Source organism: Streptomyces sp. NPDC101227, assembly GCF_044767545.1.
GTDB lineage: Bacteria > Actinomycetota > Actinomycetes > Streptomycetales > Streptomycetaceae > Streptomyces.
The window spans coordinates 467,430-523,808 of the sequence record NZ_JBIWOD010000006.1 but is presented as its reverse complement, the minus strand read 5'-3'; the positions used below and the strand labels follow the sequence as shown (position 1 = coordinate 523,808).

The 56,379-nt window shown below is 71.8% G+C and carries 50 protein-coding genes (1 of these 50 cut by a window edge); 19 read left to right on the top strand and 31 right to left on the bottom strand.

Annotated features, from left to right (window positions below; all coding sequences use genetic code 11):
* The 4 genes from ACIRPT_RS17440 to ACIRPT_RS17425 all read right to left on the bottom strand — a co-directional run.
* Positions 1–307, bottom strand: partial view of a TadE/TadG family type IV pilus assembly protein gene (locus tag ACIRPT_RS17440; protein ID WP_403827842.1) — the 5' portion only. The gene continues 77 nt to the left of window position 1, outside the view; only the first 307 of its 384 coding nucleotides appear in the window; it begins with the start codon at positions 305–307; the stop codon falls past the left edge of the window.
* Between the two features lie 3 nt (positions 308–310).
* Positions 311–1,738, bottom strand: coding sequence for a CpaE family protein (locus tag ACIRPT_RS17435; RefSeq protein ID WP_403827840.1), 1,428 nt, complete (start codon positions 1,736–1,738; stop codon positions 311–313).
* 13 nt (positions 1,739–1,751) lie between these two features.
* Positions 1,752–2,468 (bottom strand): Flp pilus assembly protein CpaB, encoded by a 717-nt coding sequence (cpaB, locus tag ACIRPT_RS17430; protein ID WP_403827838.1) that lies wholly within the window; start codon positions 2,466–2,468, stop codon positions 1,752–1,754.
* 73 nt (positions 2,469–2,541) lie between these two features.
* Complete coding sequence (locus ACIRPT_RS17425) at positions 2,542–3,807, bottom strand: hypothetical protein (protein ID WP_403827836.1); 1,266 nt, start codon at positions 3,805–3,807, stop codon at positions 2,542–2,544.
* A gap of 322 nt (positions 3,808–4,129) precedes the next feature.
* Between ACIRPT_RS17425 and ACIRPT_RS17420 the strand changes: the two genes are divergently transcribed.
* Positions 4,130–5,143, top strand: coding sequence for a chitinase (locus ACIRPT_RS17420; RefSeq protein ID WP_403827834.1), 1,014 nt, complete (start codon positions 4,130–4,132; stop codon positions 5,141–5,143).
* A gap of 90 nt (positions 5,144–5,233) precedes the next feature.
* Here ACIRPT_RS17420 and ACIRPT_RS17415 read toward each other — a convergent pair whose 3' ends face one another.
* The gene (locus ACIRPT_RS17415; RefSeq protein WP_403827832.1) at positions 5,234–6,112 is read right to left on the bottom strand and encodes a serine protease; all 879 of its coding nucleotides are present in this window, start codon (positions 6,110–6,112) and stop codon (positions 5,234–5,236) included.
* A 246-nt stretch (positions 6,113–6,358) separates the two neighbouring features.
* Between ACIRPT_RS17415 and ACIRPT_RS17410 the strand changes: the two genes are divergently transcribed.
* Positions 6,359–7,720, top strand: coding sequence for a M14 family metallopeptidase (locus ACIRPT_RS17410; protein WP_403827830.1), 1,362 nt, complete (start codon positions 6,359–6,361; stop codon positions 7,718–7,720).
* A gap of 80 nt (positions 7,721–7,800) precedes the next feature.
* On the opposite strand, the gene ACIRPT_RS17405 is transcribed toward ACIRPT_RS17410, so the two are convergent.
* The 4 genes from ACIRPT_RS17405 to ACIRPT_RS17390 all read right to left on the bottom strand — a co-directional run bounded on the left by ACIRPT_RS17405 (position 7,801) and on the right by ACIRPT_RS17390 (position 11,706).
* Positions 7,801–9,318 carry a GntP family permease gene (locus ACIRPT_RS17405; RefSeq protein ID WP_403827828.1) on the bottom strand — a complete coding sequence of 506 codons (1,518 nt, stop codon included), beginning with the start codon at positions 9,316–9,318 and terminating at the stop codon, positions 7,801–7,803.
* 128 nt (positions 9,319–9,446) lie between these two features.
* Positions 9,447–9,857: a RidA family protein gene (locus ACIRPT_RS17400; RefSeq protein ID WP_403827826.1), complete on the bottom strand. Its 411-nt coding sequence runs from the start codon at positions 9,855–9,857 to the stop codon at positions 9,447–9,449.
* A 9-nt stretch (positions 9,858–9,866) separates the two neighbouring features.
* Entirely contained in the window at positions 9,867–10,646 is a 780-nt protein-coding gene (locus ACIRPT_RS17395; protein WP_403827824.1) for an IclR family transcriptional regulator, read from the bottom strand.
* A gap of 73 nt (positions 10,647–10,719) precedes the next feature.
* The gene (locus ACIRPT_RS17390; RefSeq protein WP_403827964.1) at positions 10,720–11,706 is read right to left on the bottom strand and encodes a sugar kinase; all 987 of its coding nucleotides are present in this window, start codon (positions 11,704–11,706) and stop codon (positions 10,720–10,722) included.
* 311 nt (positions 11,707–12,017) lie between these two features.
* Between ACIRPT_RS17390 and ACIRPT_RS17385 the strand changes: the two genes are divergently transcribed.
* The 4 genes from ACIRPT_RS17385 to ACIRPT_RS17370 all read left to right on the top strand — a co-directional run bounded on the left by ACIRPT_RS17385 (position 12,018) and on the right by ACIRPT_RS17370 (position 17,011).
* Positions 12,018–13,307, top strand: coding sequence for an amino acid deaminase (locus tag ACIRPT_RS17385; RefSeq protein ID WP_403827822.1), 1,290 nt, complete (start codon positions 12,018–12,020; stop codon positions 13,305–13,307).
* Between the two features lie 115 nt (positions 13,308–13,422).
* Entirely contained in the window at positions 13,423–15,060 is a 1,638-nt protein-coding gene (locus ACIRPT_RS17380; RefSeq protein WP_403827820.1) for an amidohydrolase family protein, read from the top strand.
* A gap of 149 nt (positions 15,061–15,209) precedes the next feature.
* Positions 15,210–16,421, top strand: a complete 1,212-nt coding sequence (locus ACIRPT_RS17375) for a pyridoxal phosphate-dependent aminotransferase (RefSeq protein WP_403827818.1) — start codon at positions 15,210–15,212, stop codon at positions 16,419–16,421.
* 125 nt (positions 16,422–16,546) lie between these two features.
* Positions 16,547–17,011, top strand: a complete 465-nt coding sequence (locus ACIRPT_RS17370) for a hypothetical protein (protein WP_403827816.1) — start codon at positions 16,547–16,549, stop codon at positions 17,009–17,011.
* Between the two features lie 108 nt (positions 17,012–17,119).
* Here ACIRPT_RS17370 and ACIRPT_RS17365 read toward each other — a convergent pair whose 3' ends face one another.
* Positions 17,120–18,967, bottom strand: a complete 1,848-nt coding sequence (locus ACIRPT_RS17365; RefSeq protein WP_403827814.1) for a phosphoenolpyruvate carboxykinase (GTP) — start codon at positions 18,965–18,967, stop codon at positions 17,120–17,122.
* Between the two features lie 250 nt (positions 18,968–19,217).
* Between ACIRPT_RS17365 and ACIRPT_RS17360 the strand changes: the two genes are divergently transcribed.
* From ACIRPT_RS17360 to ACIRPT_RS17350, 3 genes are all read left to right on the top strand, one after another.
* Entirely contained in the window at positions 19,218–19,934 is a 717-nt protein-coding gene (locus ACIRPT_RS17360) for a hemolysin III family protein (protein WP_403515334.1), read from the top strand.
* Positions 19,935–20,191: 257 nt separating this feature from the next.
* Positions 20,192–20,431, top strand: coding sequence for a hypothetical protein (locus ACIRPT_RS17355; RefSeq protein ID WP_403827812.1), 240 nt, complete (start codon positions 20,192–20,194; stop codon positions 20,429–20,431).
* A gap of 5 nt (positions 20,432–20,436) precedes the next feature.
* Entirely contained in the window at positions 20,437–21,069 is a 633-nt protein-coding gene (locus ACIRPT_RS17350; RefSeq protein WP_403827810.1) for a TetR/AcrR family transcriptional regulator, read from the top strand.
* A 59-nt stretch (positions 21,070–21,128) separates the two neighbouring features.
* Here the strand turns inward: ACIRPT_RS17350 and ACIRPT_RS17345 are convergent, their stop codons facing one another.
* The 4 genes from ACIRPT_RS17345 to ACIRPT_RS17330 all read right to left on the bottom strand — a co-directional run bounded on the left by ACIRPT_RS17345 (position 21,129) and on the right by ACIRPT_RS17330 (position 26,285).
* Positions 21,129–21,581, bottom strand: coding sequence for a MerR family transcriptional regulator (locus ACIRPT_RS17345; RefSeq protein ID WP_403827808.1), 453 nt, complete (start codon positions 21,579–21,581; stop codon positions 21,129–21,131).
* Positions 21,568–22,950 carry an amidase gene (locus tag ACIRPT_RS17340; RefSeq protein ID WP_403827806.1) on the bottom strand — a complete coding sequence of 461 codons (1,383 nt, stop codon included), beginning with the start codon at positions 22,948–22,950 and terminating at the stop codon, positions 21,568–21,570. The genes ACIRPT_RS17345 and ACIRPT_RS17340 overlap by 14 nt, the downstream gene beginning before the upstream one ends.
* Before the next feature lie 73 nt (positions 22,951–23,023).
* Positions 23,024–24,064 carry a zinc-binding dehydrogenase gene (locus ACIRPT_RS17335; RefSeq protein WP_403827962.1) on the bottom strand — a complete coding sequence of 347 codons (1,041 nt, stop codon included), beginning with the start codon at positions 24,062–24,064 and terminating at the stop codon, positions 23,024–23,026.
* A 133-nt stretch (positions 24,065–24,197) separates the two neighbouring features.
* Positions 24,198–26,285 (bottom strand): thioredoxin domain-containing protein, encoded by a 2,088-nt coding sequence (locus ACIRPT_RS17330; RefSeq protein ID WP_403827804.1) that lies wholly within the window; start codon positions 26,283–26,285, stop codon positions 24,198–24,200.
* A 297-nt stretch (positions 26,286–26,582) separates the two neighbouring features.
* Here ACIRPT_RS17330 and ACIRPT_RS17325 point away from each other — a divergent pair, with 297 nt between their 5' ends.
* Positions 26,583–29,852 (top strand): tetratricopeptide repeat protein, encoded by a 3,270-nt coding sequence (locus tag ACIRPT_RS17325; protein WP_403827802.1) that lies wholly within the window; start codon positions 26,583–26,585, stop codon positions 29,850–29,852.
* A 127-nt stretch (positions 29,853–29,979) separates the two neighbouring features.
* Here the strand turns inward: ACIRPT_RS17325 and ACIRPT_RS17320 are convergent, their stop codons facing one another.
* Positions 29,980–30,222, bottom strand: a complete 243-nt coding sequence (locus ACIRPT_RS17320; RefSeq protein ID WP_403827800.1) for a hypothetical protein — start codon at positions 30,220–30,222, stop codon at positions 29,980–29,982.
* Between the two features lie 4 nt (positions 30,223–30,226).
* Positions 30,227–31,099, bottom strand: coding sequence for a mycothiol conjugate amidase Mca (gene mca / locus ACIRPT_RS17315; RefSeq protein WP_403515361.1), 873 nt, complete (start codon positions 31,097–31,099; stop codon positions 30,227–30,229).
* 178 nt (positions 31,100–31,277) lie between these two features.
* Here mca and ACIRPT_RS17310 point away from each other — a divergent pair, with 178 nt between their 5' ends.
* Positions 31,278–31,688, top strand: coding sequence for a DUF4307 domain-containing protein (locus ACIRPT_RS17310; RefSeq protein ID WP_403515363.1), 411 nt, complete (start codon positions 31,278–31,280; stop codon positions 31,686–31,688).
* Positions 31,689–31,923: 235 nt separating this feature from the next.
* Positions 31,924–32,421 carry a transcription elongation factor GreA gene (gene greA / locus ACIRPT_RS17305; RefSeq protein ID WP_403827797.1) on the top strand — a complete coding sequence of 166 codons (498 nt, stop codon included), beginning with the start codon at positions 31,924–31,926 and terminating at the stop codon, positions 32,419–32,421.
* A gap of 270 nt (positions 32,422–32,691) precedes the next feature.
* Here greA and ACIRPT_RS17300 read toward each other — a convergent pair whose 3' ends face one another.
* The 3 genes from ACIRPT_RS17300 to ilvA form a co-directional block, all read right to left on the bottom strand.
* Positions 32,692–33,561: an ABC transporter permease gene (locus ACIRPT_RS17300; RefSeq protein WP_403515367.1), complete on the bottom strand. Its 870-nt coding sequence runs from the start codon at positions 33,559–33,561 to the stop codon at positions 32,692–32,694.
* Entirely contained in the window at positions 33,558–34,652 is a 1,095-nt protein-coding gene (locus ACIRPT_RS17295) for an ATP-binding cassette domain-containing protein (RefSeq protein WP_403827795.1), read from the bottom strand. Before ACIRPT_RS17295 ends, ACIRPT_RS17300 begins: the two co-directional genes overlap by 4 nt.
* Positions 34,653–34,972: 320 nt before the next feature.
* Positions 34,973–36,349 (bottom strand): threonine ammonia-lyase, encoded by a 1,377-nt coding sequence (gene ilvA / locus ACIRPT_RS17290; RefSeq protein ID WP_403827793.1) that lies wholly within the window; start codon positions 36,347–36,349, stop codon positions 34,973–34,975.
* A gap of 189 nt (positions 36,350–36,538) precedes the next feature.
* Between ilvA and ACIRPT_RS17285 the strand changes: the two genes are divergently transcribed.
* Positions 36,539–37,039 (top strand): MarR family winged helix-turn-helix transcriptional regulator, encoded by a 501-nt coding sequence (locus tag ACIRPT_RS17285; RefSeq protein ID WP_403515374.1) that lies wholly within the window; start codon positions 36,539–36,541, stop codon positions 37,037–37,039.
* A 220-nt stretch (positions 37,040–37,259) separates the two neighbouring features.
* On the opposite strand, the gene ACIRPT_RS17280 is transcribed toward ACIRPT_RS17285, so the two are convergent.
* Complete coding sequence (locus ACIRPT_RS17280) at positions 37,260–38,420, bottom strand: cystathionine gamma-synthase (protein ID WP_403515376.1); 1,161 nt, start codon at positions 38,418–38,420, stop codon at positions 37,260–37,262.
* Positions 38,421–38,649: 229 nt separating this feature from the next.
* On the opposite strand from ACIRPT_RS17280, the gene ACIRPT_RS17275 reads away from it, so the two are divergent.
* From ACIRPT_RS17275 to ACIRPT_RS17265, 3 genes are all read left to right on the top strand, one after another.
* Positions 38,650–39,798, top strand: coding sequence for a hypothetical protein (locus tag ACIRPT_RS17275; protein ID WP_403827791.1), 1,149 nt, complete (start codon positions 38,650–38,652; stop codon positions 39,796–39,798).
* A gap of 127 nt (positions 39,799–39,925) precedes the next feature.
* On the top strand, positions 39,926–40,600 hold the full coding sequence (gene msrA / locus ACIRPT_RS17270; RefSeq protein ID WP_403827789.1) for a peptide-methionine (S)-S-oxide reductase MsrA: 675 nt from the start codon (positions 39,926–39,928) through the stop codon (positions 40,598–40,600).
* Positions 40,601–40,727: 127 nt separating this feature from the next.
* Positions 40,728–41,831 carry a hypothetical protein gene (locus tag ACIRPT_RS17265; protein ID WP_403827787.1) on the top strand — a complete coding sequence of 368 codons (1,104 nt, stop codon included), beginning with the start codon at positions 40,728–40,730 and terminating at the stop codon, positions 41,829–41,831.
* Between the two features lie 68 nt (positions 41,832–41,899).
* Here ACIRPT_RS17265 and ACIRPT_RS17260 read toward each other — a convergent pair whose 3' ends face one another.
* The 6 genes from ACIRPT_RS17260 to ACIRPT_RS17235 form a co-directional block, all read right to left on the bottom strand.
* Positions 41,900–42,949, bottom strand: coding sequence for a methyltransferase (locus ACIRPT_RS17260; RefSeq protein WP_403827785.1), 1,050 nt, complete (start codon positions 42,947–42,949; stop codon positions 41,900–41,902).
* A 105-nt stretch (positions 42,950–43,054) separates the two neighbouring features.
* Positions 43,055–43,222 carry a hypothetical protein gene (locus ACIRPT_RS17255; RefSeq protein ID WP_403827783.1) on the bottom strand — a complete coding sequence of 56 codons (168 nt, stop codon included), beginning with the start codon at positions 43,220–43,222 and terminating at the stop codon, positions 43,055–43,057.
* A gap of 155 nt (positions 43,223–43,377) precedes the next feature.
* Positions 43,378–44,649 (bottom strand): DUF2786 domain-containing protein, encoded by a 1,272-nt coding sequence (locus ACIRPT_RS17250; RefSeq protein ID WP_403827960.1) that lies wholly within the window; start codon positions 44,647–44,649, stop codon positions 43,378–43,380.
* Positions 44,650–44,756: 107 nt separating this feature from the next.
* Complete coding sequence (locus tag ACIRPT_RS17245; RefSeq protein WP_403827781.1) at positions 44,757–44,918, bottom strand: hypothetical protein; 162 nt, start codon at positions 44,916–44,918, stop codon at positions 44,757–44,759.
* Between the two features lie 47 nt (positions 44,919–44,965).
* A complete protein-coding gene (locus ACIRPT_RS17240; protein WP_403827958.1) occupies positions 44,966–46,234 on the bottom strand; it encodes an Ig-like domain-containing protein in 1,269 nt (422 codons plus the stop codon).
* A 319-nt stretch (positions 46,235–46,553) separates the two neighbouring features.
* A complete protein-coding gene (locus tag ACIRPT_RS17235; protein WP_403515390.1) occupies positions 46,554–46,892 on the bottom strand; it encodes a hypothetical protein in 339 nt (112 codons plus the stop codon).
* 133 nt (positions 46,893–47,025) lie between these two features.
* Between ACIRPT_RS17235 and ACIRPT_RS17230 the strand changes: the two genes are divergently transcribed.
* Positions 47,026–47,349, top strand: a complete 324-nt coding sequence (locus ACIRPT_RS17230) for a hypothetical protein (RefSeq protein ID WP_403827779.1) — start codon at positions 47,026–47,028, stop codon at positions 47,347–47,349.
* 156 nt (positions 47,350–47,505) lie between these two features.
* Here the strand turns inward: ACIRPT_RS17230 and hutH are convergent, their stop codons facing one another.
* The 5 genes from hutH to ACIRPT_RS17205 all read right to left on the bottom strand — a co-directional run bounded on the left by hutH (position 47,506) and on the right by ACIRPT_RS17205 (position 53,853).
* Positions 47,506–49,050, bottom strand: a complete 1,545-nt coding sequence (gene hutH, locus ACIRPT_RS17225) for a histidine ammonia-lyase (RefSeq protein ID WP_403827777.1) — start codon at positions 49,048–49,050, stop codon at positions 47,506–47,508.
* Positions 49,051–49,138: 88 nt separating this feature from the next.
* Entirely contained in the window at positions 49,139–50,257 is a 1,119-nt protein-coding gene (locus ACIRPT_RS17220; protein WP_403827956.1) for a diguanylate cyclase domain-containing protein, read from the bottom strand.
* 225 nt (positions 50,258–50,482) lie between these two features.
* Positions 50,483–51,289: an enoyl-CoA hydratase/isomerase family protein gene (locus ACIRPT_RS17215; protein ID WP_403827775.1), complete on the bottom strand. Its 807-nt coding sequence runs from the start codon at positions 51,287–51,289 to the stop codon at positions 50,483–50,485.
* A gap of 274 nt (positions 51,290–51,563) precedes the next feature.
* Positions 51,564–52,709: an adenylate/guanylate cyclase domain-containing protein gene (locus ACIRPT_RS17210; RefSeq protein WP_403827774.1), complete on the bottom strand. Its 1,146-nt coding sequence runs from the start codon at positions 52,707–52,709 to the stop codon at positions 51,564–51,566.
* Between the two features lie 250 nt (positions 52,710–52,959).
* Entirely contained in the window at positions 52,960–53,853 is an 894-nt protein-coding gene (locus ACIRPT_RS17205) for a biotin--[acetyl-CoA-carboxylase] ligase (protein WP_403827773.1), read from the bottom strand.
* A gap of 130 nt (positions 53,854–53,983) precedes the next feature.
* On the opposite strand from ACIRPT_RS17205, the gene ACIRPT_RS17200 reads away from it, so the two are divergent.
* A complete protein-coding gene (locus tag ACIRPT_RS17200; RefSeq protein WP_403515402.1) occupies positions 53,984–55,567 on the top strand; it encodes an acyl-CoA carboxylase subunit beta in 1,584 nt (527 codons plus the stop codon).
* 14 nt (positions 55,568–55,581) lie between these two features.
* Entirely contained in the window at positions 55,582–55,794 is a 213-nt protein-coding gene (locus ACIRPT_RS17195) for an acyl-CoA carboxylase epsilon subunit (RefSeq protein ID WP_403515404.1), read from the top strand.
* Positions 55,795–56,379 lie beyond the last annotated feature (585 nt).

The following is a 56,379-nucleotide window of genomic DNA, read 5'->3' as shown; positions in this document are numbered from 1 at the left end:
CCGGGACCTTGAGGCGGACCGTGGCCTTCCACAGCCCGGCCTCGGGGTGGCAGGCGGTCGTGGCGCCGCTGCGCCAGGAGGCGGGCAGATCGCGTTCGGCGGCGGTCCGGCAGGCGCCCGGGCCGCCGTTCTCGAGGGCGGCGGCGGCCCGCGCGCCCCGGTCGGCGGAGTTGGCGGCCAGCGAGAAGGTGTAGCCGATCAGCACGCACTGCCACAGCAGGACGAGGACCAGCCCGATCAGCGGGAGCAGGCCGAGGAATTCGACGGAGACCTGGCCCCGGTCGCTGCCGCCCAGCGGGCGCCGCACCTCTCAGCCCTCCTCGTACGGGCCGAACGGCCCCGTGCCGCCGGCCGCCGCCGAGGAGCCGCGCCGTGCCCCGAACCTGGGCCCGGGGCCGGGAGCCTGCGCCGGGAACTGGCCCGTCCCCGGTCCGGGAGCCGCCCCCGCGGTGATCGCCTTGCGCTTGCGCCCGGTCAGCGCCGTCCGCCCGCGCTGGCCGCCCCGGCCCTGGCGTGCGGCCGGCGAGTCGACCAGGCCCAGTTCGGCGGCGAGCGCCCAGAGCGCCTGCTTGATGGTCGAGCGGGCGTCCAGGTCCTGCATCCGGCCCGCGTCGACGCAGGGCTGGAGCTCCTTGAAGGCGGCGGGGACGGCCGTCCTGGCCATCTGGGTGCCGGTGGCCTTGGCGACCAGCGGCGGCTGGATCTCCGTGCTGCGGGTGAGGCGGTTGACCAGCGTCGTGGTGTCCGCCGCCTTGCGGATCTGGAGGCGGTCCCACAGCCGCACCTGCCGCTTGGCGGCGCGCACGGCCACCACGTCCGGGGTGGTCACCAGCAGCGCCACATCGGCGAGTTCGACGGCCGCGGCGTTCGCGGACTGCATCTGTGAGCCGCAGTCGATGACCACGACTTCGTAGCGGGAGCGCAGCGCGGTGACGATCTGCCGGGCGGCCCGGTCGTCGACCTCCTCGCCGCGCTCGCCCTCCTCCGGGGCCAGCAGCAGGCCCAGCCCGGTGTGGTGGTCGTGCACCGCGTCCTGGAGGACCCGTACGGAGATGTCCTCGATGCCGGCGAGGTCGACGAGGGAGCGGCGGAACTGGACGTCCAGATAGGAGGCGACATCGCCGGACTGGAGGTCCATGTCCACCAGGGCGACGCGGCGGCCCGCGGCGTGCGCGGCCAGCGCCAGCTGGACGGCGGTGACGGTCGTGCCGACGCCGCCCTTGGCGCCGGTCACCGTCACCAGCGTCCCGGCGGGTCCGGGGGCCGCATCCGGGCTTCCCCCCAGGTGGACCCGTACGCCCGCCGACCACTGGGCGGCGGCCTGCACCCGGGCCGTCAGTTCCTCGTACCCGAGCGGCAGTCCGACGATGCCGCGGGCGCCGGCGTCCATCGCCGCGGAGAACAGCGCCGGACCGGCGTCCGTCGTGATCAGTACGACGCCGACGGCCGGGAAGCGCAGCGCCACCTCGCGGATCAGCTCCAGGGCGGGCAGCGGGCCGATCCGCTCGTGGACGAGGACGACTTCGGGCAGTCCCTCGACGGCGGGCGCCGGGCCGCGGCCGCCGGTGGGGCCGGCGGGCCGGGCGCCGGCTCCGGAGGCCTCGGCCAGGGCGCCGAGCAGCGCCGTGGAGTCGGCGACGACGGGCGCGGGTTCGGCGTCCGGCAGCTGGCTGAGCAGCGAGGAGACGATGCGTGCGGCGTCGGGGTCGCCGACTGCGGGGAGGATGCGGATGGTCACCTGTGCCTCCGGGTCACTTGTCGCCGTCGAGGGTGTAGGTGCGCTCGCCGGGCGGGATGGTCGCGTCGCTGCCGGGGGCGAGCAGGGCGAGCCGTACGTGGGAGGCGAAGGATTCGGCGTACGCCACCCGCTGGGCGTCGCGGGTGTTCAGCGCGAAGGTGATCGGGACGGCCTCGCCCGCCTGGCGGTTGGTGGTGGTGTCGCCGGGGTCCCGCGCCTCCAGGGGCGTCAGCTTGCCGACGTCGATGACCTGGGCGCCGGCGACGATGACCTTGGAGACCGGCTTGTCCTCGGGGCGCTTGCCCTCGAAGGTGGCGTAGATGTTCACCCGCGAGCCGGGGTTGATCTTCCCGGCCACGCCGGTGGCGGCGTCGATCATGATGGCGATCTCCTGCTGCCCGGGCTTCAGCGCCGGCCGGTCGACGACCATGTCCTCCTGGAGCAGCGAGCCCTTCTTCAGCGGGGTCACCGCGATCTTGCCGCTGACCCGGTCGAGGTCGGTCACGGCGGTCGGCGGCAGCCATCGCTGGGGCATCTTCACCTTTTCGAACTGCCCCGGATCCAGCGCTTTATAGGCGGCGACGTCCGCCTTCAGCCGGTACGCCGTCTTCTCCGGCCCGACCTTGGACTCGACGTTCTTGATCACCGACAGCACGCCGATGAATGCGCCGATCGCACAGAGGGCCGACACGAGCAGCAGGATCACTCCGCGGCGCTGGCGTGAGTTCATGGGGGTGGGACCTCGATCGGGGGACGGGGGTGTAACGGTCGGTCGGCGGGGCGGGCCGGGGGCCGCGGTCGGGTCAGCGCACGCGGGCCACCGTCCGGGCCGTGCCGGGGAAGTCGGGGTGGCCGGGGAGGTCCCAGCGGCCGTGGGCGCCGGGAGCCGGGCCGTTCGGCACGCCCGGTCCGCGTACGTCCAACTGGCCTGGGGCGGCGTCCCGTACGCCCGGGACTCCGGACGGCGCCACCGGGGAGAGGCCGCGCCGGCTCAGCGGGGACGGGGGCGGCGGGGGGTCTACCGGGGGCGGCGGGGCGTGTTCGGGGGCGGCCGGCGCAGGGGTGGCATGCCCAGGGGTGGCGGGCTCAGGGGCGGCGGGCCCGGGGGCGGGCATCGCAACGGCGGTGGCCGCAGGGGCCGCGGCCGGGCACGGCGCCCCGGCGGAGGCGTCCGCCGTGCCGGAGCCGGCGCGCTGCGGCCCCGCTATCGCGGCGGGTTCCCGCCCGCCGCCACCCGCGGCCCGCTCCCGTGCCACCGGCGTCGCGCAGAACGCGCACCGGTCGCCGATGAGTTCGCGCGCGCACCAGCGGCACTCCTCGCGCCGTACGGACGCCACCAGCTGGTAGAGCACCGAGGGGTCCGCGATGGACGCCGCGAACTCGATCAGCTTCGGGGTGCCCCACCACCGGGCGGACTCGGCCGGCAGCCGCTCCTCGTACGCGCCCTGCACCTGCCAGGCCGGGGCGAGCGACCGGGTGACCCACTCACCGGTGAGCTGGCCGCGCGCGACCGCGAGCTGGGTGGCGAACCCGGGCGCCGGCAGCCCGGCCTCGGTGCTGTGGCGGTCCAGGTGCTGCAGCCGCGCCTCGGGGTTGGCGAGCACCGCGAAGTGCGCGCCGGGCAGCCAGGACTTCATATGGGAGCGCAGGTCCACCTCGACCCGGTCCAGGCCGCTGACGCTGCCCAGCAGGGCGCCGGCGTGTACGTAGTGCGCCAGCAGCCGCGCCGCGCAGGCCAGCAGCCCCGGGCTGAAGTCGCACAGCGACAACTGCCGCAGCTGGCGGGCGAGCACCGCCACCCCCAGCGGCGGCAGGGTCAGCGGCAGGATGGCGATCCGGTCGCTTTCGAGGACGGCGCGCAGGGTGTGCAGCCGGCGGATGTGTTCGGGCGGACAGGCGGAGGAGTAGAGCACGACGAGGTGGCCGTGGTGCTCCAGTACGGCGGCGGTCTCCGTCAGGGCGTCGTCCAGCGGCTGGAGATGCGGGGCCTTGAGGACGACGGCGGCGGGGGTCTGCCGGTTGGCGGGCAGTGCGAGGTCAGGGCTGGTGACTGCAATCGCGGTCGGCACGTCGCTCCCCCACTCCTAGCGGCCGCCGGAGGTCCGGGACCGCGGATCGGCACAGCTCTGCGCCATCGGCGCCATACGCTCAGCACTTTATCCACGAGATACGCCCCAGAGAACACGTTCTGGGCTACTCGTCATGACGGCGGGCCGGGAGGGAAACGGCACATACCGGCCGGGCAACCGATGGGGGAACTTCCGCTTCCGCCCGAACTCTTGAAAAACCCTTGACAGGCCCATTGGTCTGGACCACGTTGTACGGCAAGCCCAGGGGCCCCTGAGCGCGTTCCGGCACCACCCCTCAACTTCCCCCCACACGGAGGCAGTCGTGGTACGCGCACCTTCCGGCACGGCAAGAAGAACACTGGCGAAAAGGCTGCTGACGGGGCTGGCCGCGGCCGTCCTGGTGTCGGCGGGGACGGCCCCCATCAGCACGGCCGCCCCCGCCGCGGACTCCGCCGCCGTACCGAAACACGCCGTCACCGGCTACTGGCAGAACTTCAACAACGGCGCCACCGTCCAGAAGCTGAAGGACGTCAACGACGCCTACGACATCATCGCCGTCTCCTTCGCCGACGCGACCGGCGAGCCCGGCGCCGTCACCTTCCACCTCGACCCGGCCGTCGGGTACGGCTCCGTCGACGACTTCAAGGCGGACATCAAGGCCAAGCAGGCGGCCGGAAAGTCAGTCGTCGTCTCCGTGGGCGGCGAAAAGGGCTCGGTGTCCGTCAATGACGACGCCTCCGCCAAGAACTTCGCCGACTCGGTCAACAAGCTGATGGACGAGTACGGCTTCAACGGTGTCGACATCGACCTGGAAAATGGCCTCAATTCGACGTACATGACGCAGGCGCTCAAGGCCGTGCACGCCGCGCACGGCGATGTCGTGGTGACCATGGCCCCGCAGACCATCGATATGCAGTCACCGGCGAACGAGTACTTCAAGACGGCCCTCGGCATCAAGGACTTCCTGACCGTCGTCAACATGCAGTACTACAACAGCGGTTCGATGAACGGCTGCGACGGCAAGGTCTACGCCCAGGGCTCGGTGGACTTCCTGACCTCGCTCGCCTGTATCCAGCTGGAAGGCGGCCTCGACCCGTCCCAGGTCGGCATCGGCGTACCGGCCTCCTCCCGCGCGGCCGGCAGCGGATATGTGGCGCCGGACGTCGTCAACGCCGCCCTGGACTGCCTCACCCAGGGCACCGGTTGCGGCTCCTTCAAGCCGTCGAAGACCTATCCGGGCCTGCGCGGCGCGATGACCTGGTCGACGAACTGGGACGCCGCGAACGGCAATGCCTTCGCGAGCCAGGTGGGCGGGCACGTCCACGGGCTTCCGTAACCGGCCCGGCCCGCCGGGCCCCGGCGCCACCCCCCACAGCCAGGTCCCGTGCACCGCATGCACGGGACCTGGCGTACTGCGTGCGCGCTCCTACCGGCGGGTGGCCGCGGGCTTGGGCAGCTCGCATCCCTCCGCGCTCAGGTCAAGCTTGTTGCCGACCCCGAAGCACTTCGGTATCCCGTACGTCTCCTGGGCGTAGTTGATGCCCTTGTGGACCGTGACATTGCCGTTCTCGTCGACCTCGCACGGGTTGTTGACGGTGCACTTCTCGCCGTCTTCGTTACCCGTGTTGTTGATCGCCGCGACCTTGCCGCTGGTGGTGTCGATCACCGGCGACCCGGACGTCCCGCCGATGGTCTTGCACTCCGGCGTGTAGCGGACGGAGTCCTTCCAGGTCCAGTCGCCCTCCTTGAGCTGCGGCACGAACCCGTCGACATTGCAGGAGTAGATCTTCTTCCAGTACCCGGAGACCACGCTGATCCCGGCGCCCTTGGCCGGGTGCTCGGTGGCCAGCTCCAGCGGCTTGATGCCGTACTTCTGCTCGATCTGGGCGTAGGTCGAGCTCGTTTCGTACAGCGACACATCGGTATCGGTCATCGTCGCGTACGCGACCTTGGTGGCCTTGATCGTGCCGAGCGAACCGGCCGACTTGTCGAGCAGGGTGAAGCTGCGGCTGGACGGCTGGTCGACGATGACCTCGCCCGCGCCCGGCATTCCGCTCTCCAGGCAGTGCCCGTTGGACATCACCAGGGCGTGGTCGTTCTCCTGCGAGGTCGGCATCTTGACGACCGAACCGGAGCAGTTGCTCAGCGCGACCGTGCCGGCGAAGGTGACGGCCTTGGTCTTGTGGTGCTGCGGCTGCTGGTGGTGGACCTGGGGTGCGGCACCGGCCGTACCGGCCATGCCTGTCACCAGGGTTGCGGCTCCCAGAACGGCCGTGGCCAGGGTGCCGACGAGAGGTCGGTTCATGTGGGGGTCCTCTCAGCTTCGGTGCCGAAGGCCCGTCACCTCACTCGTCACGGCCCTTCGGCTTTGTCGTGCGCATTGTTGGCCGCGGAACGTTCCCAGGCAATGAATTTCCGTGAATCGATGGCAACTTGCCGGATTCAACGCCTTCGCGCCGCCCCCATATCCGGCCGCCCTACGCCTTGACCCGCCCATGCCAACCCTCAACACTGGCGGCGTCGCTTCGCCTCACACCCCACAGGAGACCGCATGCGACCCCGACGCATACGCGGCGGACGGACCACCGTCCTCGCCGCCGCCCTCTCTCTCGCGCTCGCCGCACCCATCGCGGCCACGCAGGCCCAGGCCTCCCCCTCCGGCGCCCCACCGTCGGCCCGGGCCGCCCGGACCGCCGAACTCCCGCACCAGTACGAGGTGTCCGGCCCCGCCACCCCGGCCGAGCGCACCGCCCTGACCGCGACCGGCGCCTCCGTCGACGAGGTCCACGGCCGCGCCGTGGTCATCACCGCGGACCGCGCCCAGGCCGCCCTCGTCCGCCAACTCGGCTATTCCCTGCGGAAGTTGCCCGATCCGCCGAACGCTCCGGCCGCCTCCGGCCGGATCAAGGACTTCCCGGCCGGCTACGCGAACTACCACACCTACGACGAGGCCACGAAGGAGATCGACGCTCTCGTCGCCAAGTACCCGGCCATCCTCAGCAAGCAGGTCATCGGCAAGTCCCACGAGGGCCGCGACATCCTCGCCCTCAAGCTCAGCAAGAACGTCACCAAGGACGAGAACGAGCCAGAGGTCCTCTTCACCGCCCACCAGCACGCCCGGGAACATCTCACCGTCGAGATGGCCCTCTACCTCCTCAATGAATTCACCGGGAAGTACGGCTCGGACGACCGCATCACCAAGATGCTCGACTCCCGCGAGATCTGGATCATCCCCGATCTGAACCCGGACGGCGGCGAGTACGACATCGCCACCGGGAAGTTCCAGAGCTGGCGCAAGAACCGCCAGCCCAACGCCGGAAGCAACGAGGTCGGCACCGACCTCAACCGCAACTGGGACTTCAAATGGGGCTGCTGCAACGGCTCCTCCGACGACCCGGGCGACGAGACCTACCGCGGCCCGTCGGCGGCCTCCGCCCCCGAGGTCCAGGTGGTCTCGAAGTTCGTCCACAGCCGCAACGTCGGCGGCAAGCAGCAGATCAAGGCCGCCATCGACTTCCACACGTACAGCGAACTCGTCCTGTGGCCCTTCGGCTTCACCAACGACGAGACCGGCCCCGGCATGACCCAGGACGAGCACGACACCTTCGCCGCCATCGGCAAGAAGATGGCCGCGAGCAACGGCTACACCCCCGAGCAGTCCAGCGAGCTCTACATCACCGACGGCGCGATCGACGACTGGCTGTGGGGCGACCAGAAGGTCTTCGCCTACACCTTTGAGATGTATCCGTCCTCGGCCGGGTCCGGCGGCTTCTACCCGAAGGATTCGGTGATCCCGAAGGAGACCGCGCGCAACAAGGACGCGGTGCTCCAGCTGCTGGAGACGGCGGACTGCCCGTACCGGGCGATCGGCAAGGAGCAGCAGTACTGCAAGGGCGGCCGAACCCGCGGCTGACGGAGCGAGGGGCGCCCGGCTCGGTGTCGATGCCGGGCGCCCCCTCGCCGTACGTACGGACCGCGTAGCGGTGTCCCGCGCTAGACGAAGATGCTCAGCACCGCGGCGACCGCGAAGCCCGCGACGGACAGGACCGACTCCAGAACCGTCCAGGACTTGAGCGTATCCCGCTCCGAGATGCCGAAGTACTTCGAGACCATCCAGAACCCTCCGTCATTGACATGCGAGGCGAAGATCGAGCCCGCCGAAATCGCCATGATGATCAGCGCCAGGGCGGCCTGGGACATGCCCTTCCCCTCCACCAGCGGCAGCACGATGCCGGCGGTCGTCACGATGGCGACCGTCGCCGAGCCCTGGGCGACCCGCAGCACCAGCGACAGCAGATAGGCCAGCACGATGACCGGCAGGCCGACGTTGTGGAAGGTGTCGGACAGCGCCGTGGCGACGCCGCTGCCCTTGAGGACGGCGCCGAAGATTCCGCCGGCGCCGACGACCAGGATGATGTTGCCCACCGGCTTCAACGACGCCGTGGAGACGGCCTCCAGGGACTTGCGGGACCAGCCGCGGCGGATGCCCAGGAGGTAGTAGGCGAGCAGCAGGGCGATCGTCAGGGCGACGAAGGGGTGGCCGAAGAACTCGATGACCGAGCGGGCGGTGGAGGGGGCCAGGGCGATGGAGGAGAAGGTCGCCAGGAGGATGAGGACCAGGGGCGTGCCGATGATGGCGAGGACGGTGGCGAGGGGGACCGGCTTCTCCTGGGGCGCGCCGCCCTTCCCCGGGCCCGCGGCCGCTGCTCCGCCGGACCGCTCTGCGGCGACGGTGGCCCTGGCCTCCTCGGCTGCCTCGACCATGTCCTGCGGTACGGGGACGAAGAGGCGCTTGCCGATCCAGGCGGCGTAGCCCCAGGCGGCCAGCACGGCGGGGATGCCGCAGACGATGCCCATGAGGATGACCCAGCCGAGGTCGACCTTGAGGAGGCCGGCGGCGGCGACCGGGCCGGGGTGCGGGGGCAGGAAGGCGTGGGTCATGGAGAGACCCGCGAGCAGTGGCATGCAGTAGAGGAGGATCGACTTGCCGGACCTCTTCGCCGCCGCGTAGACGATCGGGGCCAGGACGAAGATGCCGACGTCGAAGAAGACCGGGATGCCGAAGATCAGGCCGGTCAGGCCCATGGCCAGCGGGGCGCGCCGCTCGCCGAAGAGGCGGAGCAGGCGGGCGCTCAACACCTCGGCGCCGCCGGAGACTTCGAGTATCGCGCCGAGCATGGTGCCCAGGCCGATGATGATGGCGACATGGCCGAGGATGCCGCCCATGCCGGTCTCGATCATCGAGACGGCGTCGGACTTCTGGACCGTGCCGAAGAGTTCGGTGACGGAGAGGCCGGCGGCCAGGCCGACCACGATGGACACCGACAGCAGCGCGACGAAGGGCTGCAGCCTGACCTTGATGATCAGGACGAGGAGCAGCGCGATGCCCAGGGCCGCGACCGTCAGCAGGCCCGCGGTGCCCGGTATCAGGGCGAGCAGGCCACCGGTGTGGGGTGGTGGTGGCGGGGTGGCCGGGGTGGCGGCCGTGGCGGTCGTGGCGGCGAGGAACATGGTCGGACTCCGATGTCGGACAGCAGGATGTTTCCAGGTAGGGCGGACCGCGGCACGGCGACCCGTCGGTACGGGGCGCCGCGCCGTGCGGCTGGTGGTGCGGGTGTTCTAAGGGCACGGGCGGTGGCTCAGCTCAGGACCGCGAGGGCGTCGATCTCGATGAGCAGGCCCTTGGGCAGACCGACGTAGACCGTCGTCCGGGCGGCCGGCGCCTCCTTGAGGCCCTGCTCCTCGAAGTAGGCGTTGTAGATCGCGTTCATCTCGGCGAAGTGGTCCACGTCGGTGAGGTAGACGCGGATCATCATCGCGTCGTCCCAGGTGGCGCCGCCCTCTTCGAGGATGGCCCGGACGTTGGCGAGGGTCTGGAGGGTCTGCTCGCGCAGGGTGGGGCCGGCCGGGGTGGGGGCCTGGCCCTCGACGGCGGGCAGGAAGCCGACCTGGCCGGCGACCTGGAGGATGTTGCCCTTCTTGACGCCGTGGGAGAACTTCGCGGGCGGGGTGGTGTGGGTGGCCGGGGTGAGGGCGGTCTTCTCGGTCATGGGGTTCCTTCAGGCTTCCTTTGACGGGCCGGCTGGGGGCTGGGGGATTGCGGTACCGGAGTACTCCCGGCTGATCGCGTCGGCGGTGCGGCGTACCAGCGGGAGAAGGGTGAGGAGTTCCTCGGCGCTGACGACGACGTTCGGCGCGGAGACCGACATGGCGGCGACCAGGCGGCCGTCCGCGCCGCGGATGGGGGCGCCGACGCAGTTGATGGACTCCTCGTGGCCACCGAGGTCGGTGGCCCAGCCCTGTTCGCGCACCTTGGCCAGTTCGGCGAGGAAGGCCGTGGCGTTGGGCGTCGAACGGGACGTGTAGAGGGGGTATTCGAGTCTTTCCGCGAGGGCGCGGCGCTCGGGTTCGGGCAGGTCGGCGAGGAGCAGCTTGGCGACCGCGGCGACGGTGATCGCGACGGGCTTGCCGATCCGGGAGTACATCCGGACGGGGTAGCGGCTCTCGACCTTGTCGATGTAGAGGACCTCGTTCTCCTCGTAGACCGCGAGGTGGACGGTGTGTCCGCATTTCTCGTTGAGTCCGACGAGGTGGGGGTGGGCGATGTCGCGTACGTCGAGGCTCTCGACTGCCTGCTGGGCGAGCGCGAAGAGGCGGGTGCCGAGGCGGTAGCGCTGGTCGGGCTGGCGGTAGACGAGGCCGTGCTCGGTGAGGGTGCGCAGCAACCGCAGGGCCGTGGACTTGTGGACGCCGAGGCGGTCGGCGACCTGTCCCAGGTCGGCGGGTCCCTCGGCGAGCAGCGGGAGGATGCTCAGCGCCCGGTCGACGGTCTGACTCATGTTCGTGCCTCGCTTCGCCCGTCCCCGCCTTCGCCAGGGACCCGCCTCTCCATGGTTGCCTCGCTGCGCTCGCTCACGGTGTACCTACCTCCTGGTCCACGGCCGCCGTGGCTGTCGTCCAGCCGGGGCCGAGGTGCAGTGTCCCCCAGGCGTCGTCGTCGAGGGCGGCAAGGCGGTCGGCGCGGTACCGGGCCGCGGGCACCGCGAGGTCGCCGGGGACGGTGAGGGCGGCGGCGGCCATGAGGTGGCCGTGGCGCAGGCGTTGGCTGACGGGGAGCCCGCGCAGGGTGGCGGAGAGGAACCCGGCGGCGAAGGCGTCACCGGCGCCGACGGCCGCGACGACGTCGACGCGGGGCGCGGGCTCCTCGTGGCGGCGGCCCCTGCTGTCGTAGGCGATCGCGCCGTCGGCGCCCCGCTTGACGACGAGGAGCTGTGGCTCGGGCAGGGCGGCGCGGATCGCGTCGGGGCCGCCGGTGACGCCCCAGGCGTCGGCGGCCTCGTCCTCGCCGACGAAGACGAGGTCGGCGCCGCGCGCGAGGTCGAGCAGGACGCGCGCGTCGGCGGGGTCGCGCCAGAGGCCGGGGCGGTGGTTGACGTCGAAGGAGACGCCGTCCGCCCCGGTGGCCGCGTCCGTGAGGGAGCGCATCAGGTCCAGGCAGCCGGCGGAGAGCGCGGCCGTGATGCCGGACAGGTGCAGGAGGCGTCCGGAGCGCAGCGCTGCCCGGTCGGTGTTGGCCGTGGACAGCGCGGAGGCGGCGGACCCGGCCCGGTAGTAGGCGACCTCGTGGGCGTCGGTGGCGCGGTCGCCGGCCGTGCGGAAGTAGATGCCGGTGGGGCGGGCGGGGTCGCGGCGTACGGCGGTGGTGTCGACCCCGTACGCGCCGATGGCGGCCACGAGGTGATCGCCGAATCCGTCGGCGCCGACCCGGCTGACCCATTTCGCGGTGTGTCCGGCGGCGGCCAGCATGCACGCCACATTGGACTCCGCGCCGCCGATGGCGCGCTCGAAGGCGGGGACATCGGCGAGCCGTCCCGCTGTGGTGGGCAGGAAGGTGACCATGGACTCGCCGAGGCAGACGACATCGACGTCCGGGACGGTCCTGCCGTCCGGGGCGGCGGTGCCGCTGACGTTCGAGGGCCTGGTCACGATCGGCTGTGCTCCTTCGCTGTGGTGTCCGCGCGGCCCGTGTTCCGGCCGTTCCCCGCCGGGGTCCGCGCCGGTTTCACACGGTTTCATCACCAGGTTTCCCACCGGGTTTCTCACCATTGACCGGGTGATGGCCCGGATGTTAGACAGCTGTAAGCGTCATACGCAATGACCGTTGCAAAGAATGCAACGCTTAATGCCACACGATCTTCAGAGGAGGCCCCATGGCCGTCGAGCGGCTCGCGCAGGGACTCGAGGGACTCGCGGCGGAACGCGTCGATCACCGCTTCAAGGCGCTCCCTCCGGACGCCGAGGGCCGCACCGTCGGCGAGCTGGCCGCCGAACGCCGCAACCTCTTCACCGACGGCTTCACCACCCCCGTGCTCGCCCTGTCCGCCGAGTCGGTCGAGCACAACCTCGCCCTGATGGAGACCTACGCCACCCGGCACGGCCTGGCCTTCGCCCCGCACGGCAAGACCTCCATGGCCCCGCAGCTCTTCGCCCGCCAGATCGAGCACGGCGCCTGGGGCATCACCGCCGCCGTCCCCCACCAGGCCCGCGTCTACCGCAGCTACGGCATCCGGCAGATCTTCCTCGCCAACGAGGTCGTCGACGCGCCCGCGCTGCGCTGGCTCGCCGCCGAGCTGGCCGCCGACCCCGATTTCCGCTTCATCTGTTACGTCGACTCGCTGCGCGGCATCGAGCTGATGGACATCGCGCTGCGCGAGGCGGGGGCCACCCGCCCGGTGGACGTCGTCATCGAGCTGGGCGCCGGCGAGGGCGCCCGTACCGGCGTCCGCACCGAGGCCGAATGCCTGGAACTGGCCGATGCCATCGCGGGCGTGGACACCCTCCGGCTGGTCGGCGTCGCCGGTTACGAGGGCGAGGTCCCGGACGCGAGCACGGAGCGGGTGACCGCCTGGCTGCGCCGACTGGTCGCGCTGGCCGTGGAGTTCGACAAGGCGGGCCGGTTCGCCGACCTCGACCGGATCGTGGTCAGCGCGGGCGGCAGCGCCTGGTTCGACGCGGTCGCCGAGGTCTTCGAGGAGATCCCCGACCTGTCCGCCCCGGTCCTCAAACTCCTCCGCTCGGGCGCCTATGTCTCGCACGACGACGCCCACTACCGCCGCCTGACCCCCTTCAACCGCATCCCGGAGGAGGGCGCCCTCCAGCCCGCCTTCCGCCTCTGGGCGCAGGTCGTCTCCCGCCCCACCCCGCAGCAGGCATTCCTCAACGCGGGCAAGCGGGACGCGGCGTACGACCTCGACCTCCCGCAGGCCCAGGTCGTACGGTCCGGCCGGGACGGCACCGAGCGCCGCGCGGACGGCATCACCGTCACCGGGCTGTCCGACCAGCACGCCTGGGTGACGACCGAGCACGCCGGCGACCTGGAGGTGGGCGACTGGGTCGGCCTGGGCCTGTCCCACCCCTGTACGTCCTTCGACAAGTGGCAGCTGATCCCGCTGGTCGAGGCCGACGGCACGGTCACGGACTTCATCCGCACCTTCTTCTAGCCCCGCCGGCCCCGTATCCCTCCCGACCCCGGCGGCGCGCGCCGATCCCCCGCGGCGCGCGCCGCCGGCCCCGCGCCGAAAAGCAACGGCACGCCGTGAGAAAGGCGACCCAGCCATGGACACCGTGTTCCGCGACGTCCGCGTCATCGACGGCTCCGGCGGCCCGTCCTACCGCGCCGATGTCGCCCTGGACGCCGGCCGGATCGCCGAGATCCACCGCGCGGGGACCGGCGGCCCGCGCCCCGACGCCGCCCGCGTCGTGGCGGCCGACGGGCTCGCCCTCTCCCCCGGCTTCATCGACATGCACGCCCACAGCGACCTCGCGCTGCTCCGCGACCCCGCGCACGAGGCCAAGGCCGCCCAGGGCGTCACCCTCGAAGTCCTCGGCCAGGACGGCCTGTCGTACGCGCCGGTCGACGACCGCACCCTCGCCGAGGTCCGCGCCCAGATCACCGGCTGGAACGGCGGGGGCCCGGCGGACGGGACCGTCGACTTCAGCTGGCGCACGGTCGGCGAGTACCTCGACCGCCTCGACCACGGCTTCGACGGCCGGGGCATCGCCGTCAACGCCGCCTACCTCATCCCCCAGGGCACCGTCCGGATGCTCGCCCTGGGCTGGGCCGACCGCGATGCCACCCCCGACGAGCTCGCGCGGATGAAACAACTGGTCGCCGAGGGCCTGGAACAGGGCGCCGTCGGCCTCTCCTCCGGCCTGACCTACACCCCCGGCATGTACGCCTCGGACGCGGAACTGACCGAACTGTGCCGGATGGTGGCCCGCTACGACGGCTACTACTGCCCGCACCACCGCTCCTACGGGGCGGGCGCCCTCCAGGCGTACGAGGAGATGATCGCCCTCACCCGCGAGGCCGGCTGCGCCCTCCACCTCGCCCACGCCACCATGAACTTCGGCGTCAACAAGGGCCGCGCGCCCGAGCTGCTGGCCCTCCTGGACGCGGCCCTCGACGCGGGCGCCGACATCTCCCTCGACACCTACCCCTACACCCCCGGCTGCACCACCCTCGTGGCGATGCTCCCCAGCTGGGCCGGCGAGGGCGGCCCGGACGCGGTCCTGGCCCGCCTCCGGGACGACGCGACGGCCGAACGCATCCGGCACGTCATGGAGGTGGAGGGCGCCGACGGCTGCCACGGAGTGCCGATCGACTGGGACACCATCGAGATCTCCGGCGTCGCGGATCCGGGCCTGGCGGACTGCGTCGGCAAGACCCTCGCCCGCAGCGCCGCCGAACGCGGCGAACAACCCTGGGTCACCGCCCGCCGCCTCCTGATCGCCGACCGCCTCGGCCCGACGATCCTCCAGCACGTCGGACACGAGGACAACGTCCGCCGGATCATGCGCCACCGCGTCCACACCGGCGGCAGCGACGGCATCCTCCAGGGCGACAAGCCGCATCCGCGCGCGTACGGCACCTTCCCGCAGTACCTCGGCAGGTACGTCCGCGACCTGGGCGTGCTGTCCCTGGAGGAGTGCGTCGCTCATCTGACCTCCCGCCCCGCCGCCCGCCTCCGCCTCCCCGACCGCGGCCTGGTCCGCGAGGGCCACCGCGCCGACCTGGTCCTCTTCGACCCGGACACGGTCGCGGCCGGCTCGACGTACGAGGCCCCGCGCACCCTGCCGACGGGCATCCCGCACGTCCTGATCGACGGCCGGTTCGTGATCGAGGACGGCCGGCGGACGGATGTGCTGGCGGGCCGGGCGGTGCGGCGGACACCCGGGCGCGCCGGACGCTGAACCCGGCGGGGTCCCGACGGAATCAGTACGCGGCCCGAGGGCCGTCCGCGCCCGTTCCTCACCCCACGTGAGCAACTCCACACCATGCGCTCATCAAGGTGGGGAAAAACACCCGGCGGCTGCCGATACACGCCCGTAAAGTGGCGGACATGCAGGTGATCCAGTCAACGAAGCTCTCAGGCGTCTGCTACGAAATCCGTGGCCCGGTGCTCGAGGAGGCCATGCGGCTGGAGGCGGCGGGACACCGCATCCTCAAGCTCAACACGGGCAACCCGGCGGCGTTCGGCTTCGAGTGCCCGCCCGAGATCCTGGAGGACATCCTCCGGTCGGTCGGTACGGCGCACGGCTACGGCGACGCCAAGGGCCTGCTCTCCGCCCGCCGCGCGGTGATGCAGCACTACCAGACCAAGGGCATCGAGCTGTCGGTCGACGACATCTATCTGGGCAACGGCGTCTCCGAGCTGATCCAGATGTCGATGCAGGCGCTGCTGGACGACGGCGACGAGGTGCTCGTCCCCGCTCCCGACTATCCCCTCTGGACGGCGTCGGTCTCGCTCTCCGGCGGCACCGCGGTGCACTACCGCTGCGACGAGCAGGCGGACTGGATGCCGGACCTGGCCGATATCGAGCGCAAGGTCAGCGACCGCACCAAGGCCATCGTCGTCATCAACCCCAACAACCCCACGGGTGCCGTATACGACGACGAGCTGCTGCGCGGCATCGCGGAGATCGCCCGCCGCCACAATCTGATCGTCTGCGCCGACGAGATCTACGACAAGATCCTCTACGACGGCGCCACCCACACCCCGTTCGCCTCGCTCGCGCCCGATCTGCTGACCCTGACCTTCAACGGCCTGTCCAAGGCGTACCGGGTCGCGGGCTACCGCAGCGGCTGGATGGCGGTCTGCGGCCCCAAGGCGCACGCCTCCTCGTACATCGAGGGCCTGACGATCCTGGCCAATATGCGGCTGTGCGCCAATATGCCGGCCCAGCACGCCGTCGCCACGGCCCTCGGCGGCCGCCAGTCGATCAACGACCTGGTGCTGCCCGGCGGCCGGCTGCGCGAGCAGCGCGATACGGCCTACGAGCTGCTGACCCAGATCCCGGGCGTCAGCTGCGTCAAGCCGAAGGGTGCGCTGTACGCCTTCCCGCGGCTGGATCCGAAGGTCTACAAGGTCAAGGACGACCGGCGGATGGTGCTGGACCTGCTGCGCGCCGAGAAGATCATGATCGTCCACGGCACGGGCTTCAACTGGCCGGAGCCGGACCACTTCCGCCTGGTCACGCTGCCCAGCGCCGACGACCTGACGGATGCCGTGACCCGCATCGGCACCTTCCTCGACGGTTACGGACAGTACTGAACCGGAGCGACTTCCTGTACGGATCACAACTTTAGACAAGGTCTAAGCTAGGATGGCCTCCTAGACGTTGCGAGGTGTGCCCGGATTCCCGGCACGTCGTTCCAGGTGTTTGCAGGAGGCCCTCCATGTACGAGCCGATCCGCACCAAGTCGGTCCACACCATGGCCGCCGCCCCGGACTTTCCGCACCGCTCCCGCGAGGAGGAGCTGGACATCCGGCTCGCCGGACAGCTGACCGCGCTGCTCACCGTCACCGATGAACTGCGCGCCCTGGCGCCGCGCGAGGGCCACGCGCCCGACGCCGCGGGCCCGGACGGCGCGGCGCCGGACCGCGCGGCGCTGACCGCCGCCGCCGACCGCATCGCCGAGCAGGTCGCGCGGCTGAGCGGCCACTACCCGCTGCGCGCCGAGCCCACCGACGGCGGCGACCCGTCCCGCATACCGGCCCTCCAGCAGCGCGCCCACACCCTCGCCGGGAACGCCCTGGCGGTGGCCACCTCCCGGGACGACGCCGCGGCGATGGCGCTGGCGGCCGAGCGGATGGCGGCGCACGGCGCGGCCGCCGGCGTCCGGGACCTGGCTTCCGCCTGATCCGCCGCGGCGCGCCGGCGGCGGACGGCGAACGGCCGGGGCCCCGCACCAGGTGAAACCAAGTGCGGGGCCCCGGCCGGGCATCGGGCGGTCCGGCCGCCGACGGCACTAGCCCAGCCGCTGCACCAGCGCCCGGTACTCGTCCCACAGCTCCTTCGGCGCGTGGTCACCGAAGGTGTTGAGGTGCTCGGGGATCAGCGCCGCCTCCTCGCGCCATACGTCCTTGTCGACGGTGAGCAGGAAGTCGAGGTCGGCGTCGGCGAGCTCGAGGCCCTCGGTGTCCAGGGCGTTCTTGGTGGGCAGCACGCCGATGGGGGTCTCGACGCCCTCGGCCTTGCCCTCCAGCCGCTCGACGATCCACTTGAGCACCCGGCTGTTCTCGCCGAAGCCCGGCCACACGAAGCGGCCCTTGTCGTCCTTGCGGAACCAGTTGACGTAGTAGATCTTCGGCAGCTTGGACTGGTCCTTGTCGGAACCGACCTTGACCCAGTGCCCCATGTAGTCGCCCATGTTGTAGCCGCAGAACGGCAGCATGGCGAACGGGTCGCGGCGCAGCTCGCCGACCTTGCCCTCGGCCGCGGCGGTCTTCTCGGACGCCACGTTCGCGCCGAGGAAGACACCGTGGTTCCAGTCGAGGGACTCCGTCACCAGCGGTACGGCGCTGGCGCGGCGGCCGCCGAAGAGGATCGCCGAGATCGGCACGCCCCTGGGGTCCTCCCACTCGGGCGCGATCGTCGGGCACTGGGCGGCCGGGACGGTGAAGCGGGCGTTGGGGTGGGCGGCCGGGGTGCCGGACTCGGGCGTCCAGTCGTTGCCCTTCCAGTCCGTCAGGTGCGCCGGGGTGTCCTCGGTCATGCCCTCCCACCACACGTCGCCATCGTCGGTGAGGGCGACATTGGTGAAGACGGAGTTGCCCCAGAGGGTCTTCATGGCGTTGGCGTTGGTGTGCTCGCCGGTGCCGGGCGCGACGCCGAAGAAACCGGCCTCGGGGTTGATCGCGTAGAGCCGGCCGTCCTCGCCGAAACGCATCCAGGCGATGTCGTCGCCGATGGTCTCCACGGTCCAGCCGGGGATGGTCGGCTCGAGCATGGCCAGGTTGGTCTTGCCGCAGGCGCTCGGGAAGGCGGCGGCGACGTACTTGGCCTCGCCCTGCGGCGGGGTCAGCTTGAGGACGAGCATGTGCTCGGCGAGCCAGCCCTCGTCACGGGCCATGACGGAGGCGATGCGCAGCGCGTAGCACTTCTTGCCGAGCAGGGCGTTGCCGCCGTAGCCGGAGCCGTACGACCAGATCTCGCGGGCCTCGGGGAAGTGCGAGATGTACTTGGTGGAGTTGCACGGCCACGGGACGTCGGCCTCGCCCTCGGCCAGGGGAGCGCCGAGGGTGTGGACGGCCTTGACGAAGAAGCCGTCCTCGCCGAGCTCGTCGAGGACCGGCTGCCCCATGCGCGTCATCGTGCGCATCGAGACCGCGACGTAGGCGGAGTCGGTGATCTCCACGCCGATCGCGGAGAGGGGGGAGCCGAGCGGGCCCATGCAGAACGGGACGACGTACATCGTCCGGCCCTTCATCGCGCCACGGAAGATGCCCTGCCCACCGGAGGGGCCGTCGCCCGCTTCCCCGGTGAAGATGGCCCGCATCTCGGCGGGGGCCTTCCAGTGGTTGGTCGGGCCGGCGTCCTCCTCCTTCTCGGAGCAGATGAAGGTGCGGTCCTCGACCCGGGCCACGTCCCTGGGGTCGGAAGCGGCGTAGTACGAGTTGGGGCGCTTGATCGGGTCGAGCTTCTTGAAGGTGCCCTTGTCGACGAGCTCCTCACACAGACGCTCGTACTCCGCCTCGGAGCCGTCACACCAGACGACCCGGTCGGGCTGGGTGATCGCCGCGATCTCGTCGACCCAGGAGATCAGTTCCTGGTGACGGGTGGGGGCGGGGGAGGGAGCCGCGTTGTCGCGCGCCACGATCGCTCCTAGATGAGGGTGTGGACGAATTTCCGACCGGTACGCCGGAGAAATCCGTTGTGTTGTTGGTTTTTCGCTTACCTGCCCCTTGGGGGCCGCGACCCGGATGCTTCGTGACCGCTCATCCGGTGCCGACCGCACTCATTTGATCATCCGACCCCGACAGAGATCTGTCCAGAGGGCGCCTTCGTGACCGTCACCACTTCTCGACAGAGGGGTAACCTACGGTCGCGTAGGTAGCATGTCGGCCATGACTTCCGCGCACGACGCAGCCGAGAGCTCCACCTCCCCCGGGGCAGGCACCGTCTCCGCGGTCGCCGCCGCGGCCGCACCACTCAAGCCACGTCTCAGGGGCTGGCTGCACGCCGGAATGTTTCCCGCCGTGCTGCTGTCCGGCGTCATACTCACCGCACTCGCCGACAGTCCCCGCGGCCGTCTGGCCTGCGCCATCTACACGCTCTCGGCCTGCCTGCTCTTCGGCATCAGCGCGCTGTACCACCGCGGCAACTGGAGCCCGAGGACCGACGGCATCCTGCGCCGGCTCGATCACGCCAACATCTTCCTGATCATCGCGGGCACCTATACGCCCCTGACGATGCTGCTCGTCCCGGGTACCCGCGGCCAGGTGCTGCTCTGGGCCGTCTGGGCGGCCGCCCTGGCCGGAATCGCCTTCCGCGTCTTCTGGGTCGGCGCCCCGCGCTGGCTCTACACCCCCTGCTACATCGCCATGGGCTGGGCCGCCGTCTTCTTCCTCCCCGACTTCCTGCGTACGGGCGGGATCGCGGTGCTGGTGCTCGTCATCGTCGGCGGCCTCCTCTACAGCGCGGGCGGCGTGATCTACGGGATCAAGCGCCCCAACCCCTCACCGCGGTGGTTCGGCTTCCACGAGGTCTTCCACTCGCTCACGCTGGCGGCGTTCATCGTGCACTACGTCGGGATCTCACTGGTGGCCTATACGCACGCCTGACCCACCGCGATCGCCCGTGGGGCGACGCCGGCAGATGGCCGCGACCTCCGGGTCGCGGCCATCTGTCATGCCGGGACCCGCCACGACACGCCGCCGGACGTCGCCGACTGGTGGGCGCGCGGCGCGCTCGGCGCCGCGGCGCTCGGCACGCTGGCGCTCTCGGGCCTGATGTTCATCCTGCCGCCGTACCTCCAGGCCGTACCGGTGCATGACGCCTTCGGCACCGGCCTGCGGATGCTGCCGATGGTGGCGGGCTGATGATCGCGGCCAGGTGCAGCGGCGCCCTCGCCGCGCGCATCTGGCCGCGCCCGGTCGTCACCGGCGGCTTCCCGGCCCGGGCCGCCGACGCCGCCGGGGACTCGGTCGTCGCCCCCCACCTGGTCGCCGACCGGATCGGCTTCCACCAGCTCGCCGCGTCCGGGACGGCGCGCCGCCCCGGGCACCGCCCCGGTGCGGACGCGGCCGTGGTCACCGGGACACCCGATGCCCGACAATGAGGGCCATGGTCACCGCGCGTCGCTCCGCCTCCGCCTCCGCCGCCCCCGGAGCTCCCCGGCCCGGACTGCGGGAGCGGAAGAAGATGCAGACCCGGCAGGCGATCCGCCGTGCCGCCTACCGGCTCTTCGAGGAGCGGGGCTACGACGCGACCCCCATCGACCAGATCGCCGAGGCCGCGGACGTCTCGCCCAGCACGGTCTTCCGCTACTTCCCCACCAAGGAAGACATCGTGCTGACGGACGAGTACGACACCCTGCTCGAGGCGGGGCTGCGGGCCCGTCCGGCGGACGAGCCGATGGTCGAGTCGATGCGCCATGTGACCGTCGAGGCACTGGCCGAGATCACCGCGGATGACCGTACGGAACTCGTCCAGCGCATGCGGCTGGTCCGCGAGGTGCCCGCCATCAGGGGCCGCACGGCGGAGAACACCGCCCGGGACGCCGAGATGATCAGCGCCCTGCTCGCGGAGCGTTCCGGACGCACGGCCGACGACCTGGAGGTACGCGTCATCAGCGCGGCGGTCCTGGCGGCCCTTCAGGAGGCGCTGCTGCGCTGGGGGGAGGCCGGCCCGGACGCCGATCTGGAGGCGCTCGTCCACCGGACGATGGACGTCCTGGGGCGCGGCCTCACCCTCTGAGGGCCGGACCCCTGGGAGACGGGACGGCATCGAGCCGGAAGATCGGCCCTCCCCCGTGCCTAACGGGCAGGGGAGGCGCCCCCACCCGCGCCGGCCCGCGCCCCGGCGCCCCGCTCGGCCCCTCGCCCGCCCGCCCCCGGCTCCCCCAGCCGCGCCGCGAGCCGCCCGCGCAGCTGCGACAGCCGCGCGATACGGGCATCCAGGTCGGCGAGCCGACGCCGGGCCACCACCTCCGCGACCGCACACCGCCCCGCCCTGGGGTCCTTGGGTATCAGCTCCGGTACGCCACCGTCCGGCATGGTGGCCAGCAGATGCGCGAAGGCCCGCACATCACCGACCGTCAGCCCCGCCTCGCGCAGCTCGCGGACCGCCCGGAGCCGGCGGATGTCCTCCGCGTCGTACTCCCGGTGGCCCGATGGCGTCCTACGGGCCGTCACCAGCCCCTGCTGCTCGTAGTACCGCAACGTCCGCGGTGTCAGTCCGGCGGCGGCCGCGGCATCACCGATGCGCATGGGCGCCTCCTTCCTCCGCACCGGGCCGCCGCACCCCGGTCGCGGCCCCCGTGCCCCCGATCGCGCTCTCCATCGCGCTCTCGATCCCTGCGGCGGCCCGCAGCAGCTCCTCGTCCGCGCCGGCCGGGCCGACGAGCTGGAGCCCGAGCGGCAGCCCGTTGGCGGCGCGGCCGGCCGGCAGGCTGAGGGACGGCAGACCGGCGTTGCTCCACGGCAGGCACATGATCGACTTCCCGGTGACGGTGAGGTCCCCGGGCGCGGGGCCGGTGGCCGACGGCGATATCCACAGGTCGATGCCGGCCGCCTCCGCCTCCGCGGCGAGCCGTTCGCGGAACGCGGCCCGCCGGATCCGGGCCTCCTCGTAGGCGTCGTCCCCGATCGAGTGGCCCTGCCGGATGGCCGCCGCCGTCTCCTGCCGATAGCGGTCCCCGAACCGCGCGAACCACTCGGCGTGGGCGCGGGCAACCTCGTAGCGGTTCATCGTGAAGAGCTGCTCGACGACCCGGTCGAAGTCGCCCATCACCGGCACTTCGCGGACCGCATACCCGGCCGCCCGCAACCACTCGGTCTGCTTCTCGAAGGCGCGCAGAGCCTCGCCGTCGGCCCTCTCCAGATAGGGCCCGGCCGGTATGCCGAGAACGGGCAGCCCCGCGCCCGCCGCCTCGGGCCGCCACCCGTCGCACAGCACCGGCGCCGCGAGTGCCACCCCCGCCACATCGGCCGCATAGCACCCGAGGGTGTCGAAGCCGACGGCGTTGGGGATCACCCCGTCGGTCGGGATCCGGCCATAACTCGGCTTGAAGCCCACCACTCCGCAGTACGCGGCGGGGCGGATCATCGAACCGACCGTCTGCGTCCCGATGGCGAGCGGCACCATCCCGGCGGCCACCGCGGCCGCCGAGCCACTGCTCGAACCGCCCGGTGTATGCGCCGGGTTGTGGGGGTTGCGGGTCGGACCGGGGGCCGTGACGGCGAACTCGGCGGTGACGGTCTTGCCCGCGATCAGGGCCCCGGCGGCCAGCAGCCGGTCCACGACGGCGGCCTGCGCGCCGCCCAGCACCTCGGGCGGCAGCGCCGACCCCGCCCGCGTGGGCAGCCCGTCGACATGCACGATGTCCTTGACGCCGACGGGTATGCCGTACAACGGTGGCCGGTCGGCGGGCTCCCGCGCACCGGCGGCCGCCAGCCGCCGCGCCGCCTCCAGAAGCCGCCCGCGCCGCTCCGGTTCGGGCACAAAGGCCCGTACCCGCTCATCGATGGCGTCGATACGGTCGCAGACACGCGCCGCGGCGGCGACGGGATCGACCGCTCCGGACCGCAGCGCCGCGGCCTCCCGAACAAGGGATCGGTACCTCAGCAAGGTCTCCACGCTCGAAGGCTACAACCGGCCACTGACAGTCCCCCGGCCCGCGTCCACCGCCGTCCCGCTCAACGCGCCGGACTCACAACTCCACGACCACGGCGCCCAGATGACGCCCCTCGGTGAGCTCGCGCAGCGCCCGCGGCGCCTGCTCGATGCCGTGCAGACGCGCGTGCGGGAAGGTGAGGGTGCCCTCGCGCAGGCCCTCGGCGAACCGCCGGTTCCACTCCGGGATCAGGTCCCGGTGGTCGTGGAGGGCGACGCCGCGCATGGTGATGCTGCGGGCGAGCAGCGAGAGGGTGTCGACCGGCGTCGGGGCCGCGCCTTCCCCGGAGAGCTGACTGGCCAGTGCGCCCACGATCGCGAGCCGGGCGCCCCTGTTGGCGAGCGCGAGCGCGGCCTGCAACTGCTCGCCGCCCACGTTGTCGAAGAGCGCGTCGATACCCTCCGGCGCGGCCTCGCGCAGCTGCTCCTCGATGGGCCCCGCGCCGCGGATCACCACCGCGTCATAGCCCAACTCCTTGATCAGCCGGTCGGCCTTCTCCCGCGAGCCCGTGCTGCCGATGACCCGCGCGGCGCCGTACTGCCGGGCGATCTGGCCCGCCAGGGAGCCCACACCGCCCGCCGCCCCGGTGACGAACACCGTGTCCCCCGGGCGCACTTCGGCGCCGCGGGCGATGCCCATCAGGGCGGTGGGGCCCTGGGAGAGGTAGGCGGCCGGGTCGGGCATGAGGTCCGGGTCGAGGCGCTGCGCCCCGCCCGCGTCGAGGAGGCTGTACTCACGCCAGCCGAGCCGGTGTTCCACCAGGTCACCGGGGTTGAGGTCGGTCCCCGGGGCGGCCACCACCTCACCGACCGCGGCTCCGTGCAGCGGCGCCCCGATCTCGTACGAGGGCATCGGCACCGCGCTGGTCTCGTCCATCAGGGTGCGCATCACCGCGGCGACACCCATGTGGGTGTTGCGCACGAGCACCTGGCCGGACCCCGGCTCGGGAACCGGCACCTCCACGATCTCGAAGAGGTCGTCGGTGACCGGCCCTTGGGGCCGACGGGCCAGGCGAACTTCACGACAGGTGCCGCTCGCCGTGCCCTTGGCCATGCCCTCCGCCGTCCCATTCGTCATGCGATGCGTCGCGTGGTTCGTCATGTCCCGAGGCTAGAACTTGACGTACGCGTCAGGTTCAACCCGTCGCTGGTCCTAGGACTTCGGGCGGGCCCCGGCGATTCCGCCGCCCGGAGCGCGGGCAGGCGGGACCTCATGCCCGCAGCCGCGCCCCCAGCTCGTCCGGGTCGGTCGTCGGCCGCTCGCAGGTGAAGTGGTGGCAGACATACGCCGCCGGGCGGCCGTCGACCAGGGGGCGGTCCATCAGCAGCGGGACCTCCCCGGCGTCGTCCGAACCCGGCGCACCCAGCGCGACCACCGTGCCGGGGGCCGTACCGAGCAGGGCGGCACGGTGGAGGGCGGCGGTGGCGGGATCATCCGGGGAGCCCACGACCGCGACCTCGCGGGGGCCGGCCAGCGCGGCCTCGGCGACCGCGAGGCCCCAGCCGATGAAGCGCGGGGCGCGGCCGCCGAGGGCGGTGACGATGCCCAGGGCGCGTTCGGCGGCGTCCCGGTGGAGGGCGCTGCCGGTCAGGGCCGCGTACGAGAGAAGGGCCCCGGCGGCGGCGGTCCAGCCGGAAGGGGTGGCGTTGTCGGTCGGGTCCTGGGGGCGGCGGATCAGCGCCTCGGCGTCGGCGGCGGTGTCGTAGAGGGCGCCGTCCGGGGTGGTGAACTGGACGAGGACGGTGTCCAGGAAGAAGCCGGCGAACTCCACCCAGACGCCCTCCCCGGTGACGGAGGCCAGCGTCAGGAACCCCTCGGCGACATTGGCGTAATCCTCCAGGACACCCGAGTTGGCGCCCGGGGTGCCGTCCTTGGAGGTACGGTGCAGCCGGGCCTGCCAGTCCATGTGGACGCGGACCAGGAGGTCGGCGGCGTCGGTGGCGGCCTGGATCAGGTCGGGACGGTCGAAGTAGGCGCCGGTCTCGGCGAGGGCGGCGATGGCCAGGCCGTTCCACGAGGCGACCACCTTGTCGTCCCGCCCGGGACGCGGCCGCTGCGCGCGCGCCGCGAGCAGCCGCTCCTTGACGGAGGCCACCCGCTCGGCGTCAGCCGGAGCGCCGCCCTCGAAACCCTGCGCGCCGCCCTCCCGTTCGGCCGCGTCCGGCAGCTGGAGGACGGAGGAGCCCTCCTCGAAGGTGCCCTCCGGCGTGACGCCGAAGTGGGCGGCGGCGAACTCCGCGTCCTTCTCGCCCAGTACGGAGCGCAGCTGATCCGGCGTCCAGACGTAGTAGGCGCCCTCGACGTGCTTGCCGGACCCCGTGCCGTCGTCGCTGTCCGCGTCCAGCGCGGAGGCGAATCCACCCTGCTCGGTGCGGAGTTCGCGCACCATGAAGTCAGCGGTCTCCAGGGCGACCCGTCGGGCCGGACCGGAGCCGGTGGCGCGCCACAGGTGTGCGTAGGTGCGGCACAGGAGGGCGTTGTCGTAGAGCATCTTCTCGAAGTGCGGCACGGTCCAGGTGGCGTCGACCGCGTACCGGGAGAACCCGCCGCCCAACTGGTCGTAGATGCCGCCGCGGGCCATCGCCGCGCAGGTCGCCTGGACCATCTCCAGGGCGGCGGCGGAGCCCGTACGGGCGTGGTGGCGAAGGAGGAATTCCAGCGCCATGGGCGGCGGGAATTTGGGCGCGCCGCCGAATCCGCCGTGCACCGCGTCGAATTCGCGGGTCAGGCCCATCAGGGCGGCGTGCAGTTCCTCGGGGCGCGGCGGACGGCGCTCCGCGGGCAGCGAGTCGGTGAGCGAGCGGCCTGCCAGGTCGGCGACGATCCGGCCGGCGGCCTCGTCGACCTCGTCACGGCGGTCGGCCCAGGCGCCGCGCACGCCCTCCAGGACCTGCCCGAAGGACGGCATGCCGTGCCGGGGAGCGGGTGGGAAGTACGTGCCGAAGTAGAAGGGCTGTGCGTCGGGGGTGAGGAAGACCGTCATGGGCCAGCCGCCCTGGCCGGTCGCGGCCTGTACCGCCTCCATGTAGACCGCGTCTACGTCCGGGCGCTCCTCGCGGTCGACCTTGACGGCGACGAAGTGGTCGTTGAGCAGGGCGGCGGTGGCGGGGTCCTCGAAGCTCTCGTGGGCCATCACATGACACCAGTGGCAGGAGCTGTACCCGACGCTGAGCAGCACCGGGACGCCGCGCCGTCTCGCTTCCTCGAACGCTTCGGTGGACCACGGCCACCAGTCGACCGGGTTGTCGGCGTGCTGGAGCAGATACGGGGAAGTCTCATGAGCCAGGCGGTTCGGCATGGGGCCATCCTCTCCCACTGCGACGGGGTGCGTCGGGAGCGGAGGGAGTTGTTGTTCCGGAGTTGTCCACAGGCCGGTTATCCACAGCCCTGCCGGAATGTGCGCGGACGCGGAACACTGTGCGTGCGGAGACGATCACCGCCGGAGCCGAACCGTCCGGGACGGCTGAACGTCCGACACCACTGGAACCACTGACACGACCGGGACCACTCGCACTACGGGAACCACTGGAACGACCGGAACCACTGCATCAACGGGAACGACCGGAACTACTGCAACTGCTGGAGGGGGATTCGCATGCCTGGCTCACTGGCTGTGCTGCGTGAGGAGCACCGTGCGGAGGCGGGGGAGCTGTTGGCGCGGGCCGTGGAGGAGGAGGCACGGCGTTCGGGCGGGCGGCTCGACGGGAGCGCGCTGCTCGGCAGAGCGCGCGCGGCGCTGGACGAGATCGCCGGTGCCGCGGCCGAGGAGTACTCCGCATATGTGCGGGCGCTGGACGAGGCGGGGGCCGGACAGCGGCCGCTGGCCTCGCGGCTGTCGCGCAAGGAGCTGGGCACTCCGGCGGTGGCGACGGCCGTGGCGGCGGTGGCGGCGTTCGGTACGGATCTGGCGTACGGCACGGGCGCGGGCGCGGCCCTGGGGGTCGGCGCCGCCGTGGTGGTGGCGGGCGCCACGGCCACGGTGGTGAAGCTGGCCGCGGGCCATCTGCCGGCGGCGCACGAGCAGGCGGGGAAGCGGGGCCGGCCCGGCGGCCCGGAGCAGTTGCGGCTCCAGTGGCTGACGGCGCTGGAGGTGCGGGGCATCCGGCCGTACCTGGACCAGCAGCGGATGCTGACGGCGGCCCGCGGCAGCGGCGCGCTGTCCAAGACGGCCGCCGGCAAGGCCTCCCGGGGCCCGCAGCTGCGCGGCGGGGACCGTAGCGCAGCTGCCCGGCAGCGGTCCGTACTGGAGCACTCCTTCTCCCAACTCCCCAGTTCCGACGGGCCGTTCGCCGGCCGGCGGGCGGAGCTGGCACAGATCGCGCAGTGGGTGCACGCGGCGCGCGCGAGTACGGAGACCAAGCCGACGGTGGTGGTGCTGCACGGCGAGCCGGGTTCGGGGCGGACGGCGCTGGCGGTGCGGGCGACCCATCAGCTGCGCGATCAGTTCCGTGGCGCGTGCGTGGTCGATCTGCGCGGCGACACCCCCGGCGAACTGCCGCTGCCGACCCGCAACGCCCTGCTGCATCTGCTCAACCGGCTCGGGGCGCCCCGCGAGCAGCTGCTGTTCCGCGAGCGGACGTCGCAGGAGCAGCACGTCAAGCGGCTGACCGAGCTCTACCACCAGCATGTGGCGGGCCTTCCGGTGACGGTGCTGCTGGACGACGCCTCCGATCCCGAGCAGGTGCGCACGCTGGTGCCGGACCGCTCCGACAGCCTGGTGCTGGTCACCTCCCGCGAGCCGCTGGAGCTGCCCGATGACCTCCAGGCCTGGGTGCATCAGCTGCCGGTGGGGCCGCTGGACGCCGCGGGCACCGAGGAGCTGCTGCGGGCCGCGGCGGACGGGACGGCGGACGAGGCGGGCCCCTACGACGCGCGGGCGATCGAGCGGATCGTGGAGCAGTGCGCGGGCCTGCCCCTGGCGCTGCGGGTGGCGGGCTCCTCGGTGGGCGCGCGCACCCCGGCCGCGCTGGCCGCGGATCTGGCGTCGTACGACGCGGCGACGCCGGTGGAGCGGGCCCTGTCGCTGCGCTACGCCGACCAGCCGGAGACGGCCCGGCGGCTGCTGCGCCGGCTGGCGCTGGTGGGCCGGGCGTCCCTGGGCGCGGCGGCCGCGGCGGCGCTGCTGGGGGTGGAAAACCCCGCGGCGGAGCGGCAGTTGACGACGCTGGCGGAAGCCGGGCTGATAGAGCATGTGCGCGGCAAGCGGTACCGCCTGCACACCCTGGTGCACCGCTTCGCGTACGGCCGGCTGACCGCGGAGGAGGCGCCGGAGGAGCGGGTCGCGGCCCAGGAGCGGCTGATCCGCGGCTATGCGGAGCTGGCCGACTCGGTCATCCGCCTGGTCGACGGCCGTACGTCGACGCGCGCCGACCGTTTCGGGTCGCACGGCTTCACCTCCCTGGACGCGGCCCTGCAGTGGCTGGACGACGAGTCGAGTTTCATCACGTCCGCGCTGGCGCACGCCGACCAGGACGTCGACCAGGCAACGGTCTCGCATCTGCTGGGCGCGCTGGCCGACTACTGCCTGCTGCGCGGCGACCTCTACCGCCTCGGGGAGCTGAACGAACTGACCCGGGCGGTCGGCCAGGGCCTGCTGATGCGTTCGGTGCAGTGGCGTACGGGCGTCGCGGCCCGGCAGCTGGGCGAGCTGGACAAGGCGCGCACGACCCTGTCGTCGGTGGTGGACCTGTATTTCGAGGCGCAGCATCCGGTGGGTGCCGCCCGTGCGCTGCGCGATCTGGGCATCACGCTCCAGCAGCAGGGCAATCTGACCGAGGCCGCGGCCAAGCTGCGGGAGGCGCTCGAGATGCAGTCCGGCGCCGATATGCACGGCGACCGGGCCTGGACGCTGCATGCGCTGGCAGCGGTGGAGCGGGACCGGGCGGGGATCGCCGAGGCGCTCGCCCTGCTGCGCGAGGCGCTGGAGCTGCACGAGGAGAGCGAGAGCGTGCACGGCCAGGCGTGGGCGCACTTCCAGCTCGGCCAGGTGTATCTGCGGATGGGCGAGGTGCCGCGGGCGGAGGAAGCGCTGGGCGCCGCGATGGAGCTCTACGGGCGGACGCAGGACGAGCGTGGCACGGCCTGGGCGATGACCCAGCTTGCGCGGGCCAGGCTGGTGGACGGCGATCCGGATCCGGCCGCCGACCAGCTGCGGCAGGCGCTGGCACTGCACCAGCGGCACGAGGACGCCCGCGGCGAGGCCTGGACGATGTACTACCTGGGCCAGGCGCTGGAGGAGCAGGGCGAGCAGGACGCGGCGCTGCGGCAGCTGGAGCGGTCGCGGACGATGTTCAGCCGGATGCAGGACGGCTATGGGCTGGCGTGTGCCCGGCATCATTCGGGGCGGGTCACCCGGGATCTGCGGGCCGAGCAGACGGGTTCGCTGCGCAACAGCGGCTTCGCCCGGCAGCTGTTGCAGGACGCCCGTAAGGACTTCCAGCGCATCGCGGTGCCGCACGGCGAGGCCTGGTCGTGCCTGGAGCTGGTGATCATCGATGCCGGCAACGGGCGGGCGGCGCAGGCCCTGGAACTGGCCGGTGAGGCGGCGCGGATCTTCGGCGGCTACGGCGACCGGCGCGGCGAGGACTGGGCCCGCTTTCTGCGCTGCACGCTGCTGCCGTTCGCCTCGCCGGGCGGCTCCGTGGTGGGCACGGCCGTGGCGCAGGAGGAGCTGGCGCAGCTCGTACGGGAGGGGCACGCGGCCCGCGACGGGAAGCTGACGGAGTGCGCGGAGGCGTTCGCACTGCTGCTGGAGCGCGGGGTGGAGCCGGAAACGGGGTGGCAGGCGTGGCGGCTCGGCATGCTGCCGAGCCGCCATGCGCGTGAGGTCATGGGCATAGCCGTCACGCCGGCCGCCGCGGACTGACGCCGGGCGGGCCCGGATGCGGCTCGCTGACCGCTTGGATCAGCGAGCCGCCGGGCCGGTCAGCCGGCCGTAACCCATCGGCCGGCCATCGACCGCACCCGGTCCCGGGGTCTGCCCGTAAGGTCCCTCAGCTGGTCTTCGGCTTCGGCACCGTCGCGGAGGCGGCGGTCGTCTCGCCTTCCTCCGGTGCCTCCTCGAAGTCCACCTTCCTCATGTGCTTGTTCATGGACTTCATCAGCAGCCACACGGCGCCGCCGATGACCGCGAAGACGATGAAGCCGAGGACGCCGGGGGTCACCTTGTCCTTGTCGAAGCTGTCGGCAAGGGTGACGAAGTGCGTCAGGGCGAGGTTGCTGGTCGCGCTCATCATGGGGTCAATTGTTGCGGATGCCCGCGAAGAGGTCGTCCTCGGGGAGGGAAGTGTCCACGAGCGACTTCGCGAGCTCGTACTCCTCCGTCGGCCAGACCTCGCGCTGGATGTCCATCGGGACCCGGAACCAACCGCCGTCGGGGTCGATCTGGGTGGCGTGCGCGATCAGCGCCTTGTCGCGGATCTCGAAGAAGTCGGCGCACGGGATGTAGGTGGTCAGGGTGCGCTCGCGCTGCTCGAACTGCTTCCAGCGCTCCAGCCACTCGCCGTACGGCGAGTCCATGCCGCGCTCCAGGAGCGCCTCATGCAGTGCGATGGTGCGCGGCTTGTTGAAGCCCTGGTTGTAGTAGAGCTTCTGGGGCTGCCAGGGCTCCCCGGCCTCCGGGTACTTCTCCGGGTCGCCGGCCGCCTCGAAGGCCACCATCGTGATCTTGTGGGTCATGATGTGGTCCGGGTGCGGGTAGCCGCCGTTCTCGTCGTAGGTCGTGATGACCTGCGGCTTGAACTCCCGGATCAGCTTGACCAGCCGGCCGGCCGCCACCTCGACGTCCTGCAGCGCGAAGCAGCCATCGGGCAGCGGCGGCAGCGGGTCGCCCTCGGGCAGCCCGGAGTCGACGAAGCCCAGCCACTCCTGCTTGACGCCCAGGATCTCCCGGGCCTCGTCCATCTCCTTCTTCCGTACCTCGTGGATGTGCTCCTCGATGTACGCGTCACCCTGGAGCTTGGGGTTGAGGATGGAACCTCGCTCGCCTCCTGTGCAGGTGGCGACCAGCACGTCCACCCCCTCGGACACGTACTTGGCCATGGTGGCCGCACCCTTGCTCGACTCGTCGTCGGGGTGGGCGTGGACCGCCATCAATCGCAGCTGCTCAGTCAAGACTCGATCCTCAGTGAAAGGCTGGGTGAAAGGCTGGGTGCAAGGCTCAAGAAGATGCCTCCTATAGTGACCGAAGCGAGGGGGCGCTGTATTCCCTGGATCCATCCCTGGGCCGGAGACCCGCCGGGGCTCCACCGCCTCAGGGCCCGCACAGGTCCCCGTACCAGGAGGAATGATCATGACGGCGGTGCGCGACGGGCTCCCGGACGGACGCTACGGCCGCTCCGCGGACCAGCGTGCGGACCGCAAGCTCAAGATCATCGGAGCGGTACTGGGCGTCGCGCTGCTCGCGATGGTCGGCTGGGCCGGCGCCTCGTACATCGCCGGACAGGATCTCAGCGGCCGGATCATCACCTGGGACGCGGTGTCCGACAGCGCCGTCAAGGTGCACCTTGAGGTGATCAAGGACAAGGACGACAAGGGCGTCTGCACGCTGCGCTCGCAGGCCGCGGACGGCTCCGAGGTGGGCCGCAAGGACGTCACCATCGACCAGCGCACGGACCAGGTGAACACCGAGGTCACGCTGCGCACCACCAAGCGGGCGACCAATGCCGTACTGGTCGGCTGCCAGGCGGCTCCGGGCAACTGACAGGGGCATGTCGCATCTCCGCCTCACGGATTCGGCATGCCCGGCGCACGGGGCCGGGCGCCGCGCGGTGTGACCGCCTCTGAGCAGCGACGATGCGTCGCTGTGCGTTCCCTGTGGAATTCCCCCTCCCCGTTTTGTGCCGGAATTGTTAGGCTCGTGGTTTCGCCCACCTGAGAAGGCGCAAACCTTCCTGGTAGGGCGTTTGATTTATCCCCAGTACCGACGAGGAGCACCTGTGACCCAGACCAGCGAGAACGTCACCTGGCTTACCCAGGAGGCGTATGACCAGCTCAAGGCCGAGCTGGAGCACCTGTCTGGTCCCGCCCGCGCCGAGATCACCGAAAAGATCGCGGCGGCCCGCGAGGAGGGCGACCTCAAGGAGAACGCCGGGTATCACGCCGCCAAGGAAGAGCAGGGCAAGCAGGAGCTTCGTGTCCGCCAGCTGACCCAGCTGCTGCAGACGGCGAAGGTCGGCGAGGCCCCCGCCGCCACCGGCGTCGTCGCTCCCGGCACGGTCGTCACCATCGCGTTCGACGGAGACCCGGACGACACGCTCGAGTTCCTGCTGGCCTCGCGGGAGTACGCGAGCTCGGACATCGAGACCTACTCCCCGCAGTCGCCGCTGGGCGCGGGCGTGAACGGCAAGAAGATCGGCGACACCGCGGAGTACGAGCTCCCGAACGGTAAGAAGGCGACCGTGAAGATCCTCGAGGCCAAGCCGTACTCCGGCTGAGGCCCGCGCCACCGAACAGGGCATAAAGCGGCCCGGAGCCTGAGGAGCGCTCCGGGCCGCTTCACTGTGCGTGCACCTTTTCACTGTGTGTGCACCTTGCCTCACGGAACGTGGGAACGAATCACGCTCCGTAATCGTTGCCGTAAAGAGGAAGGAGGCAGCGGGCAAGGCGAAGCCCGTGGGCGGGCACGGAACCCCTGCAGGTAGACCTCAGGTGCAGGTAGACCTCAGGAGGTGCCGGAAGGGGACCTCAAGAGGTGCAGGTGGACCTCAGGCCGTCGCCGAGCGGTACTTGCGGACCGCCAGGGTCCGGAAGACCGCGATGATCAGCAGCGACCAGATCACCGAGGCCGCCACCGGGTGTTCCATGGGCCAGGCGCCGGTCACCGACGTGGGGACGTGCGGGATGGTGTTGCCGAACAGGTCCCGGGCCGCGGCCACGGTGGCGCTGAACGGGTTCCACTCCGCGATGTGCTGGAGGAACGGCGGCATGCCGTTGACCGGCACGAACGCGTTGGAGATGAAGGTCAGCGGGAAGAGCCAGATCAGCCCGCCGGAGGTGGCCGCCTCGGGGGTGCGGACCGAGAGGCCGATCAGCGCGCCGATCCAGGAGAAGGCGTAGCCGAGCAGGAGCAGCAATCCGAAGCCGGCCAGCACCGCGAGGATGTTCTCGTGCGTGCGCCAGCCGATCAGCAGCGCGACGACGGCCAGCACCACGAGCGTCAGCGCGGTCTGCACGAGGTCGGCCAGGGTGCGGCCGGTGAGCACCGCGCCACGGGACATCGGCAGCGACCGGAACCGGTCGATCAGGCCCTTGTGCATGTCGTCGGCGATGCCCGCGCCCGCACCGGCGGTGGCGAAGGTGACGGTCTGCGCGAAGATGCCGGCCATCAGGAATTCGCGGTACGCCTGGGCGTTGCCGACCGGGGCGCCGGGGATGTTGATGGAGCCGCCGAAGACGTACGTGAACAGCACCACGAACATGATCGGCTGGATCAGCCCGAAGATCACCACCTCGGGGATGCGCATCATCCGGATGAGATTGCGCTTGGCCACGACCAGGGAGTCGCGTACGGACCGGCTGATGCCGCCGCGCGGCCGGGGGGTGCGGGCCGGGGCCGTTTCGGTCGCCGTCGTCACTTCACGCCCTCCTTGTCGGCCGTCTCGCGGGCCGTATCCCGCACGGCGGCGGGCTCGCCCGTCCGCTCGCCCTTCTTCCGGCGGCCGCCGGCGCCGGTCTTTTGGCGCCCCGCGGCGCCGTCCTCGCCGTTGTCCGCGCCCCCGTCCGCCGCCTCGGCGACATGCCCGGTCAGCGAGATGAAGACATCGTCGAGGGTCGGGCGGCGCAGCCCGATGTCATCGATCTCCACGCCGCGGGTGTCCAGCTCGCGGATGATCTCGGCGAGCAGCTTGGCGCCGCCGGTCACCGTGACCGTGATCTTGCGGGTGTGCGGTTCGACGGTGACCTCGCCCTTGCCGAAGCCGCGCAGGATGCCCTCGGCGACGGTGATGTGCTCGGGCGCGTGCACCACGACCTCGACGCGTTCGCCGCCGGTGCGCGCCTTGAGCTGGTCGGAGGTGCCGCGGGCGATGACCTTGCCGTGGTCGACGACGCAGATGTCGTTGGCGAGGCGGTCGGCCTCTTCCAGGTACTGCGTGGTGAGCAGCAGGGTCGTGCCGCCCGCGACGAGTTCCTGGATGACGTCCCACAGCTGCTGGCGGTTGCGCGGGTCCAGGCCGGTGGTCGGCTCGTCCATGAACATCACGGGTGGGCTGACGACCAGCGCGGCGGCGAGGTCGAGGCGGCGGCGCATCCCGCCGGAGTAGGTCTTGGCGGTGCGGTCTGCGGCGTCGGAGAGGTTGAAGCGCTCCAGCAGCTCGCCGGCCCGGCGCTTCGCGTCCCGGGCACTCATCTGGTAGAGCTGTCCGACCATCATGAGGTTCTCGCGGCCGGTCAAGTACTCGTCCACGGCGGCGAATTGGCCCGACAGTCCGATGGCGCGGCGCACCCGGTCCGGGTGTGCGAGGACGTCGATCCCGGCGACCTCGGCCTTGCCGCGGTCGGGCTGGAGCAGGGTCGTCAGGACCCGTACGGCGGTGGTTTTGCCGGCACCGTTCGGGCCCAGCATTCCCAGGACGGTTCCTTCGGGTACGTCGAGATCGACGCCGTCCAGAGCCCGTACGTCACCGAATGTTTTCACCAGACCTTCGGCGTAAATGGCGCCTGGCATGTGGGTACTCCCATGGCTTGGGTTAGTTCCAGGTCGAATATTACGGTTGCCGGACTTTGTACGCCCTGCGGGCAGTTACCCATATGCGCACCAGCTCCGCGGGCATTTGTCCGTAGCGAGTCGCCACGGACCACCGGCATACCGTCCTACCGGCGAACCGTCGCCAGGACTGTACTCCGAACGCGATACATCGCGATACAGGTTTTCGGATTCTCGTACTTTCGGCGTACGCGCGCGGCGCCGCGGTCCTCCCGTGACGCCGCATCTCACCTGCGGGGACCGTCCTCGGCCGCGCCTCAACGGCGGGGACCGGCCCCCCGCTACGCGATGACGAAGTACCCCGCCTCGCGCAGCGCCTCGCCCACCTCGGCGCAGTGCTCCGGCCCCTTGGTCTCCAGCTGGATCTCCACCTCGACCTCCGTCAGTCCGAGCCGGGGGTCGAGCCGTACGTGGCCCACGTCCAGGACGTTGGCGTCGACCACCGTCAGCACGCCCAGCAGTGTCGCCAGCGCGCCCGGCCGGTCCGTCAGCCGCAGCCGCAGCGAGAGGTAGCGCCCGGCGGCGGCCATGCCGTGCCGCAGCACGCGCTGCATCAGCAGCGGGTCGACGTTTCCGCCGGACAGCACCGCGACGACCGGCCCCTCGAACGTCTCCGGGTGGGACAACAGCGCCGCCACCGGGCTCGCCCCGGCCGGCTCCACCACCTGCTTCGCCCGCTCCAGGCACAGCAGCAGCGCGCTGGAGAGTTCGTCCTCGGAGACCGTACGGACCTCGTCCACCAGCTCATGGACGATCCGGAACGGCACATCGCCGGGCCGTCCGACCTTGATCCCGTCCGCCATCGTGGCCAGCGACTCGATGGCCACCGGCTGCCCGGCCTCCAGCGACGGCGGGTAGCAGGCCGCGCCCGCCGCCTGTACGCCGATGACCTTCACATCCGGCCGCAGCGCCTTGACCGCCACCGCGACCCCGGCGGCCAGCCCGCCGCCGCCGATCCCGACGACGATGGTGCGCACCTCGGGGCACTGCTCGAGGATTTCCAGGCCGAGTGTGCCCTGACCGGCGATGATGTCCCGGTGGTCGAAGGGGTGGATGAAGACCGCGCCGGTCTCCTTCGCGTACTCCTCGGCGGCGGCCAGCGTCTCGTCGACCACCTGGCCGTGCAGCCGGACCTCGGCGCCGTATTCGCGGGTCGCGGCGACCTTCGGCAGCGGCGCCCCGGCCGGCATGAACACCGTCGAGCGCACGCCCAGCAGGGACGCCGCCAGTGCCACGCCCTGTGCGTGGTTGCCGGCGCTGGCCGCCACCACACCGGCCGCCCGCTCCTGCGGGGAGAGCCGGGCGATGCGTACGTAGGCGCCGCGGATCTTGAAGGATCCGGTGCGCTGGAGGTTCTCGCACTTGAGGTGTATCGGGGAGCCGACCAGCCCCGACAGATAGCGGCTGCCCTCCAGAGGAGTGGCGCGGGAGACGCCGGAGAGCAGCTTGTGCGCCTCGCGGACGTCATCGACCGTGATCTCGGAGACGGGGTCCTCGGAGATCGGGTCCCTGGAGATGGGGTCCTCGGCAACCGATTCCTCGGCGATCCGGCCCTCGGCAATCGGCTCCTCGGCGAGCGGGCCCCCGGTGATCGCGGCGTCGGCGGAGAGCGCCGCTTCCTGGGGCTCGTGTGGCGTGCGAGGCGTGTGATCGGCCATGCCGTCAGTCTCGCAGTTCGGGCTGTCCTGGGCCTTTTCGACCGGATGGCGAGATCCCCCGTACGGCGCGGAACGGTCTCGGCCACCTCACGGGGTGTTATCGGAACGACGGGGTCGGTACCGTCCCCGCAGCATCCGCGTACGCTGTCCTCCCATCCATACGCACCTCCATGAAGCGAGCTCCCGGCCATGCCCACCTCTTCGGACATGACGACCCACCCCGACACCGCTCTCCTCGACGCGCTGCAGCACCAAGTGGCCGTCTTCGCCCGCCGCGCCGAACAGAGCCGTCTGGGTGGCGTGGGGCAGGCGCGCAACTCCATGGACCGCGCCGCCTACCTGCTGCTGAACCGCCTCGACCAGGAGGGGCCGATGGGCGTCAAGGCCCTGGCCGCCGGGATGGGCATCGACTCGTCGACGGTTACCCGCCAGGTGGCGCCCCTGGTGGACTCCGGGCTGGTCAGCCGCGCCACCCACCCCGAGGACGGCCGGGCCGTGGTGCTCCAGCTGTCGGAGCGCGGCCGGGCCCGCCTGGAGGAGGTGCGCGCCTCGCGCCGTGCGCTGATGGCCCTGGTGACGGAGGACTGGTCGCCGGACGACCGGGACGCGTTCTGCGCGCTGCTCACCCGCTTCAACGCCTCCCTCGCCACGCTCACCGCGTCGCTGACGCCGGCCGGCCCCGCGTCCTGATGCACGCCGGGGCGCCCGCGCGGTGACGTCACCACCCCTCCTGGTGGAAGGGTGGTGACGCGCTTCAGGGGCCGCCAACCGGACCGCCGCCGGTGCCGCCGTCCGCACCGCAAACCGGACCGCTGACCGGAGCCCCGACGGACCCGTCAACCGAATCCGCTATCCGCTGTCCGCTGTCCGCATCCGCCGGATCCCGCGGGCCGCCCCCTGACGGGCCTCGTCAGCCGAGGGCCTGCGTGAGGTCCGCCAGCAGGTCGTCGGCGGACTCGATGCCCACCGACAGCCGTACGAGGTCGCTCGGAACCTCCAGCGCGGACCCGGCCGTCGACGCGTGCGTCATCCGTCCCGGGTGCTCGATCAGGGACTCCACACCGCCCAGCGACTCCCCCAGGGTGAACAGCTTGGCGCGGTTGCAGACCTCCACGGCCTCCTGCTCGCCGCCCGCCACCTGGAACGACACCATCCCGCCGAAGGACCGCATCTGCTTGGCGGCGATCTCGTGGCCGGCGTGCTCGGGCAGGCCCGGGTAGTACACGCGGGTGACCTTCTTGTGCGAGACCAGCAGCTCGGCGACGCGGGCCGCGTTGGCGCTGTGCCGGTCCATGCGTACGGCCAGGGTCTTGATGCCGCGCATCACCAGCCAGGCGTCGAACGGCCCGGCGATCGCGCCCATCGCGTTCTGGTGGTAGGCGAGTTCCTCGCCCAGCGCATCGTCGTTGACGACCAGTGCGCCGCCCACGACGTCCGAGTGCCCGCCCATGTACTTGGTCGTCGAGTAGACGACCACATCCGCGCCCAGGGCGAGCGGCTGCTGGAGGTAGGGGCTGGCGAAGGTGTTGTCGACGACGAGCTTGGCGCCCGCCTCCCGGGCGATGCCGGCCAGCGCCGCGATGTCGCTGATGCCGAGGAGCGGGTTGCTGGGCGTCTCGACCCAGATCGCCTTCGTACGGGGCCGCAGCGCGTCGCGTACGGCCTGCGGGTCGGAGGTGTCGGCCACCGACCACTCCACGCCCCACCGCTCGACGACCTTCGCGAACAGGCGGAAGGTGCCGCCGTAGGCGTCGTTGGGGATGACGACGTGGTCGCCGGGGGTCAGCAGGGTGCGCAGCAGGCAGTCCTCGGCGGCGAGGCCGGAGGCGAAGGCGAGGCCGCGCCGGCCGCCGTCCAGGGCGGCGAGATTCTCTTCGAGGGCGGTACGGGTCGGATTGGCACTGCGGCTGTACTCGTAGCCGCCGCGCAGTCCGCCCACACCGTCCTGCTTGTAAGTAGAGACCTGGTAGATGGGCGGTACCACCGCGCCGGTGGCCTGGTCGGGCTCCTGACCTGCGTGGATGGCAAGGGTTTCGAAGTGCTGGTGGCGCTGGTCGCGCTGATCGCTCATGCCTGTCGAGGGTAGTCGGCCGCGCAAGGGAGATTTCCGGAACTTTCTGCTTCGCTGGAGAGTGAATACATACGACGGCTCCGGCTCACCACGACAGCTCCTACTCACTACGATCCAGACCCCGACCCCGACCCCGACCCGACTCCGGCCCCGATCCAGACCTCAGACCTCAGACCTCAGACCTCCGATCCAGCCCCCTCCCTCCCACCCACCGACCGGGACACACCACATGGACGCTCTGCTCGTGCTCCTCGCCGCGACCGCACTCGGCGGTTTCGTCTTCCTGCCCTGGATGCGGCGCCGGCGGGCCGTACAGCAGGCCCGGCAGGGTCTGGTCGTGGCCTCCGACCCGATGGCGGGCTACGGCTTCGTGCCGCTGGACGAGCTCGACATACGGCTGCCCGGCCCCGATCAGGAGCTGGATGACGCGCTCGCCGAGATACGGCGTACCCGCGACTGGCGCCCGGCCGCCGCGTTGCTGAAGTCCACCGGAGACAACTGGGAGCTGCGGTGGCAGCGGATCCAGACGCTGGCGGGCTCGGCGGCGTTCGAGCTGGCGCAGGAGGGTGCCGAGGGGGCCGACGCCGCCGGGCACGGCGACGGGCCGCGGACCGGGGGCATCTGGCTGCGCACCTGGCGGCTGGAGTCCCCCAAGGACCCCGGAGGGGCCCAGACGCATGCCCAGTTCCTGGTCCTCCAGGCGCTGCGCGACCCCGGTTCCCAGGACTTCCGCATGATCCTGGAGGAGGCCCGTACGGTCTGCCGGGAGGCGGCGCTGCTGGCGCCGGGCAGCCCCATCCCGTACATCACGGAGCTGGCCGTCGCCCGCGGTCTGGGCGAGCGCCGCGCCGACTACGAAGAGCTCTGGTCCAAGGTCGCCCAGCGCGCCCCGCATCACATGGGCGCGCATCTCGCCGCGCTTCCGTACTGGTCGGAGAAGTGGCACGGCTCCCGCGAGGAGGCCGAGGGGTTCGCCGAGCGCGCGGCGGCCGGGGCGCCGGCGAAGAGTCTCCTCCCGGCCCTTCCGCTCTTCGCGGTGTACGAGCACCTCCCCGAAGCCAATATGGTCCGCAGCCTCTATCAGAGCGTGGTGATCGAGCGGGCCATCGAGGGCGCCCACTTCGCCCTGGACCAGGCCCCGGCCGATCACCCGATGGCCCCGCACGTCCGCCATCTGCTGGTGTGGTTCCTGGTACGCGCCGAACGCTACGCCGAGGCCATGGAGCAGCTCCGCCTGGTCGACGGTCACGTGGGCGCCGTCCCTTGGTCCTACGGCCGCAGTCCGGCCGCCGAGTACGCCGCCTACCGCGCCCTGGCCATCGCCGGCTGGGAACAGCTGGGCGGCACATCGGCGGGCTTCCCGCGGAAGGGCCACTGACGCCCGTACGGAATGCGGACCCGCCCCCGAACGTTCTCCCTTTGACCGCGTCCCGTCCGTCCCCCTCCCTCCCCCCAGCTCGCTCCCCTTCCGCTCTCCCCTTCTCGCCCTCTGGAGCCTGATCCTGATGCTGTTCTCCCGCTTCAAGACCCATCTCCCCACCGCCGAGGAAGCGCTGAAGGGCCGCCCCGAGCGGGAGTTCGGCGTACCCGACCGGCACAGCGTCCTCGGCAACCCGCTGCTGGGCCCGTACCCGGAGGGCCTGGAGACCGCGGACTTCGGTCTGGGCTGTTTCTGGGGCGCCGAGCGCAAGTTCTGGCAGGCCGAAGGCGTCTGGACGACCCTCGTCGGCTACCAGGGCGGCCACACCCCCAACCCCACGTACGAAGAGGTCTGCAGCGGCCACACCGGCCACACCGAGGCCGTCCGCGTCGTCTACGCCCCCGAGGTCATCCCGTACACGGCCCTCCTGAAGATCTTCTGGGAGTCCCACGACCCCACCCAGGGCTTCCGCCAGGGCAACGACGTGGGCACCCAGTACCGCTCCGCCCTCTACACCCACTCCCCCGCCCAGCAGTCCGCCGCCGAGGCCTCCCGCGACGCCTACCGCACCGTCCTCCGGAATGCCGGCTATGGCGACATCACCACCGAAATCCTCCCCGCCGAGGACCGGCCGTTCTTTCCTGCCGAGGGCTATCACCAGCAGTACCTCGACAAGAACCCCGCGGGGTACTGCGGGATCGGGGGCACGGGCGTGAGCTGCCCCGTCGGAGTCGCGCCGGCCCCGGAGGCGGACAAGTAGCGCGCCGGCCTGCTCACGTCGGCTGTAGGTGAGGGCAGCAGTTCGGTAACCGGTCGGCCGCGGCCGCCGGGTAACGGATGAGGCACGACGGCCTCCTGGCAGCGGCAAGATCCTTACCGTCTCTGGCATGGACGGAATCGATGTGGCCAACGGAGTGGTGGGCGCCGTGCTCGGCATGGTGTGCGCCGTGCTGTTCCAGCAGCCGCTGCAGGACGGCTGGTATCGGCTGCGCAAGCGCTCCACGACCGCGATTCGTACCATGCGGCGGCAGGAGGAGTCGGGGCCCGTCTGGCAGACGTTCTCGCTCGGGCCCCTGCGGACTTCCGCGTTGATCGTCGAAGGCGACGGATCGTCTCCGGTGCCCCCGGAGACCATCAACATCCAGGTGCTCGACGAAGAGGTGGCGCTGCCACCGGACATGGTCGACTGGCGGGACGAAATCGCCGAAGAGGGCGAGCGGTTGCGGGCGGAGGGACGCACGCCGCTGTGGAACGGTCCGCGCTACGCCGTCGAGTCCTTCGACATCTCCCGCACCCCTCTCGACGAGACGCCCGAAATTCACCTGCGGCTGCGCCCTACGGACTACTACACGTTCCGCGCCGCTCAGCAACTGGACCGTAGGCTCTCCGACGGCACCACGCCCCGGACCCGCTATCTGAATCCCGACGACCCACTGGCGGCTCCGTCCTTCCTCCAGTGCAGTTTCGCGGTCAACGTCGCCGTGGTCACCGCCGACGACATGCTCGTCGTGAGCCAACGCAGCAATCGGGTACGCATGGCGCCGGGCGTCTGGAACTCCTCCGTCAACGAGGGTCTTTCGCGGCACATCGATTCTTCGGGGCGGAGCGCGCCGGACCTGCACGCGGTGGCCCGTCGCGGGATGCGGGAGGAGTTGTCCCTGGAGCCCCAGGAATACTCTCTCGATCTACTGGCCTTCGTCCTGGACATGGACAAGCGCCACTGGAGCGGTCACTTCCATGCCCAGCTCAAGGACCTCTCGAGCGCGGATCTCCAAGCGCGCATCAGCCGGGGTGTCGCCGACCGGTGGGAGCACCAGACCATCGACTACGTTCCCTTCCGGCCGGCGACGGTGGTCACCTACATGCTGCGGACCAACCGCATCCACCGCTGGGCGCCCTTGGCGCCGTCCCTCTTCCACCTCTCCCTCGTGCACGCGTACGGCCGTACGGTCGTCGAGCGGGCGGAGGCGCAGGTTCTGCGTCGCCTTTGAGGTCAAGACACCTTCCGAGCCCTTCCGTTGGGAGCCGCGGCAAGGGCTCGCCTCACTCGTCCCTTCCGCTAGGCGGCGACCGCCTCGACGATGGACGCGAAGGTCGGGGTGGGCAGGATCCGGGTGCGGCGCAGGCCGGCCCGGGTGAAGAGGGCGTCCAGGTCCTCGGGTCCGCGCTCCCTGCCCGTCACGATCGTCATCATGGCCACGTCCACCGCCTTGCCCAGAGGGGGTTCGTTGCCCGGGGACGGGACGGAGTCGACGACCAGGACCTTGCCGTCGTGGGCCATGGCGCGGCGGCAGGACTCCAGGATGCGCACGGCCCTGTCGTCGTCCCAGTCGTGCAGTACGTGCTTCACGACGTAGACGTCTCCGCCCTCCGGTACGGATGCGAAGAAGTCGCCCGGTTCGGTGCGCCACCGTCCGGTCAACTCCGCGTCCGACAGGAGGTGTTCGTGCAGTGCGGGTTCCTGGTCGAAGAGCACCCCGCAGAGGTCGGGGTGACGCAGGAGCACCTGGCGCAGCAGTCCGCCGCGGCCGCCGCCGACATCGACGACCGTGGCGTTCCGCGGGAAGGAGTAGGCGTCGGCGATCAGGGCGTTCATCGGCTCGGAGAAGGCGGCCATGCCGGTGTCGAAGAGTTCCCGGGCGGCGGTTTCGGCCGTGATGTACTCGACGAACGGGGCGCCGAAGACCTTGGGGAAGGCCGGTTCGCCGGTCCGTAACGTCTCCTCGAACCCCGATGAGGAGCGGACGAACAGCTCGTCCGTGAGCATCAGGACCGCGGCGTGCAGCGAGCCGGGCACGTCGGTACGCAGGAACTGTGCGGCGGGGGTGAGGTGGAAGGCGCCCTGGGCGTCCTCGCGGAAGACCTTGCGGGTGGCGAGGTAGCGCAGGGCGCGCCCCAGGTATACGGCGTCGGTGCCGGTCAGGCGGGCGAGTTCGGCGGCGGTGCGGGGGCCCGACGCCAGGTGGTCGGCCAGGCCGAGGGCGGCGGCGGTGCGCACCGCCGCGGAGTAGAGGTGGCCCAGGGACGCCTCGATCAGTTGCCCTGCCTCGTGTGCCGCCGCGTCCGTGTCGGCGGGTCCTGTGGGTGTGGCCGGTTCGCGCGTGTCCAACGTCAGCCTCCGTGAGGTGAGTCGAGTGGGTGCCCGTTCACCCTCGCGGTTGGGCCGCGGATGGCGGGACCGCCGTTGTATGGATCTTGCGCTCGGCCTTCCGTCCTAGGACGGGGCTGATGGCGGCGGCTGCGCGAGCTGCTGCCCGGCCTGGCGGCGTCCGTCCTGGACGCCCACGATCCGGCGCTGCGGTGCGGTTTCCGCTACCGGCGCCCTGGCTGCCGGGAGGGCCACCGCCACGGCCGCTCGACGGGCCGCGCTCTTGCGCCCCACGGGCGGGTTTCCTCGGGGGCGCGGCGGGGGTCGCGCTCGCGCTGCACACCTACGCCACCGGCCGGACGCCGGAGGCGCGGTGGGACGCGTCGCTCCTGCTCGGCTGACGGGGTGCACGCCGCCCGCGCCTGACGTCTTCCGTCAGTCGTCTCCCGTCAGTCGTCGTTCCCCAGTCGCGCCCGGTCGGCGGCCGCCCGGCCCGCGTGCCATCCTTCCGCGTCCCGTACGCCGCGCAGCCGGACCGGGGCGGTGTCGGGGAAGAGGGCGCCGGTGGTCTCCTCCACCGCGAGTTCGCGGGCGGCGAGGACCGGGAGGAGGCCGGGGGCCGCGTCGGGGGACTCGGCGGTGACGGCGGCCGTGGCGGCGGCGGTGGCCTCGGTCAGGCGGCCCCGGATGCGGTCCGCGTAGGCGACGAGGAAGGTCTGGCGGAAGTCGCGGGTGCGGCGGGAGCGGCCGCGGCCGGCGGGGGCGCCGCCCTGCTCCTGGAGAGCCTTGGGGAGGGCGTTGGCCTCGCGGTGCATGGCGGCGGTGGCCTGGAGGAGGAGGGAGGTGTAGAGCAGCTCGCTCGCTTCCAGGTCGCTTTCGAAGCCGACGAGGGTGGAGAAGCCGATGTCGGCGGCCCAGACGGCCTGGCAGCGGTTGGCGGCCGCGACGGCGTCCAGGAGGAGCGCCTTGGCCTGTTCGTACGGTCCCTCGATGCCGATCCGGATCGCCGACGGGCCGCCCGGCTGTCCGCCCCGGGAGCCGTCCGCGCCGGCCGCGCCGGCCAGGAGTGCCTCGTCGATGCTGTGCCGGGCCATCAGCTCCTGCGCCTTGGCGGACAGCGCCTCCGCCTCCTGCGCGAAGTTCGTCGCCTCGGCCTTGGCCAGCAGTCCCCGGATGCGCCCGAGGGCACGGGAGGCGGCGGCGCCCCGGGCCTTTGTGGCGGGTGCCGGGGCCGGGAGCGGGGTGATGCGCGGGACCCTGGCGAGGGCGCGCAGGGCCGCCAGGACGTCGTAGGCGGTCTCGAAGCCGGTGGTGCGGCGGCGTCCGGCCAGGGCGTCGAGGTAGCCGTCGTCGGACCCCCACCAGACCTCGGCGCCGAGCCGCCGCAGCTGGTCGGCCCAGCGGGTGCCGCGCGGGGTCCGGGCCGCCGGGTTGCGGGCCGCGTCGGCCGCTATCGCGTCCACGATCAGCGTCGCGAGGGTCGCTCCCCCGGCTGCCGCCGGGCGGTGCCCCCCGGCCGCCTCGCGCCGTAGAAAACGTTCCAGGTCGGCGGGCTGCCAGCCGCCCGCCCAGCACTGCGCGACCGCCGTCGCGGCGGCCGTGATCAGGGCCGCGCTGACCGCCTCCCGGCCGACGGCCGCCGCGGCGAGCATCGAGGCGCCCGCCTCGATGGCGTCCTCGGCCGCCGCCCCGTCCGTCGCGTAACGGACGCTGCCGAGCACGCCGCCGACCAGCTCGTCGGCCTCCGGGGAGGAGCCCCTTCGTCCGCCCCGGCTGCTTCTCTCGGTTCTCTCGGTTCTCTCGGTTCTCTCGGTTCTGCCGCGCTCAGTCACCTGGTCAGGGTACGGACGGCGGCACCGGTGTAGCCGCCGGCCGGTGGTGGGCGGCGGCTACGGCGGTGGCGCGCCTCGGTGCCGACCGCGATGCCGCGCACCGCACGCACGCCACCGCCCGGCGCGCCTGACTTACGGCGGCACCGGGCGGTGGTCATATCTGCGTGGTCGTGCGTGCGGTGTGGTCGTCACCGCGTGGCGGTCGTCAGGACAGGGCGCTGCCCGCGACCCACTGCGACCAGTCCATGTTCCAGCCGTTGAGGCCGTTGTCCGGCTGGATGACCTTGTCGCCGGAGTTCGTCATCTCGACGACGTCGCCGAGCTGCGAGTGCTCGAAGAACCACGCGGCGTCGGTCTTCGGGTCATCGGCGCCCCGGACGTCCTCCAGGCCGATGCAGCCGTGGCTGGTGTTGGCGTGGCCGAAGATGCCCTTGCCCCAGTAGTTGCCGTGGATGAAGGTGCCGGACGTCGACAGGCGCATGGCGTGCGGGACGTCGGGGATGTCGTACTCGCCCTTGCCGTCCTTCTTGGCGAAGCCGACGGTGGAGCCGTTCATCCGGGTCTGCTTGAACCGCTCGGAGATGACCATCTTGCCGTTGTAGGTCGGGTGGTCCTTGCTGCCCGCCGAGATCGGGATGGTCTTGACCGTCCGGCCGTCGCGGACCACGGTCATCTTGTGGGTCTTGGCGTCGACGGTGCTGATCTGCGACTGGCCGACGTTGAAGCTGACGGTCTTGTTCTGGACGCCCTTGACGCCCGGCGACGCCTCGACGTCATCGAGGCCGAGCTGCATGGTGACCTTGGAGTTCGCCTTCCAGTATTCCTGGGGGCGGAAGTCCAGCCGCTTGTCGCCGAACCAGTGGCCGACGACCTGCTGGTTGCTGCTGGAGGCGACCTTGATCGCGGACTCCACGCGCGCCTTGTTCACCACCGGCTTGTCGAAGTTGACCGACACCGGCATGCCGACGCCGACGGTCGAGCCGTCCTCGGGGGTGAAGGTGCCGATGAAGCTGTTGGTGGGGGAAACGGTCGAGAAGGTGGAGTTCTCCACCGCCTTGCGGCCCTGGGAGTCGACGGCGTGGGCGGTGACCTTGTAGGTCGTGGAGCGGGCCAGCGCCGTGTCGGGCTGCCAGGAGGAGCCGTCGGCGGACATCGTGCCCGCGACGGTCGAATGGGCGGCCACGGAGGTCATCGTGACGTCGGTGAGCTTGCCGCCGCTGACCGTGACCTGGGCGTCGCTGTTGAGGCCGACGTCGGTCGTACCGTCCTGGGGCGCGATCTCGATCTTGGCCTGCGACGCCTCGTGGGCGGCCGCGGCGTCGACCTGCTGGGAGTTCTCGTGCTGGGGCTTGGGGCTGGGCGCGGCATGGCTGCCGTCGTCGCCGCTCGCCGCGCCGCACGCCGCGAGGGTGAGTGCACCCCCGAGCAGTGCGGCGCCGGTTATCAGGCCCCTGCCACGATTACTGTCCGTTATCACGCGCATCTCTCCATTGCTACCGAACCCGGAACTCTCGATGAGGTCCCGATGGAAGTTCCGGCGGAACTTTCGGTCCGATGAGTCGAGCGGTTGTACGTCCGTGCCTATCGACCGTCTGCCATGCCCGTGGAAAAGGAAAGGGAATGTGGGGGATGCCACTCAAATCGGACGTAAGGGTCACGCATCCATGCATCCACGCAGAGAGGAGGCCCCCGTATGAATCACGCCATACGAGGGCCGGGGTCGGTAGGGGTCGGTTGCGTCCGGTGGGGAGCCGGTTGCGGTGGGTCGCGCCGGGTGGGGACCGCGTGCCGGGTCAGGCCTCCGCGGCCCTGTCGTCGGCGAGATCCCATTCCGCCGCGTCCCACTCGGCGTCCGGGTCGTAGTCGGTCATCTCCTCACTGCTCCAGGAGGCGTGCGCGAGCTCGGTGCCCGGCACGGCCGTGACGAGGTCGAACGGGTCGACGAGATGGGCCAGCGCCTCCGCCGGGTCCTCGCGGACCGTGTCCAGGGCCTGCTGGCGCTGGTCGTCCGGGAGCGAGGGATCGCCGCCGATGTGGTCGAGGGCCGCGCCGGTCAGCCGGCCGGCGTCGGTGACCTCCATGACCAGCTCCACATGAAGCCGCACAAAACGTGATGTCTCACCATTGCTCATGGGACGGAGGGTAAGCACGTACGCGTCCCGACTTCCCCGCGACCCGCGGCGGTCACTAACATCTGCGGTCAACGGCCGGTGCCCGCGGTGCGTGCGACGGCCAATTCGCCGAACCCACAAGGAGGATCGTTCGGTGACCGCACGACGACCACTGCTGACCGCCACCGCCGCGGGTGCGGTGCTGTTCGCCCTGTGGTTCGTACCGACCGCGCAGGCCGGCGTGGGCGAGGGCGGAGCGGGCGGTTCCGGCCCGCGGGCGGCCTCGGCGGACCGCCCCGGCACGACGGTCGACGACGCCGCCGCGAACGCCGTCACCCAGGACGCCGCCGCATCCCGGCATCTCCTCGCCGACACCGGCAGCCCCGACACCACGCCGTACGCCCTCGGCGGCGCCGCCGCTCTCGCGCTCGGCGCGGGGCTGGTCGGCCACTCCGTCCGCCGCACGCGCGACCACTGAGCGGAACCACCAACGGCTCCTGCCCCGGCCCACCCCGACATACAGTGCCCCGTCCGCCCACGCACGCCGCGGACGCCTGAGCGGGGACCCGAATACGGGCCCGCCGCCGGGCGGCGGCGCCGCTGACCCGCGGCGCCGCTGCCGTGCGACGCTTCGTCAGGCCAGCTTCCCGGTAACCGACTCCACGACCTCGACCAGCTTCCCCGATCGCACGAAGACGTAGGCGGCTTCCAGGTCGGGCGCCAGGAAACGGTCCTCACCCGGCCCCTGGATGCCCGCCGCCCGTACGGCGTCCAGCGCCGCGAGGCTGGCGGGGGCCGCCGTCAGCCCGTCACGCATCTCGATGGCGCGGGTCGCGGCGAACAGCTCGACGGCGACGATCCGGGCGAGGTTGTCGACGGCGGTGCGCAGCTTGCGGGCCGCGGACCAGCCCATCGAGACGTGGTCCTCCTGCATGGCGGACGACGGGATGGAGTCCACCGAGGCGGGCGCGGCCAGCCGCTTCAGCTCGCTGACCAGCGCGGCCTGCGTGTACTGGGCGATCATCAGGCCCGAGTCGACGCCCGGGTCGCCGGCCAGGAAGGCGGGCAGGCCGTGCGAGCGGTTCTTGTCGAGGAGGCGGTCGGTGCGGCGCTCGGCGATGGAGCCGAGGTCGGCCGCGGCGATGGCCAGGAAGTCCAGGACGTAGGCGACCGGCGCGCCGTGGAAGTTGCCGTTGGACTCGACCCGGCCGTCGGGCAGGACGACGGGGTTGTCCACGGCCGACGCCAGCTCGCGGTCGGCGACCAGGCGGGCGTGGTCGAGGGTGTCCCGGCCGGCGCCCGCGACCTGCGGGGCGCAGCGGATGGAGTAGGCGTCCTGGACGCGCGGGGCGTCGTCCTGGTGGTGGCCGGTGAAGCCCGAACCGGCCAGCACCTTGAGCATGTTGGCGGCCGAGGCGGCCTGGCCGGGGTGCGGGCGGATGGCGTGCAGCTCGGGCGCGAGGACCTTGTCCGTGCCGAGCAGCGCCTCCAGGGAGAGGGCGGCGGTGATGTCGGCGGAGGTGAACAGCCGGGCGAGGTCGGCGCAGGCCATCACGAGCATGCCGAGCATGCCGTCGGTGCCGTTGAGGAGCGCCAGGCCTTCCTTCTCGCGCAGCTCGACGGGGGCGATGCCGTGCGCGGCGAGCAGCTCGCCGGCGGGCCGTACGACGCCGTCGGGGCCCTCGGCGTCGCCCTCGCCCAGCAGCGTCAGCGCGCAGTGCGAGAGCGGGGCGAGGTCGCCGGAGCAGCCGAGCGAGCCGTATTCGTGGACGACGGGGGTGATGCCGGCGTTGAGTATCGCGGCCATCGTCTCGACGACCACCGGGCGCACGCCGGTCCGGCCGGAGGCCAGGGTCTTCAGACGCAGGAACATCAGCGCGCGGACCACCTCGCGCTCGACCCGCGGGCCCATGCCGGCCGCGTGCGAGCGGACGATGTTGCGCTGGAGCTGGGCGCGCAGCTCGGGGCTGATGTGTCGGACGGCGAGGGCGCCGAAGCCGGTCGAGACGCCGTAGACGGGCTCGGGCTTGGCGGCGAGGTCGTCGATGAAGGCGCGGGAGGCCGCGACGGCGGCGAGCGTCTCCTCGGGCAGCTCGATGCGGGCCGCGCCGCGGGCCACCGCGATGACGTCCTGTGCGGTCGTGCCGGCCGTCCCCAGCACCACAGTGTGCATATTCATATTCAGGCACCCTAGAGACTGAATCGCCGGATGTCACGAGTGGATTTACGGATCACCCCTTACCCAGCGTGCGCGCCCCGCCCGCGCCTCACCTCCGGAACCGGCGGCGCTCGGGGCCCTGCCGCGGCTCGGGCGCGTCCGCCAGCCGTACGACCGGATCGTCGGGACCGCCGTGCCGCCCGGCGACCACCGGCTCCCCGGACCGCTCCGCCTTGGCGCGGTACTGCGCGGCGTCCGCGAGCCGGAAGAGGCGGCGGGCGGTGTCCACCGGCCCGATCGGATCGCCGGTCGAGGCGACCCCGACCGCGACCCCGTCACCCATCTCCAACTCCCCCGCTCTTGCGCACAGTTCGCCCGCCACCTTGGCCACTTCCTCGGCCGACGGGCCGACCGAGAGCAGGCAGAACTCGTCGCCGCCGAGCCGGGCCGCTAGGGCGCCGGGCAGTATCGCGCCGCAGAGGGAGAGCACCGAGCCGAAGCGTTCCAGCAGCCGGTCGCCGACCGCGTGGCCGCGCGAGTCGTTCACCTCCTTCAGTCCGTTGAGGTCACACACCACCAGGCTGACCACCGCACCGTCCCGGCGGTGCAGCTCCAGCGCCTCGTCGAGGCGCAGGTCCACGGCCCGCCGGTTGGCCAGGCCGGTCAGCGCATCGGTGAAGGCGAGCCTGCGGGCCTCCGCGAGCCGCTCGGTCTGGGCGATCCCGGCGGCCGCCACGGCGGCCAGCACTGTCGCGAAGTCCGCGTCCGGGCGGGTGAAGACCGCCTCGCCGGCGCGCCGGGCGACATAGAGCTCGCCCCACGCCCGCCCGTGCAGCACGATCGGCGCCACCACACAGCAGCCGCGGCCGCGCCGGCGCAGCGCGGCCACCCGCTGCTGGTTGTAGCGGCCCCGGCCGTCGCCGCCCGGCCCTCCCCGGCCCTCGCCGTACGGCCCCTCGACGGTCTCCACCCAGGCATCGCACTCGCCGCCGCCGGCCCACCGCTCGTGCGCCAGGCCGACGATCTCCGGGAACTCATGCACCGGGTACGACTCGTCATCGGGGAACTCCCGCTCCCCCTCGGCGAGTTCGCCGACATTGACCAGCACGCGCAGCTTGCCCAGCTCGCGCTCCCACTTGGAGATCGCCGCGAAGGAGCCGCCCAGGGCCTGACGCGCCCCCAGAGCGGCGGCGCGCGCCGACTCGCGCGGGGTGGGCGCGGCCGCCATCGCCTGCGCCAGCTCCACCACTGCCCGCAGCCTCGCATCGCCGTTGGCCTCGCCCGTCACCGGATCCTCACATTCCGTTACCGTGAGCACACCCTGTACTACAGCGTAGGAATGTTTCACCCTATTCGCGCCTTTCCGGTTGTGCGGACCGAGCGGGGGCCACGCGCCGGGGCGGGCCGGGCCGGGGTCATCGACGGTTGCGCCCGCGGGTCCGGGGGCGCGGGGTCACTCCCCCGGCCAGTCGGGGTCCCGCTTCTCGTTGAAGGCCGCGACGCCCTCGGCCCGGTCCCCGGAGAAGGCCACGCTCCGCCACGCCCCGTCCTCCAGCTCCAGGCCCGCCCGCAGATCCAGCCCGTGCCCCAGCCGCAGGGCCTTCTTGGCGGCCCGCAGCCCGACCGGCGAGTTACGGGCGATCCGCGCCGCCAGCGCCAGCGCCTCCGTCCGGTCCTCGCCGTCGGCGGCCAGCTGGTCCACCAGCCCCAGCTCCGCGGCCTCGGCGGCCGGCACCCGGCGCGCGGTGAACACCAGCTCCGCGGCCCGGGCGGCCCCCACCCGGCGCGGCAGCAGCTGAGTGCCTCCGCCACCGGGGATGACACCCACCGACACCTCCGGCAGGCCGACCACCGCACTGCCGTCCGCGACGATCAGATCGCAGGCCAGCGCCAGCTCGAAGCCGCCGCCGAGCGCGAAGCCGTGCACGGCGGCGATGGTGGGCACCGGCAGCTCCAGCACTCCGGTGTACGCGGCCCGGGTGTGCGGCCGCTGGCGCATCAGGTCCGCGTCCGTGAAGGAGTTCCGCTCCTTGAGGTCGGCGCCCACGCAGAACGCCCGCTCATGGGTGGAGCTGAGCACCACGGCCCGTACGGACCGGTCGGCGGCGAGCTCGGCGCACGCCTGCGCCAGGGCGTCCGCCATTGCCGTGGAGACCGCGTTCATGGCCTTGGGCCGGTCCATGACCAGCTCCGCCACAAAGCCGTGCCGCTCGATGCCGACCCAGCCCTCCGCACCGAACCGCCGCATACCGCCGTCCATCCAGTCCTCCCGGTTAACGCTCGTTGACCTGACCGATCCGGCGGATCATTTCAGGAACGGCGGCGTACGAACAGGAGGGAGAGGGAGGAGAGGGGGAGAGAGGCCTCAGGGACCGTGCGAACAGATCCCGTAGGGGACGCACGGGGCCCCGCAGGAGCCCGTAGCGAGGAGGCGGCCCCCGCAGCGGCCGGTGCCGCCGGCTCCCCGGGCCGCGCGCCTCAGCCCGTACGCGCGACCCCGGCGCCCAGCCCCCGGCCGAGCGGCCCCCGGCCACTCATCCCCGTCGGCTGAGCAGCCACGGTTCGATGACGCCCAGGCCGCGGACCGGGCGCTGCCACATCGGCTGGAGGGCGAAGCGGTAGGTCGGCGGGGCCTCGCCGGTGCCCTCCTCGGCGGCCTTCTCCGCGGCCGCGGCGTCCGCCTCGGAGACCGGGGCCTCACCCGTGCGCCCCAGCTCTTCCGCGAACGCCTCGTCCACCAGGACGGTGTCCTTGGGCGCTATCGAGGTCAGCCGGCTGGCCAGATTGACGGTCGTGCCGAAGACATCGCCCATCCGGGTCGTGACCGTGCCGAAGGCGATGCCGACCCGCAGCTCCGGCATCGTCTCGTCATGGGTCATGGTCTCGATCAGGCGGAGTCCGATCTCGGCCGCGACGCCGGCGTCGTCGGCGGAGAAGAGGACCTCGTCGCCGAGCGTCTTGATCAGCCGGCCGCCGTGCGCGGCCACCAGGTCGGCGCAGGTGGTCTCGAACGCCTCCACCAGCTCGCCCAGTTCCTCCTCCTCCAGGCGGCGGGTCAGCCGGGTGAAGCCGACCAGGTCCGCGAAGCCGACGGCCAGGCGGCGGTCGACCATCTCCGCGTCGTCCTGGGCCTGGACGACCCGGCCGGTGGCGGCGGCCAGCTGGCGTCGCCAGACGTAGACCAGGAACTCCTCCAGCTCGGGCAGCAGCAGCTCGACCAGGGGGTAGGTGATCTCGGTGCGGGTCAGGCCCGTGTCGGCCGGTTCGGTCAGGCCCTCCAGGAAGGAGTCGATCTGCCAGTCGGCGAGGCGGGCGGTGGTCTGGCCGGTGGAGCGGGCGACCTGTACGGCCATCGCCTCGCTCAGCAGGCCCGCCTCGACCAGACCGGCCAGGCGTCGCAGCGCCAGCACATCGGCCTCGGTCAGCGCCTTGACCTGGCCGATGTCGGCGAAGCCCATGGCGCGCCAGAAGCGGGCCGCGAGATCCATCGATACGCCGGCGGCGCGGGCCGCCTGGAACGGCGTATAGCGGCGGTCGGCGCCGAGGATGAGTTGTTCGAGGCGGATGGCGAGGGGCCCGTCCGGCGCGGCGGCCGCCTCGTCGTCCGGGCCGGTGTCCCCGTCGTCCGGGCCGGCTACCTCGTCGCTCGTCGGGACGGTGCCCGGGTCGTCCGCGGTCACCGCCTGCTCCCTGTCCGGTCCCTGCGCACTGCCCTTCCGATCACTTCTCGCCCGAGGTCCGCTCCGCGGCGGACCGCCCCAACGATACGGCAGGTGTGCTCTGGCTCACTCTCACCTGCACCGTACGGCGGGGTGGCCCGGAGCAGGAGTGTCGGTGATTGCGGCCGACGGTCGCGCCTCGAAGCCGGGCCGGTGCCGTACGGCGGGGTGGCGGGGCGTCGGCGGGACGGCGACGTCCCACCTCCGCGTGTCACTCCGGCTGACCGGAATATCCACCTCCGGTTGCCCGCAGATGCACGATGTCGCCGGCCGCCACCGGTTGCTGCACGCCGTCCGCGGTCGCCAGGATCAGCCGCCCGTCGCCGTCGATGGCCACCGCCTCGCCGAGCAGCTCGGCGTCGCCGGGGAGTTCGGCCCGTACGGAGCGGCCCAGGGTGGCGCAGCCGGCCGCGTAGGTCTCCTGGAGGCGGCTGGCCGCGGGGTCGCCGATGGCGTCCTGCCAGGTGCCGTACCACTCCTCCAGCGAGCGCAGTACGGCGCGCAGCAGCGGGTCGCGGTCGGTGCCGCGGGCGCCCGCCAGCGCGAGCGAGCCCGCGGTGGGCACCGGCAGTTCGTCGGCGTGGAGGGAGACGTTGAGCCCGATGCCGATGACGACGCCGTCCCCGGCGCGTTCGGCGAGGATGCCGCCGGTCTTGCGCTCGGTGCCGTCCACGGTGACCAGCATGTCGTTGGGCCACTTCAGCGCGATGTCGACGCCGGCCGAGCGGGCGAGGGCGGCGGCGGTGGCGACGCCGGTGAGCAGCGGCAGCCAGCCCCAGCGCGACATCGGGACGCGGGGGGCGAGGTAGACGGAGAAGAAGAGCCCGGAGCGCGGCGGCGCCGTCCAGCGGCGGTCCAGCCGCCCGCGGCCGGCCGACTGCTCCTCGGCGATGAGGACGGCGCCCTCGGTGACCTCGCCCTTGGCGGCGCGTGCGGCGAGGTCGGTGTTGGTGGAGCCGGTCGAGGTGACCACGTCCAGGGACGTCCACAGCGCCCCGGGGCGCAGCAGGGCCCGGCGCAGGGCGGTCTCGCTCAGCGGCGGGCGCTCCAGATCGGACCAGCGGCCTGCGTCTTTGTCCCGGTTTCCCGGTGGTTGAGGCGTCATGGGGCCAGCCTAGGTGTGGTCAACGACGCAGTGCCGCAGAGCAGTCCCGCCGATACGCTACGAGTCGGTAGCAACCCCGTACCACCCTCAGTACGAGTACCAGTCCAGGACGAGCAGGAGCCGCATCCCGATGTCCGAGCCAAACATTCACACCACCGCGGGCAAGCTTGCGGATCTGCAGCGACGGGTCGATGAAGCCACGCACGCCGGATCCGCCCGTGCGGTGGAAAAGCAGCACGCGAAGGGCAAGTTGACGGCGCGTGAGCGCATCGATCTGCTGCTCGACGAGGGCTCCTTCGTCGGGCTGGACGAGTTCGCGCGGCACCGCTCGACCGACTTCGGCATGGAGCAGAACCGGCCGTACGGCGATGGTGTGGTCACCGGCTACGGCACCGTCGACGGCCGCCCGGTCGCGGTCTTCTCCCAGGACTTCACGGTCTTCGGCGGCGCGCTCGGCGGCGTGTTCGGCGAGAAGATCGTCAAGGTCATGGACTTCGCCCTGAAGAACGGCTGTCCGGTGATCGGCATCAACGACTCCGGCGGCGCCCGTATCCAGGAGGGCGTGGTCTCACTGGGCGCGTACGGCGAGATCTTCCGCCGTAACACCCATGCCTCCGGCGTGATTCCGCAGATCTCGCTGATCGTCGGCCCGTGCGCGGGCGGCGCGGTCTACTCCCCCGCCATCACCGACTTCACGGTCATGGTCGACCAGACGTCGCACATGTTCATCACCGGGCCCGACGTGATCAAGACCGTCACGGGCGAGGACGTCGGCTTCGAGGAGCTGGGCGGCGCCCGTACGCACAACACCACCTCCGGTGTGGCGCACCACATGGCGGGCGACGAGAAGGACGCCATCGACTACGTCAAGGCGCTGCTGTCCTACCTGCCGTCCAACAATCTCTCCGAGCCGCCGTCCTTCCCCGAGGAGGCGGACCTGGAGACCTCGGACCACGACCGCGAGCTGGACGTCCTGATCCCGGACTCCGCGAACCAGCCCTATGACATGCACACCGCGATCGAGCATGTGCTGGACGACGGCGAGTTCCTGGAGACCCAGGCACTGTTCGCGCCGAACATCATCACGGGCTACGGGCGGGTCGAGGGCCACTCGGTCGGCATCGTCGCCAACCAGCCGATGCAGTTCGCCGGCATCCTCGACATCAAGGCGTCCGAGAAGGCCGCGCGCTTCGTCCGCACCTGCGACGCGTACAACATCCCCGTCGTGACCTTCGTCGACGTGCCGGGCTTCCTGCCGGGCACGGACCAGGAGTACGACGGCATCATCCGCCGCGGCGCCAAGCTGATCTACGCCTACGCCGAGGCGACCGTGCCGCTGATCACCGTCATCACCCGCAAGGCGTTCGGCGGCGCCTACGACGTCATGGGCTCCAAGCACCTGGGCGCGGACCTCAACCTCGCCTGGCCGACCGCGCAGATCGCCGTCATGGGCGCGCAGGGCGCGGTCAACATCCTGCACCGCCGCACGCTCGCCGCGATCGAGGACCCGGCCGCGCAGGACGCCAGGCGCCAGGAGCTGATCCAGGAGTACGAGGACACGCTGCTCAACCCGTACGTCGCGGCCGAGCGCGGCTACGTCGACGCGGTGATCATGCCGTCCGAGACGCGCCGCCACATCGTCCGCGGGCTGCGCACGCTGCGCAACAAGCGCGAGGCGCTGCCGCCGAAGAAGCACGGCAACATCCCGCTCTAGGAGGTCGGTCCACGATGATCAAGGTCGTACGGGGCAACCCCACCCCGGAGGAGCTGGCCGCCGCACTGGCGGTGGTTCAGGCACGGGCGGTGGCCGCCGCTGCCGCCGCCCCCGTGGGGCCGCCCCACGGGAACGAATGGTCCGACCCGGCCTCCACGGTCCCGGCCCGCTCCCGGGTACCGCACCCGGGACCGCGCGCCTGGCGCACCAGCTATTGGCCCCACTGATCCCGTACGTCGTGGTCAGCCGGGGCGGGAGCCGTTGACGGTTGCCGTTCACGTCGTGGCTGCGGTGAGCGTTCTACGAGTTGACCGGTCACCGTCAGCCGGGTACGTCGTGGTCAGCCAGGGCGGGAGCCGTTGACGGTTGCCGTTCACGTCGTGGCTGCGGTGAGCGTTCTACGAGTTGACCGGTCACCGTCAGCCGGGTACGCCGTGGTCAGCCAGGGCGGGAGCCGTTGACGGTTGCCGTTCACGTCGTGGCTGCGGTGAGCGTCCGACGAGTTGGCCGGTTGCCGTCAGCCGGGTACGCCGTGGTCAGCCGGGGCGGGAGCCGTTGACGGTTGCTGTTCCACGTCGTGGCTGCGGTGAGCGTCCGACGAGTTGACCGGTCACCGTCAGCCGGGTTCGGGTGGGTGTGACGCATGTCGCACCCCCGCGACCCCCGGTAGATCGGTGCAGTGTGCACTGACTAGTCCTTCGCGCCGCGGCGCCGGGGTACGCGGACTCAGGCGCCGCCCCCCCCCCGGGCGCCGGATCGGTCGGATGCTGGGGTCAGACCCCCCCGATGAGGCCCCCGAGGGGCTGCGCGGA

Coding starts and splice junctions, on each gene's coding strand:
- cpaB (WP_403827838.1), bottom strand. CDS start 2,468: ATGAACTCACGCCAGCGCCGCGGAGTGATCCTGCTGCTCGTGTCGGCC.
- ACIRPT_RS17415 (WP_403827832.1), bottom strand. CDS start 6,112: ATGAACCGACCTCTCGTCGGCACCCTGGCCACGGCCGTTCTGGGAGCC.
- ACIRPT_RS17410 (WP_403827830.1), top strand. CDS start 6,359: ATGCGACCCCGACGCATACGCGGCGGACGGACCACCGTCCTCGCCGCC.
- ACIRPT_RS17405 (WP_403827828.1), bottom strand. CDS start 9,318: ATGTTCCTCGCCGCCACGACCGCCACGGCCGCCACCCCGGCCACCCCG.
- ACIRPT_RS17400 (WP_403827826.1), bottom strand. CDS start 9,857: ATGACCGAGAAGACCGCCCTCACCCCGGCCACCCACACCACCCCGCCC.
- ACIRPT_RS17395 (WP_403827824.1), bottom strand. CDS start 10,646: ATGAGTCAGACCGTCGACCGGGCGCTGAGCATCCTCCCGCTGCTCGCC.
- ACIRPT_RS17390 (WP_403827964.1), bottom strand. CDS start 11,706: ATGGTCACCTTCCTGCCCACCACAGCGGGACGGCTCGCCGATGTCCCC.
- ACIRPT_RS17385 (WP_403827822.1), top strand. CDS start 12,018: ATGGCCGTCGAGCGGCTCGCGCAGGGACTCGAGGGACTCGCGGCGGAA.
- ACIRPT_RS17380 (WP_403827820.1), top strand. CDS start 13,423: ATGGACACCGTGTTCCGCGACGTCCGCGTCATCGACGGCTCCGGCGGC.
- ACIRPT_RS17375 (WP_403827818.1), top strand. CDS start 15,210: ATGCAGGTGATCCAGTCAACGAAGCTCTCAGGCGTCTGCTACGAAATC.
- ACIRPT_RS17370 (WP_403827816.1), top strand. CDS start 16,547: ATGTACGAGCCGATCCGCACCAAGTCGGTCCACACCATGGCCGCCGCC.
- ACIRPT_RS17360 (WP_403515334.1), top strand. CDS start 19,218: ATGACTTCCGCGCACGACGCAGCCGAGAGCTCCACCTCCCCCGGGGCA.
- ACIRPT_RS17355 (WP_403827812.1), top strand. CDS start 20,192: ATGATCGCGGCCAGGTGCAGCGGCGCCCTCGCCGCGCGCATCTGGCCG.
- ACIRPT_RS17350 (WP_403827810.1), top strand. CDS start 20,437: ATGGTCACCGCGCGTCGCTCCGCCTCCGCCTCCGCCGCCCCCGGAGCT.
- ACIRPT_RS17345 (WP_403827808.1), bottom strand. CDS start 21,581: ATGCGCATCGGTGATGCCGCGGCCGCCGCCGGACTGACACCGCGGACG.
- ACIRPT_RS17335 (WP_403827962.1), bottom strand. CDS start 24,064: ATGACGAATGGGACGGCGGAGGGCATGGCCAAGGGCACGGCGAGCGGC.
- ACIRPT_RS17330 (WP_403827804.1), bottom strand. CDS start 26,285: ATGCCGAACCGCCTGGCTCATGAGACTTCCCCGTATCTGCTCCAGCAC.
- ACIRPT_RS17325 (WP_403827802.1), top strand. CDS start 26,583: ATGCCTGGCTCACTGGCTGTGCTGCGTGAGGAGCACCGTGCGGAGGCG.
- ACIRPT_RS17320 (WP_403827800.1), bottom strand. CDS start 30,222: ATGATGAGCGCGACCAGCAACCTCGCCCTGACGCACTTCGTCACCCTT.
- ACIRPT_RS17310 (WP_403515363.1), top strand. CDS start 31,278: ATGACGGCGGTGCGCGACGGGCTCCCGGACGGACGCTACGGCCGCTCC.
- ACIRPT_RS17295 (WP_403827795.1), bottom strand. CDS start 34,652: ATGCCAGGCGCCATTTACGCCGAAGGTCTGGTGAAAACATTCGGTGAC.
- ilvA (WP_403827793.1), bottom strand. CDS start 36,349: ATGGCCGATCACACGCCTCGCACGCCACACGAGCCCCAGGAAGCGGCG.
- ACIRPT_RS17285 (WP_403515374.1), top strand. CDS start 36,539: ATGCCCACCTCTTCGGACATGACGACCCACCCCGACACCGCTCTCCTC.
- ACIRPT_RS17280 (WP_403515376.1), bottom strand. CDS start 38,420: ATGAGCGATCAGCGCGACCAGCGCCACCAGCACTTCGAAACCCTTGCC.
- ACIRPT_RS17275 (WP_403827791.1), top strand. CDS start 38,650: ATGGACGCTCTGCTCGTGCTCCTCGCCGCGACCGCACTCGGCGGTTTC.
- msrA (WP_403827789.1), top strand. CDS start 39,926: ATGCTGTTCTCCCGCTTCAAGACCCATCTCCCCACCGCCGAGGAAGCG.
- ACIRPT_RS17265 (WP_403827787.1), top strand. CDS start 40,728: ATGGACGGAATCGATGTGGCCAACGGAGTGGTGGGCGCCGTGCTCGGC.
- ACIRPT_RS17245 (WP_403827781.1), bottom strand. CDS start 44,918: ATGACCACCGCCCGGTGCCGCCGTAAGTCAGGCGCGCCGGGCGGTGGC.
- ACIRPT_RS17235 (WP_403515390.1), bottom strand. CDS start 46,892: ATGAGCAATGGTGAGACATCACGTTTTGTGCGGCTTCATGTGGAGCTG.
- hutH (WP_403827777.1), bottom strand. CDS start 49,050: ATGAATATGCACACTGTGGTGCTGGGGACGGCCGGCACGACCGCACAG.
- ACIRPT_RS17220 (WP_403827956.1), bottom strand. CDS start 50,257: ATGGCGGCCGCGCCCACCCCGCGCGAGTCGGCGCGCGCCGCCGCTCTG.
- ACIRPT_RS17215 (WP_403827775.1), bottom strand. CDS start 51,289: ATGGACGGCGGTATGCGGCGGTTCGGTGCGGAGGGCTGGGTCGGCATC.
- ACIRPT_RS17205 (WP_403827773.1), bottom strand. CDS start 53,853: ATGACGCCTCAACCACCGGGAAACCGGGACAAAGACGCAGGCCGCTGG.
- ACIRPT_RS17200 (WP_403515402.1), top strand. CDS start 53,984: ATGTCCGAGCCAAACATTCACACCACCGCGGGCAAGCTTGCGGATCTG.
- ACIRPT_RS17195 (WP_403515404.1), top strand. CDS start 55,582: ATGATCAAGGTCGTACGGGGCAACCCCACCCCGGAGGAGCTGGCCGCC.